32 protein-coding genes and 4 pseudogenes (2 of these 36 cut by a window edge) are annotated in these 57,671 nt (G+C 72.2%); 25 read left to right on the forward strand and 11 right to left on the reverse strand.

Going from position 1 to position 57,671, the window contains the following annotated elements; translation table 11 throughout:
• Positions 1–857, reverse strand: partial view of a low temperature requirement protein A gene (locus tag ACF1BN_RS20350; RefSeq protein WP_392332969.1) — the 5' portion only. 367 nt of this gene lie to the left of the window's left edge; the window shows 857 of its 1,224 coding nt (coding positions 1–857); it begins with the start codon at positions 855–857; its stop codon lies off the left edge, out of view.
• Between the two features lie 435 nt (positions 858–1,292).
• Here ACF1BN_RS20350 and ACF1BN_RS20355 point away from each other — a divergent pair, with 435 nt between their 5' ends.
• Positions 1,293–2,138, forward strand: coding sequence for a hypothetical protein (locus tag ACF1BN_RS20355; protein ID WP_392332970.1), 846 nt, complete (start codon positions 1,293–1,295; stop codon positions 2,136–2,138).
• A gap of 106 nt (positions 2,139–2,244) precedes the next feature.
• Here the strand turns inward: ACF1BN_RS20355 and ACF1BN_RS20360 are convergent, their stop codons facing one another.
• Positions 2,245–2,787: a TetR/AcrR family transcriptional regulator gene (locus ACF1BN_RS20360; RefSeq protein ID WP_392332971.1), complete on the reverse strand. Its 543-nt coding sequence runs from the start codon at positions 2,785–2,787 to the stop codon at positions 2,245–2,247.
• 204 nt (positions 2,788–2,991) lie between these two features.
• On the opposite strand from ACF1BN_RS20360, the gene ACF1BN_RS20365 reads away from it, so the two are divergent.
• On the forward strand, positions 2,992–4,491 hold the full coding sequence (locus ACF1BN_RS20365) for an MFS transporter (protein ID WP_392332972.1): 1,500 nt from the start codon (positions 2,992–2,994) through the stop codon (positions 4,489–4,491).
• A gap of 473 nt (positions 4,492–4,964) precedes the next feature.
• Here ACF1BN_RS20365 and ACF1BN_RS20370 read toward each other — a convergent pair.
• Positions 4,965–5,732, reverse strand: a pseudogene (locus tag ACF1BN_RS20370) (transposase); the annotation flags it as partial.
• A gap of 100 nt (positions 5,733–5,832) precedes the next feature.
• Here ACF1BN_RS20370 and ACF1BN_RS20375 point away from each other — a divergent pair.
• Positions 5,833–6,246: a hypothetical protein gene (locus ACF1BN_RS20375; protein ID WP_392332973.1), complete on the forward strand. Its 414-nt coding sequence runs from the start codon at positions 5,833–5,835 to the stop codon at positions 6,244–6,246.
• Positions 6,247–6,945: 699 nt separating this feature from the next.
• Entirely contained in the window at positions 6,946–7,260 is a 315-nt protein-coding gene (locus tag ACF1BN_RS20380; RefSeq protein WP_392332974.1) for a hypothetical protein, read from the forward strand.
• Between the two features lie 708 nt (positions 7,261–7,968).
• Here ACF1BN_RS20380 and ACF1BN_RS20385 read toward each other — a convergent pair.
• Positions 7,969–8,325, reverse strand: a pseudogene (locus tag ACF1BN_RS20385) (hypothetical protein); the annotation flags it as partial.
• A gap of 483 nt (positions 8,326–8,808) precedes the next feature.
• Between ACF1BN_RS20385 and ACF1BN_RS20390 the strand changes: the two are divergent.
• The gene (locus tag ACF1BN_RS20390) at positions 8,809–10,731 is read left to right on the forward strand and encodes an FG-GAP-like repeat-containing protein (protein WP_392332975.1); all 1,923 of its coding nucleotides are present in this window, start codon (positions 8,809–8,811) and stop codon (positions 10,729–10,731) included.
• Between the two features lie 365 nt (positions 10,732–11,096).
• Here the strand turns inward: ACF1BN_RS20390 and ACF1BN_RS20395 are convergent, their stop codons facing one another.
• The 4 genes from ACF1BN_RS20395 to ACF1BN_RS20410 form a co-directional block, all read right to left on the reverse strand.
• Positions 11,097–13,514: a proprotein convertase P-domain-containing protein gene (locus tag ACF1BN_RS20395; RefSeq protein ID WP_392332976.1), complete on the reverse strand. Its 2,418-nt coding sequence runs from the start codon at positions 13,512–13,514 to the stop codon at positions 11,097–11,099.
• A 129-nt stretch (positions 13,515–13,643) separates the two neighbouring features.
• Entirely contained in the window at positions 13,644–15,242 is a 1,599-nt protein-coding gene (locus ACF1BN_RS20400; protein ID WP_392332977.1) for a phospholipase A2, read from the reverse strand.
• A 1,007-nt stretch (positions 15,243–16,249) separates the two neighbouring features.
• The gene (locus ACF1BN_RS20405) at positions 16,250–17,560 is read right to left on the reverse strand and encodes a hypothetical protein (RefSeq protein ID WP_392332978.1); all 1,311 of its coding nucleotides are present in this window, start codon (positions 17,558–17,560) and stop codon (positions 16,250–16,252) included.
• A 224-nt stretch (positions 17,561–17,784) separates the two neighbouring features.
• Positions 17,785–18,384: a hypothetical protein gene (locus tag ACF1BN_RS20410; RefSeq protein WP_392333100.1), complete on the reverse strand. Its 600-nt coding sequence runs from the start codon at positions 18,382–18,384 to the stop codon at positions 17,785–17,787.
• 30 nt (positions 18,385–18,414) lie between these two features.
• Between ACF1BN_RS20410 and ACF1BN_RS20415 the strand changes: the two are divergent.
• Positions 18,415–18,606 (forward strand): annotated as a pseudogene (locus ACF1BN_RS20415) (MFS transporter); the annotation flags it as partial.
• Positions 18,607–18,620: 14 nt separating this feature from the next.
• Here the strand turns inward: ACF1BN_RS20415 and ACF1BN_RS20420 are convergent.
• Positions 18,621–20,246: an N-6 DNA methylase gene (locus ACF1BN_RS20420; protein WP_392332979.1), complete on the reverse strand. Its 1,626-nt coding sequence runs from the start codon at positions 20,244–20,246 to the stop codon at positions 18,621–18,623.
• 98 nt (positions 20,247–20,344) lie between these two features.
• On the opposite strand from ACF1BN_RS20420, the gene ACF1BN_RS20425 reads away from it, so the two are divergent.
• From ACF1BN_RS20425 to ACF1BN_RS20455, 7 genes and pseudogenes are all read left to right on the forward strand, one after another.
• Positions 20,345–20,656, forward strand: a complete 312-nt coding sequence (locus tag ACF1BN_RS20425) for a trypco2 family protein (protein ID WP_392332980.1) — start codon at positions 20,345–20,347, stop codon at positions 20,654–20,656.
• Between the two features lies 1 nt (position 20,657).
• Positions 20,658–22,814 (forward strand): trypsin-like peptidase domain-containing protein, encoded by a 2,157-nt coding sequence (locus ACF1BN_RS20430; protein WP_392332981.1) that lies wholly within the window; start codon positions 20,658–20,660, stop codon positions 22,812–22,814.
• Entirely contained in the window at positions 22,811–23,812 is a 1,002-nt protein-coding gene (locus ACF1BN_RS20435; protein ID WP_392332982.1) for an AAA family ATPase, read from the forward strand. Before ACF1BN_RS20430 ends, ACF1BN_RS20435 begins: the two co-directional genes overlap by 4 nt.
• Positions 23,813–23,816: 4 nt before the next feature.
• On the forward strand, positions 23,817–27,353 hold the full coding sequence (locus tag ACF1BN_RS20440; protein ID WP_392332983.1) for an SAV_2336 N-terminal domain-related protein: 3,537 nt from the start codon (positions 23,817–23,819) through the stop codon (positions 27,351–27,353).
• 79 nt (positions 27,354–27,432) lie between these two features.
• On the forward strand, positions 27,433–27,573 hold the full coding sequence (locus ACF1BN_RS20445; RefSeq protein WP_392332984.1) for a hypothetical protein: 141 nt from the start codon (positions 27,433–27,435) through the stop codon (positions 27,571–27,573).
• 287 nt (positions 27,574–27,860) lie between these two features.
• Positions 27,861–28,295, forward strand: a pseudogene (locus ACF1BN_RS20450) (carbohydrate binding domain-containing protein); the annotation flags it as partial.
• A 48-nt stretch (positions 28,296–28,343) separates the two neighbouring features.
• Positions 28,344–29,363 (forward strand): right-handed parallel beta-helix repeat-containing protein, encoded by a 1,020-nt coding sequence (locus tag ACF1BN_RS20455; RefSeq protein ID WP_392333097.1) that lies wholly within the window; start codon positions 28,344–28,346, stop codon positions 29,361–29,363.
• 77 nt (positions 29,364–29,440) lie between these two features.
• Here ACF1BN_RS20455 and ACF1BN_RS20460 read toward each other — a convergent pair whose 3' ends face one another.
• The gene (locus tag ACF1BN_RS20460) at positions 29,441–31,813 is read right to left on the reverse strand and encodes a hypothetical protein (RefSeq protein ID WP_392332985.1); all 2,373 of its coding nucleotides are present in this window, start codon (positions 31,811–31,813) and stop codon (positions 29,441–29,443) included.
• Entirely contained in the window at positions 31,810–35,841 is a 4,032-nt protein-coding gene (gene eccCa / locus ACF1BN_RS20465; protein ID WP_392332986.1) for a type VII secretion protein EccCa, read from the reverse strand. The genes ACF1BN_RS20460 and eccCa overlap by 4 nt, the downstream gene beginning before the upstream one ends.
• 298 nt (positions 35,842–36,139) lie before the next feature.
• On the opposite strand from eccCa, the gene ACF1BN_RS20470 reads away from it, so the two are divergent.
• The 12 genes from ACF1BN_RS20470 to ACF1BN_RS20525 all read left to right on the forward strand — a co-directional run.
• Positions 36,140–36,607, forward strand: a complete 468-nt coding sequence (locus ACF1BN_RS20470; protein ID WP_392332987.1) for a hypothetical protein — start codon at positions 36,140–36,142, stop codon at positions 36,605–36,607.
• A gap of 309 nt (positions 36,608–36,916) precedes the next feature.
• The gene (gene eccD / locus ACF1BN_RS20475) at positions 36,917–38,296 is read left to right on the forward strand and encodes a type VII secretion integral membrane protein EccD (protein WP_392332988.1); all 1,380 of its coding nucleotides are present in this window, start codon (positions 36,917–36,919) and stop codon (positions 38,294–38,296) included.
• A 57-nt stretch (positions 38,297–38,353) separates the two neighbouring features.
• Positions 38,354–39,892, forward strand: coding sequence for a type VII secretion protein EccB (gene eccB, locus ACF1BN_RS20480; RefSeq protein ID WP_392332989.1), 1,539 nt, complete (start codon positions 38,354–38,356; stop codon positions 39,890–39,892).
• 54 nt (positions 39,893–39,946) lie between these two features.
• Positions 39,947–40,285, forward strand: coding sequence for a hypothetical protein (locus ACF1BN_RS20485; RefSeq protein ID WP_376598309.1), 339 nt, complete (start codon positions 39,947–39,949; stop codon positions 40,283–40,285).
• Between the two features lie 76 nt (positions 40,286–40,361).
• Positions 40,362–40,658, forward strand: coding sequence for a hypothetical protein (locus ACF1BN_RS20490; protein WP_376598307.1), 297 nt, complete (start codon positions 40,362–40,364; stop codon positions 40,656–40,658).
• A gap of 147 nt (positions 40,659–40,805) precedes the next feature.
• Positions 40,806–41,231, forward strand: a complete 426-nt coding sequence (locus tag ACF1BN_RS20495) for a hypothetical protein (RefSeq protein WP_392332990.1) — start codon at positions 40,806–40,808, stop codon at positions 41,229–41,231.
• 49 nt (positions 41,232–41,280) lie between these two features.
• Positions 41,281–43,692 carry a hypothetical protein gene (locus tag ACF1BN_RS20500; protein WP_392332991.1) on the forward strand — a complete coding sequence of 804 codons (2,412 nt, stop codon included), beginning with the start codon at positions 41,281–41,283 and terminating at the stop codon, positions 43,690–43,692.
• A gap of 62 nt (positions 43,693–43,754) precedes the next feature.
• Positions 43,755–44,318: a YbaB/EbfC family nucleoid-associated protein gene (locus tag ACF1BN_RS20505; RefSeq protein ID WP_392332992.1), complete on the forward strand. Its 564-nt coding sequence runs from the start codon at positions 43,755–43,757 to the stop codon at positions 44,316–44,318.
• A complete protein-coding gene (locus tag ACF1BN_RS20510; RefSeq protein ID WP_376598301.1) occupies positions 44,311–44,619 on the forward strand; it encodes a hypothetical protein in 309 nt (102 codons plus the stop codon). Before ACF1BN_RS20505 ends, ACF1BN_RS20510 begins: the two co-directional genes overlap by 8 nt.
• A 198-nt stretch (positions 44,620–44,817) precedes the next feature.
• Positions 44,818–56,274 carry a hypothetical protein gene (locus ACF1BN_RS20515; protein WP_392332993.1) on the forward strand — a complete coding sequence of 3,819 codons (11,457 nt, stop codon included), beginning with the start codon at positions 44,818–44,820 and terminating at the stop codon, positions 56,272–56,274.
• A gap of 115 nt (positions 56,275–56,389) precedes the next feature.
• Positions 56,390–56,824: a hypothetical protein gene (locus ACF1BN_RS20520; RefSeq protein ID WP_392332994.1), complete on the forward strand. Its 435-nt coding sequence runs from the start codon at positions 56,390–56,392 to the stop codon at positions 56,822–56,824.
• Positions 56,825–56,903: 79 nt separating this feature from the next.
• Positions 56,904–57,671, forward strand: the 5' portion of a protein-coding gene (locus ACF1BN_RS20525) for a hypothetical protein (protein WP_392332995.1). 882 nt of this gene lie beyond the right edge of the window; 768 of the gene's 1,650 nt are visible here — the first part of the coding sequence; its start codon is at positions 56,904–56,906; the stop codon falls past the right edge of the window.

Here is a 57,671-nt window from a genome sequence, read left to right on the forward strand (position 1 = left end):
GCGCCGAAGGCGAGCAGGGGCACGCCGCACGCACGGCGTACCGCGAGTGACCACAGGGCGAGGAGGAGGACGAAGGCTCCCACGGCCAGGGCGCCCAGCGGGGCGTCCCACTCCGTCTGCGACGCGGCCTCGATCGCCACCGCCACGCTTTCGCCGATGACGATCAGGGTGAACAGACCGAGCCTCTCGTCGAGGTGCCGCGCGTCGAGACGGGCGGCTACGGGCGGCGTATGCGAAGGGCGCTCGCGGCCCTCGTACCGCTCGCGGCCCTCGTACCGCTCGCGCCACTCCTCCTGAGCCCGGGTCAGGAGCCGGTTGCGCGACAGGACGAACGTGAGCCCCAGGTCGATACCGAGCCCGAGTGCCCACAGCCAGTACCGTGTCGGGGCCTCGGCCCAGATCGAGACGAGCCATGGGACGACACCCGCCGACAGCTGCGCGGTCGGCCAGTCGACGACGACTTCTCCGCGCCCCTGCCAGATGCGCGAGGCGAGGAAGCGCACCGCCACGAAGGCGATCGCGAAAGCGCGGCCGTGGTCGGACTCGATGCCGGGGACGGCCGCGGCCATGACGGCCAGCCCGAGCATGCCGAGCAGGATCGTACGGGTGCGCGCCTTGTCCGCGGCGACGTTGCCGTAGGTGGTGAAGCACATCCAGGCCGTCCAGAAGGCCAGATACAGCAGGCAGTAGAGGGCGAGATCGCCCCGGGTCGGATCCTCGCGCAGGAGGTGCGCCAGCTGGGCGATGCCGGCGACGGCGACCAGATCGAAGAACAGCTCCAGCCAGGACGCGTGTCGCTCTGACTCGACCGTCGATCCGACGGGCCTCGCGGAAGGGGCGGGGGATTCGGGAGACATACCCGTGACATCGGCCGGTACGGGCCTCTCCTCCAGACCCTGGCCCACCGCCACCAGCACGCCACCGTCACCGGTGTCGGCGCCCTCGCCGGTGCCGGTGCCTGCACCGGCGAGGGTTCGCCCGCTTCCCGGTACGGGAGACCCGTCGGATCGGGCATCGCCCCGTACGAGTGAGGTCAGTATCCGAGACCCCTTCAGCCACCCGAACGAGCAGGAGTGGCGGGCCTCTTGACGCATACGTTCGAAGAGCTACTGATCATCGATACGGAAGGCACTCCAGTGAGGAAAGCCGCAGAGTCCCTGGCGCGCAAGGCGGCGCGTCAGGTCCGGGTTCCCAACGTCCTGCCCCGCAAGCAGCCGGACGGGAGGCCGCCGGTGACCACGGTCTCCGTCCCCCCGCCGCCCCGGGTGCCCACCCTGGGAGCGCGGACCGCTGTGACGGCGGCACGTGGCCTGTCGGTCTACAACAAGGCGACCGGCAAGGCGGCGGAGGCGCTTCTTTCCCACGACCGGGATCTCGAGGGGATCTCGGAGGAGGACATGCCGCAGCGGCCGAAGGGCGGTGCGACGGAAGGACAGCGGCGGAAGGCCGTGCGCGTCCTCAAGGAGATCGCCGCGACCGCGCCCTTCACGTGCGCGGGAGTGGCGCTGGGAGCGGTCGAGCCGCTCTTCGAGGCCGCGGGCGACGTCGTCGCCGGTCAGATCGGTGACCACTACGAGCGGGAGGCCCGGGCTCTTCTGGAGACCTTCCCCACGGAGGTCTCGCTCTGGGATCTCGCCTACGTGGAGACGAAGGAGTTCTGGAACCGGGAACCGGGCATGGCCGGTAAGGCCGGGAGCCGGATGAGTGCCGAGGGCCGCTACGCCGTCCTGATGGACCAGCTTCGGACCATGCTGCTGGATCCGCGGGTCCGTGCCGCGTACGAGCAGGCGCTGGCACAGCACCAGCGTGAGGAGGCCGAGGCATCGGCGGCCGCCGACGGCCGGCTCATGGAGCAGTTGAGCGTGGTCGTGCAGACGATCGCCGCTCAGGCGGACAACCGCGTGCCCGACGGGCCTGCGGGGCACCTCGCCGTCTGGGCCCGCCCTGACGGCGAGGTCAGCGTCTTCCCGCCCATGGGCTACGACATCGGTGAACTCACCACGTTCATGCACCTCGACAACGAGTCGACCCTCTACCTCCTCACACAGCGGACGTCCGACGGTGTGTGCGAGTGGTTCAGCCACGTGCGGGTCTCCGACGTCGGGCTGGTGGAGTGGGACCACGCCACGCCGTGCTGACCCGCTCCCCCGGCGGCGCCCGGCCTGCCGGCCGCGTGTCGCCGGGGGCACGCCGTTCAGGTTCGAGGAGGGGCGTTCCGCACGGTGTCGGTTCGGTGGTGCGGGTCTACGCGTCGTCGCCGGGCCGTTCGGTGAGGTCTTTCAGGCGGGCCACGAGCGCGTCACGGACGGCGGGAGGGAGCCGGGTGTTCGAGGTGGCGCGGAGCATCCAGAGCCCGTCGGCCGCCATGCGGGCGAGCAGGAGGTCGATGTCGTGAGGGTCGGGGGTGGTGGGGGTGGGGACCCACCGGTCCAGGAGGTCGTTCCAGACCGCTTCCACCTCGGGGTCGTGCTCGACCATGAAGGCGAGCTCGGCCCGGCTGGCGTCGAGGTGCGAGCCCACGTGCACGTAGGCGGCGAGCTTCTCCTGGTCCGTGGCCGTCTCTGGGGGCTTGCCCAGCCGCTCGGCCAGGAGGCTCTCCCAGCGGGCGGTGAGGTGCTGCTGGATGGCGACGAGAAGTGCCTGACGGGTGGGGAAGTGGTACATCAGGCCCGGCTTGGTCACTCCCGCCTCTTCGGCGGCGGACTGAAGGGTCAGGGCGGTGATGCCGTCACGTTCGGTGACACGGACGGCGGCTTCCAGGATCCGGGTCCTGGCGCTGGGGCGCATGTCTCTCCTCGGGGAGTTGCCTGGGCCCCCTCTCGCCGGGGTGGCCCATCCCCACTCACTTTACCATCCGGTAAGTAAAGTAACCGCGTCCATGACGTTCACCTCGGATCGACGCACGCGTTTGTAACTTTACCTTCCGGAAGGCTAAGTTAGAGCGATCGGGGCAGACGTACTCCCTGAAGGTTCGCGGAAAGGCACAGGCAGATGGTGCGCAAGACGGGCAGGCGTTGGCTCGTGCTCATGGTGGTGAGCGCGGGACTACTGCTGATCACCCTGGACAACTCGATCCTGTACTCGGCGCTGCCCACTCTCGTGGAGGACCTCGGCGCGAGCGCGTCGGAGAGTCTGTGGATCATCAACGCCTACCCGGTGGTGATGGCCGGACTGCTGCTCGGAAGCGGCACGCTCGGTGACCGGGTGGGCCATCGCAGGATGTTCGTGATCGGCCTGGTGGTCTTCGGGCTCGCCTCGCTGGCCGCCGCATTCTCCTCCTCGCCCGAGGCCCTGATCGCCTCCCGCGCGCTCCTCGCGGTCGGAGCGGCGGCGATGATGCCGGCGACGCTGGCGCTGATCCGCGTCACGTTCGAGGACCAGCGCGAGCGCAACGTCGCCATCGCGATCTGGGGAAGCCTCGCCGTCGTCGGCAGCGCCCTCGGGCCCATCGTCGGCGGCGTCCTGCTGAGCAGCTTCTGGTGGGGGTCGGTCTTCCTCGTCAACGTCCCCGTCGTCGCCGTGGCGCTCGTCGCCACGCTGGTGCTCGCACCGCCCAACCAGGCGGACCCCTCCAAGCGGTGGGACCTGCCCTCCTCGCTCCTCGCGCTCGTCGCCCTGGTCGGCCTCGTGATGGCGATCAAGGAGATCGCGAAGACCGAACCGGAACCCTGGTCCGTCGCGGCCTCGGGTGTCGCCGCGCTCGCCGGGGGGTGGGCGTTCGCCCACCGCCAGCGCCGACTGGCCGAACCGCTTCTGGAGTTCTCGATCTTCCGCAACCGCGCGTTCCTCGCGGGGGTCCTGGCCGCCGGGTTCTCGCTGTTCGCCATCGCCGGCCTCCAGCTCGTCACCACCCAGCGCTTCCAGCTGGTGGAGGGCCTCACGCCGCTGGGCGCCGGACTCCTCGTGGCCGCCGTCGCGGCCGGCGCCCTGCCGACGGCCCTGGCGGGCGGTGCCGTGCTGCACCGGGTCGGCCTGCTCCCCCTCATCGCGGGTGGCCTGGCCCTCGGCACCGCCGGAACCCTGCTCTTCCTGGCGAACTTCGACACCAGCACGGGCCTGCTCGTCACCGGCCTGCTCGTCACCGGCGCGGGTCTCGGCGCGGCCATGTCCGTGGCCTCCAGCGCGATCATGGGCAACGCGCCCGCGAGCCGGGCGGGCATGGCCTCCTCCGTGGAGGAGGTCTCCTACGAGTTCGGCAGCCTCATCGCCGTCGCGATGCTCGGCAGCCTCATGACCGCCCTCTACACCGCGACCGTCGACCTGCCCGCCGGAGCACCGCAGTCGGCTCGGGACAGCATCGACGCGGCCCTCGCGCTCGCCGGCGACGACAACCCGGCACTCGTCACCGCGGCCTCGCACGCGTTCGACAGCGCCTACGCCACCGTCGTGACCGTCGTCGCTGTCGTCATGGCCGCAGGCACGCTCGTCACCGGCCTCCTCCTGCGCCGCCACGGACCCGGCTCGGCCCTGTCGGCCGACACGCATCACTGAGCGACGCGGCGGGACCGTGCCGGGCGCGGTCAGTCGAACGACGCGGGCGGCCGCCGGCCGCGGTCACCTGAACGACCCGGCGGGACCGCCAGGCGCGGCCTACTGAACGACGCGGCGAGACCGCCGGGCGCGGTCAGTCGAACAGCACGTCCAAATTCCTCGTCAGGGCCTGGAGCTCGCCCCGTCGGTCGTCCTCGGTCGCGAGGCCGGCCCGAGCGCGGGACACGTACCGCGCCGGTGTCAGCTCGTACCGGTGACGCCGTACGGCCTCCATCCCGACGGAGACGCAGAAGCCGGGCTCGTCGCGGTACGGAGCCCGCTCCGCCCGGGCCGAAAGCGTGCCGCGCCAGGGCACCACACCCGGCTTCTCCACCAGTGAACTGGCCAACAACACCGTCTAAGGGCTGTCCCGTAAATGATCTTTGAGCCGCCTCGGGCATGACGGGCCGCAGTGCGGACCGACCGCTCGCCCATCCCGCGAGGGCGAGGTTGTGCATCCGGGCGATGCCGAACATGGTGTGGTGAACGCCGTCGCCCTTGAGGCGGCAGTCGCGGAGGATCTTCCAGGTCTTCATGCGGGCGAAGACGTGCTCGACGCGGGCCCGGACCTGCTTATGGGACTTGTTGTGCTCCTCTTTCCAGTCCGGAAGTTCGGTCTGGCCGCGCTGTCGGCGGTGGAGGATCACGAGTCCGGTGCCCGGGTAGCCGCCGTCGGCGATCGTGGTGGTCTTACCGACGGCGGCTTTGGCTCCGGATTCCTCCCACGCCTTGCAGTCGTTGCGGTTCCCGGCGAGCGGCCGGCCGACCACGACGACCAGGCGGGTGTCGGCGTCGATGACGACCTGCTGGTTGGTGGAGTACCGGTAGTTCTTCGACCGCTCGGCGATGGTGTGGTCGCGGGTGGGGACCAGGGTGCCGTCCACAATGAGCACGGCGTCCTTGGCGAACCTCTTGCGGGGCTGGAGCGCGAGCATCGGTCCGAGGTGGTCGATGATGCGGTCCGCCGCCGGCTTCGACACCCCGAACAACGGCGCGAGCTGCCGCATGGCCAAGCTCGTTCGCCAGTACACCGCGACCAGCAGTGCCCGGTCCTCCAGCGGAAGGCTCCACGGCCGGCCCTTGCGGACCGCGTCCGCACCCTCACGACGCAGAACCGTCACCAGCTTTCCGAACTGCCTCGGGCTCAGCCCGGTAAACGGGGTTATCCAGGACGGCTCCGACGCTGTGATCACAGCAGCCACGGCGAGATCGTCTCACCTTGATCACGCTCCAGGGCCCGCCAGCCTCTGGCGGGACACATCTCAGTCGCCCGCACGGATTCGGCATGAGAGCCTCACTCCCGTGGCTACTGAAACCCAGGTAGGGGAGCTGTTGCACGAGCGCGGCTGGCGGACGGCATTTACGGTCGCTGAGAGAGTGAACGCGTGGGCCGCGCTGGTGAGCGCCATCGAGCACGGCTACGGCGACGACATCCACGAGTACACCAACGACCTCTACTGCCGAAACTGGCTGCACGAGGCGTGGCTCCTGCTGGACGAACACATCGTCCAGCTCTGGACCCCGCAGATCAAAGTTCTGGACGACCGGTACAAGGCCGCGACCATCGACGACGACGGCCAAGCTCTCGACCAGTTCCACAGGCTGCCCGGCCCCGACCTGTGGTGGTGGCGGCGACACCCCCGCATCCTCACCGGAGACCTCGGGCGTTCGCTTCACTCGGCCGGTGCCGTCAGCGCCGACCCGGACACCGCATGACCCTCAGCCTCGCGGGATTACGGGACAACTCTTAGCAAACGCACCGGAGGACGGCCGCACACCCGCGACCGTCCTCCGGTGCACCTCAGACCGCGTAGGCGCGAAGGCATGTACGGGCCGTTACGGCCCTTCGCTCCCCCCACAGGTCTCACCTCCCGCGCGCCCTGATGGGCCCACACTCCTCGGACAGGGAACGCGACGCACAGGACCGGTTCCTACGACACCGTCCGGCCACACCGCCTCCGTCACCCACCAGCTGAAGCCGTGGGGGCGACGCGGCGGCGGGGCGACCTCGAGAGGCACCCAACGCAGGAGTGGACATCGCGATCAGCTCGTGTTCCGCTGCGCCCTGCACCGCCCGCAGCAGATGACATCCCACCCACCAGGAGATGAGTACAGCACCCACTCCTCACACATCGACCAAGCAAAAAGCAATTCACTGCTGCGAGCGGTCGCCAAGAAGAAACCGACCAGAACACATTGGAGCCTACGTTGACGCACCACTGGAGAGCACGGAAGAACCGGCAAGGCAGCCGACGAAGGGGGATTGCCGCTGCTGCCTGCTTGCTGTTGCCGTGGTCGGCGATAGCCTGCACAGAAACCGCGCCCCGCCCCGGTGACAGACCTGTAGCTACCGCAACAGCGACGCCATCGCCCACCAACAAGTTCGGCTGGACCCACGACGAAAAATACAGGGGCGTGGAGAAGGGCGTAGAAGCGGCGCTGGAAGCAACGCACGGCCCCCGATGGCGGCAGGACGTCGACGACGTCGCTGTCTACGACGCACTCGTCATGGTGTTCACGACATGGAACCCCGGCCCAGAAGCACGCCGAAACGGAATCGCCCTGTGCGAAACTATCGCCGCTCACATCAAGAAGCCCGCACAAAATGAGCACTTCCCCCAGGCAACCGAAATCAAAATTCAGACCGAGAAGAGCGACTCCACCGACATCATGGCCTACCTCGACGTCACGGAAAACAAATGCAAGGCGACCTCCATATTCATAGGATGAACCTGCCCCACAAGCAGTGCCCATCACGGTAGACCCGTGACTGGAAGCAGGCCGCGGCGACGCCATCGTTCAAGCTGCCCTGCACTGCCCAGGCAGCCATGCATACAGACTTGCCGGATCAGTTGGGTCTGCCAAGGGCATCCCCGCTCTCGGCGCCGGAGCCGTCCACGGGCGGACCGGCCCCCGGCTAGCCTTCGACGGCCTCGACCTCATCGGCAGGACCGTCAGCGAGATCGACGCCGCTCTGGAACGGCGCGCCAAGAACGACGAGTTCGGCCTGCTCATCGGGTGCGGCGGCGATCTCGGACCGGACGGGCTCGGCATGTACGTCCGGGCCGCGCGGGCCGGAGACACGGTGATCAGCGGAGCCCGGTTCTGCGCCGAGGGATGGGAAGACCACGGCTGACAAACGCCCCATCCGGGCTGGGGGGCATCGGCGGCCCCACGCGCCACGTGGGGCCGCGGTAGTCGGTGATCATGCGGTCCTTTAGCAGCGTCAGGAGGCGTGCCGGTAGGCGGCCGCGGGGTTGGCCACGGGGCGGCCCCAGCGAGTGTTGAGCCGGTCGAGGACGGGTTCGATGCGGAGCCTGGCTTCCCGTTCGGGGTCGAGGGACAACTGGGCGCCGGGTCCGGCTTCGGCGGCTGTGAGGGCTTCGGCGGGGAGGACGAGCCGTCGTATCCGGCGCGCTGGAGGGCCATGCCGTCGAGGATCGGGTACGCCGCCGACCGCAGGTCCTCGGTGTGCCCGGAGGCGCCAGGCAGGGCCCGGGTGCGGGTGACGCTCGCGCCGCCGGCGAGCCCGACGGTCAGCGTCACCTTCCGGGCGACCTGGTCGCGGCGCCGGATCCGCTCGCCGACGGTGACGACGAGATCGAGCACGGCGGCGCGCACCTCGGGCTCGTACGAGGGCACCCATGCGGTGAAGGCAACAGGCAGGGGCTCGGCTGTTTCCAGCCGAGCCCCTGCCCGCACGTTGGTCGTCCGCACGCGGCGCAGCATCACGGGTCTCGCAGTCAAGTCACTCACCTGCGCATCCGGTGATCTGCAGCTCGCTCGGTTCCCCATCACCACATGCCGAACACCCACCGGGAACCCGGGGTAGTGCGGGGCATGAGCCTGGCCCGAGCCGACTGCCCGCAGCCCTGCCTACGGAGCCGTACAACCTTGAACGGTTGTTACGAGTCTGGTGTGAGTGATGTGAACGTCCCTCACACCGCAGCACAGGAGGTCCCACCTTTGAAGCACCTCAGCCCGGCCATTGTCCTCGTTGCCGCCTTGAGCGCAGGCGCCTTGAGCACTCCGGCGTTCGCGGCCCCTACGGCCGAGTCGGGACCCGTGATGACGGCGGACGCGGTCACGCCGCTGGCCATACCCGTCGATTCCGCACTCCTCAGTGCCGGGAAGACGGGCATGCTCAGCCGGACCGGGACCGGCGCCAGTGCCATCCATCGGTGGACGCGTCTGTCGGACGGGGTCACCACCGTGCTCCCGGCCGGGTCCTACTGGGGGAGCGCGGGCACCGATGTGGTCGTGTCCCAGAAGGGGGCCGTGTTCACGCTCACGGACATGAGCGGGACGGCCGGGCCGGTGGTGATCGACACCTCGGCGTTCGCCACCACCGCCTCCCGGTACACCCTGGACCGCGTCGTGGGCGAGTCGCTGCTGATGACAGCGACTGTGGGCGGCGCCGAGGAGTTCCACCTCGTCTCCCGGGACGAGAACGGCCACGTCAAGGACCGCAAGCTCGACCTGGCCCAGGGTTCGAGGCCGATGTCCAGCCACTCCTCAGGCCCGGACAGCCTCGCCGTCTCCTACGGGGAACCGATACAGAACGGCTACTACCGGGCCCGTCTCAGCACGGTGGACGTGGACACCGGGGCGATCACCGCGTCCCACGACTTCCTCCCCGAGGCGCACGACACCGCGATCGCCGTGACGCCCAACCACCTGACCTGGGTGCTCGATCCGTACGGGAGGAACCCGCGGCTCCAGGTGCTCTCCCGCGCCACGGACACGCCGGTGGCCACCACGCCGCTGCTGCCCCGGCAGCTGAACGGCCTGACGGTGCACCAGGTGGGCGACTGGGTGGCGCTGGTCAAGCCGGGCGGCGGCACCGCGACCTCCCCTCACCCGTACACCCCGCTCACCGCGAGGTCACTGAACGGCGCGGCGGACGTCCCGCTGCTGGACCACGCGGGCTCGGTGGCGAACAGCCCCGACGGGAGCCTGCTCGTCCTCGGCGGCACCCTCGCACACGGCGAGGGCCTCTACCGGATCGCCCAGAACCCCGCCACCGGCAAGCCCACCGCCACACTCCTGCGCTCCTTCGACCGGCCCACCGCCCTCGCCGTGGTGAAGGAGAACCTGCCGCCGACCGGCACGTTCGACTTCGACCGCGCCGGCGGGAAGCTGAAGGCCACCTGGGCCCTCAGTCGCTCCAACGCCAGGACGACCCTCACCCTGACGCACACGGCGTCCGGCAGGACCGTCAAGATCACCCAGGAACCGCGCGACGGCATCACTGTTCACGCCCTCACCTGGGACGGGCTGTACAAGGACGGCCTTCCTGCGTTCAACGGCGCCTACACCTGGACGATGACGGCCACCCCCGCCAACGGCATCGGCCCGTCCATCGAGCGCAAGGGGTCCTTCACCCTCACCCGCGCCCCGCGCCCGCACGACTTCGACGACAACGGCTCCCCCGACGTCCTCGCCCGACGCCGGGACGGCACCCTCTCGTCGTACGACATCCGGCAGATATGGAGCCTCGGCCCGTACGAGTCGCCCTACGAGCTCCCGATCGGCGGCGGCTGGAACGCCTACGACCGGATCCTCGCCGCCGGCGACCTCGGCGGGACCCGCAACGGCGACACCGTCGCCCGTGACAAGAGCGGCGTCTTGTGGCTGTACCAGGGCAGGAGCGAACACAAGACGCCCTTCGCCCCGCGCACCCGGATCGGCAGCGGCTGGGGCATCTACGACCAGCTGGCGGCCGGCTCCGACGTCACCGGCGACGGACGCCCCGACCTCCTGGCCACCGACAGGACCGGCGTGCTGTGGCTCTACCGCTCCACCGGCAACCCTCAGTCCCCCTTCACGGCCCGAAAGAAGATCGGTGCCGGGTGGGGCGTCTACAACCAGATCACCGCCACCGGCAACCTCGCCGGCGCCGGCGAGGGCGATCTCGTCGCCCGCGACAAGGCCGGCGTCCTGTGGCTCTACCTCGGAAAGGGCGACGGCACCTTCGCCGCCCGGACACGCATCGGCGGCGGCTGGAACACCTACGACGAGATCATCGGCATCGGCGACATCGATGCGGACGGCCGCAACGACCTCCTCGCCTCGACCGGCTCCATCGCGGACGACACGGTCCTGTACGTCTACCGCGGCACCGGCCAGTGGAAGACGCCCCTCACCCCACGGCAGTCCAACTCGGTCGAACAGCGAGCCTGGCTCGGCAACCTCTTCTGACGCCGGTGAGCGTCTGGTGGGTTCCACTGTGTGCCCGCAGCGGAACCCACTGCCGCTCGACGACATCACCGCCCCGGCGGCCGCTGTGCGGCAGTCGTCGAGTGCGGGGGGGTGCAGGCCGCATACGTCGGCCAGGCGGCCGATCGTGGCTTCGTCCAGAGGTGGTGCGGCCGTGGCGGGGGCCATGGCCGCCGCCACGGCAGGGGGTCGCCGGTAGGAGGGCGTTGCTGGGACGGGGCTCTCCGCGGAACGTCCCTGGGCGGCACGGCACCGGGACAGGTGGACTCCCTGACGACGTGCCGTGTGGCCCGCGCTCAGGACCGGGCTCCCGGCCGGGAACCGGGCCACGGGCGGTCCGGGATGGGTCAGAACCTGAGGACGAAGTTGTGGACGGTACCGGTGTTGCCGGGCATGACGTCGTCGACGCGGAGCTTCCACGTGCCGTTGGCGGACTTTCCGCTCGTGTCCACGGTGTACGTCTTCTTGATCACGCCACCCCCCTCGGGTGATCCGGAGCCTTTGAGGAGGAACAGCGAGCCGTCCGGGGCGACGAGGTCGATCTTGAGGTTGGCGAGATTGGCGTGCTCGACGTGGACGTAGACCTGGGTGCGGGCCGAGCCGGTGCCGGTCAGGCCGGTGATCGTGGTCCAGATCTGCTCGTAGTCGTCGTCGGGGATCTGCTTGACGGTCTGGTTCTCGTACGAGGGGAATCCGAGCGACCAGGCGTTGAGCTGCCCTGTCGAGCCGCCCGCCGAGTCGGTGACCTTCAGGGTCCAGGTGCCGGTGGCCTTCGCGGTGGTGGCGTCGACGCCGTACGTGGTCTTCAGGGCCCCACCGGGCTCGGAGCCGTAGGGCTTGAGAGTGAAGGTCTTGTTGTCGGGGCCGGTCAGGGTCAGGCCCAGGTCGCCGATCCTGGTGTGGGTGAGGTCGACGTACACCTGCGAGGGCCCGGAGCCGTAGCCGCCGACGCCTGCTACGGCGAGCGCGGAGGAGGCGGTTCCCGTGTCGGGAATCGTCGTCATGGTCGTGCTCCGGAACGGGGTCGGGAAGTGCAGGGACCAGGTGTTGAGGCTTCCGGTGGAACCGTTGTCGACGTCGGTGGCGCGCACGCGCCACTCACCGTCGGAGGGCTGGCCGGTGGCATCGACGGTGAAGGTGTTCGTGTAGGTGGTGCCACCGGCGTTCAGGTTCGCGCTCTTGAGCAGGAAGGTCCTGCCGGTGGGCGAGAGGAGTTCGAGGCGGACGTCGCCGATCCAGGCGTGGCTGTAGCTCACCTTGACGGCGAGGTCCTTCGGTGCGCCTTCCGGGTGTCCGGTGACTGTGATCGGGGAGTGGGCGGGCGCGCCCGGGACGTTGGTGCCCACGCTGTCGGGGATGATCACCGGCACGTCGTTGGAGTAGCGGAGGGCGAGCGGCTTGCCGCTGCCGTCCCCCGGTTCGGGCGTGAGGTCGCCGGCGGCGGCCTGGACGTCGAGACGGGGGGTGGTGGCGCCGGTGTACGTGACCGGGGTGCCGCTGCTCACGAGGCGTGCGACGAGATCGTCGATGTCCTCGGACGGGTGGGCCTGTCTGAGGACCGCGAGGGCGCCGGCGACGTGCGGGGCTGCCATCGAGGTGCCGTTCTTGCTGCCGTAGGTGCGGCCGGGCAGCGAGGAGACGATGCCGGTGCCGGGGGCCAGCAGGTCGAGCAGTGGGCCGCGGTTGGAGAAGGTGGAGACCTGATCGTCGTCGGTGGTGGAACCGACGGTCACGGCCGTGGACACGCAGCCCGGGTTGCTGACGGCATCGGCGAAGCTGTTGTTCCCGGCGGCGATGACGGTGGCGACGCCTTCGGCGAGCAGGTTGTCGATGAGCGCCTTGCGGGGGTCGCTGTCGCAGGCCATGGTGTGGCGTCCGGCGCCGAGGCTCAGGTTCGCGGCGACGACGGGGGTTCCGGCCTTCTTCAGTGCGAGGACCTTCTCCAGTCCCTTGGCTTGGGAGCTGGCATAGCTGAGGACGCACGGGCTCGCGCCGGCACCGCAGTACTTGTCGTTGTCGAACTTGGTGAACACCTGGATGGCGGCGATGTGCGCCCCGGGTGCGACGCCGTGCGCGGGGGCGCCGCTGATGCCGGTGCCGTCACCGGCGACGATCCCGGCCACGTGGGTGCCATGGGCGCATACGGAGGACGCCATGGCGGCGCAGGGGCCGGCGTCTGTGTCCGCCGTGCCGGAGCCTTCCTCCTCGGCGCCTCCGCCGGGGCAGAGGCTGGTGGCCCCGATGACGGGGTCGTTGACGGAGAAGCATGCCTCGGTCGTGACGCGTCCCGAGAGGAAGGGGTGTCCCGCGGAAACCCCGGTGTCGAGGACGGCGATGGTGGAGCCGGCTCCGGTCATACCGGCGGCGGTGGTCGTGTCGCTGCCGATGACGGTGGTGGACTGGTCGAGCGTGGGGGGTGCGGGGATGTCCTCGGTCACACTGACGACACCCGGTGCGGTGGCGAGTTCGGTCAGTCCCGCGTGGTCGACGCGCAGCGTGAGCAGGGGGAGGACGTCGTAGGAGACGAGGGTCTCGCCCGCCTGGGCGGCGGAGGCGAGGTCCGTCCGCTGGTCGGTGACGACGTTGACGCGGACGGTGGAGCCGTCCTGGGTCGCGTCGAAGAGCGGCGGGTCGACGGGACCGGTGCCGTCGGCGCTGGGGACGGGGACGTCGGACAGCGCGGTGCTGTGCGCGGGGGCGGGTATCGCGGTGAACAGCAGGGCCGCTGACACGGCCGTCACCAGAGCCCATGTGGGTCTCTTCACTGGTACTCCATCGGATCGGAGGATCGGGTGCAGCTCATCGGGGTGCAGGTGGGTCGGCGTGGACACGGAGGGGCCGGGCAGCAGAAGCGCTGCCCGGCCCTTCTCAGCCCCGAGCGGTGTGCCGCTTCGTCAGTTGGTGGCGTTCGCGCCGTTCTTGGGGTTGCCCTCCTTCTTGACCGCCTGGTAGTAGGTCCAGGCGTAGCCGCGGCAGATGGTCTTGAGCCGGTAGTCGCTGCACACGTCGTCCTTGAGGGTGTTGTAGAAGACCGTGTCCACCGCGCTCTTCTTCGACGTGTCGAGGTAGTGGCTGTGGCTCGTGTACGAATTTCCGATCACGCCGTAGCCGTAGTCGTGCATGTCACAGGCGGCACGGAAGTCGAAGTTGTCGGGCTTGTCCGGGCTCTTGGTGCAGTGGTCCTTGTAGATGCCCCGGACCTTCCGGCCGCTGGGCGTCGTCTTCCACGCGGGCCACCGCCAGCCGTAGTGGGCGACCTTCGTCGTGCAGCCGCTCTTCGTGTAGCGCATCCAGTGGTTGGCCGCCGAGCACTTCGGCGGATAGGCGGAGGCACCGATGGGCTCCTCCGCGGGCGAGATGACGCCCTCTCCCGGGCCGGTGTCGACCTCGGTGCCGGGTACGGGGCTGCCGGCGGTCTCCTGGGCCTGCGGGACGGCTTCGTCGCCCGGGAAGGAAAGCTCCCATCGCGTTCCGTCATCGCTGGTCCTGGTGGCGAGGCGGTCGCCGTCGTCGTAGGTGTAACCGGCCAGGTCGCTGCCCGCGGCGGGGTTGGTGACCTGCTTCAGCAGACCCGAACCGTCGTAGTAATAGCGGGCCAGGGTCTGCACGGTGGAGCCGGAGGTGACGGTGATGTCCTTGACCTGCCCGGCGATGTCACCGAGGGCGCCGCCGACGGCGGTGCTGGTGCCGGCGTAGGTGACACGTACGGTCTGGGCCGTTCCCGTGGAGGTCGCGGGCTCCGTCACCGTAGAGACGCGGCCCACGCCGTCGTAGGAGACGGTGGTGTCGCCGTACGCCTTGCTTCCCACGGACGCCACACGCCATCCGTCGCCGCTGACGGGCAGGCGGGTCCACGTGTAGGACGGCCGCAGGTCGGACGCCGGAAGGGGACGGCCCTGCTCGTCGGTGAAGGTGTCGTCATCGGCGGTCGTGGTGGCCGGATCAAGGCCGAGGGTCTCCACGACGGTGGTCGTCATCTCACCGGCCTGGTCGTCCCACGCCACGGTCTCGACGACGGTGGAGCCGTCGGCGGCTGTGTAGTCGCTGACACTGCCGCCGTCGGGACGTGCGAACGTGCCGGTGAGTTCGTACTGGGTGGCCTCCCCCGTGTCCAGGTCCGTGGTCGTGATCTGCCCGGCGCCCTGGGTGAGGGTACGGTTCAGCTGACCGCCCACGAACTCGGCTTCCCAGCCGGGGCCGAACACGGCCAGGTCGGAACGCCCGGCGGTGGCGTCCTGGGCCAGGGCAAGGCCCTGGGGCTGTCCGACAATGGTGTGGGATCGGGCCATGAGGCCGCTGTCCACGTCGTTCTCGTAGATCTGGTAGGTATCGCTCGCGGAGAGGTAGAGACCGGGGCCTACCGGCTGTACCTCGCCCAGGGCGAGTGGCTGTCCGGGAACCTCGGAAGCCGTCGACGCCGACGAGAACTGCTGCGGAAGCAGCAGCGCTGTCGAGACGACGGTCACGAGGGAGAGCGCGGCCTTGCGTCGCACGGTGTCACTCCCGTTCGGGTCGATCCTTGGTGATCAACGGCCGCGGGCTCAAGGGGAATCAGCATGCGTGCGGCGGGACATCAACCGTCCCCGGCTCCCCCCGGCTCCGGGCCGGCGCTCCCCGGTGGGAGCGCCGGTATGAGTCTGCTCAGGTGACGGGGCTGCCGGGAACCTCGAATGTTCCAGGTAGCCGTCCGCTCACCAGCGGGTGAGGGTGGTGTCGATGATCGCGGTGAGGACGGAGGCAGTCGGAGACGGCGGGAACGTGGACCGTAGACACCGCTGAGGTTTGCCCATGCTGTTGACGGTCGCGCAGCCGGTGCGCTGAACGGGGCGGCGGCCGGCGCCTGCGGCCTGAGGTCGGTGCCGCGGAAGTAGGCCTCCCGGTCGGGGGCGGTGCTGATGTACACGGACCGGAACGGTTGACCTCCGCCCCATAGGCACGTGTCCCCGCCCGAGAGCCATTCGGTGTTGTCTCCGCGCCAACTGCCCATCTCGACGATGCCGTTGTGTTCGCTGAAGAAGCGGACGGAGGTCTCGGAACACGGGGGTGGCCGTGGACGACGTCGCCGGCCCGGACTGCCGCGCGGTGCGCGCCTTCGGCCGCCAGTCCCTGCTGGACCGCCGGTCCTCGCCTGACTTCCCTTCGACGGCGCGGACAACACCGCCGCCTACCGTGCCTGGATCACCACCAAGACCGGCATCTGAACAATCGGGTCGCACAAAGCCGCCGGTGAAACTCTCCCCGTACGTCACGAGCAAGTCCGTACGGCACTCCCCCGCGATCCCGACAGGCACCCACCACCAAAATCACCACATCGGCGGCGCAGAATCCTGCTCATTCAGAAACGAACAATGACTGGCACGCCGTTGACCAGCATGGACGTGAGGTTGTAATGGGCCCTCCGGGCCTGGGGGAAGCCGACGCTCAAGCCCCCGCATCGACGATCCGTCGATGCCTCCGAGCCGGGGACATCGCCCCTGGATCATGAGCGGCGAGGGAGAAGTCAGGGCAGGCGGGAGCGGAGGGAGGCGGTCGCGGCTGCCAGTTGCGCGGGAGGGACGGGGAAGACGGCGAGGGCTGCTCTCACGTGCTCGGCTCTGGCGCAGGGGTCGCCGTGTACGGCGAGGAGAGCACCCTCAGGGGGCATCGGCACGAGGGCGCGGTGCCAGGCATGTCGGGCGGCACCGGTGGCGTAGCGGGCCGTCAGGCGCTCCAGTGGGGACAGGTCGAGTCGGTGTGCGAGGCGACCCAGGCCCGAGGCGACCAGGTCGCATATGTCCGTGTGGCGGGCCGTGTTGCTGCGGCGATCGTCACGGACCTCGTAGACCACCGCGTAGACCAGGTCCCTCTCCCGCTGGGTGGTGGGCGTGGGGAGGGTGGTGTTCCGCCAGAAGGCGTGGACGGCCCCCGGGGCGATACCACCACCGGGTACGGGTGCCTTGCCGACCACCATGCGGACGGCGCCCAGGGCGACCGCTGAGGCGGAGAGTTCGCGCCGGAGACCAAGGCAGGGATCGGCTGCTCCGGGCTCCTCGGCCGCTACCAGGCCGACTGCCTCCACGGTCGGTCCATCGGTCCAGACGACGCCGAGGCCGTCTGCCTCCGCGCGGAACTCATGGCCCAGCTGTCTGCCCAGTGCTTCCGCTGCACGCCGTGCATGGCTCCCTTCGGTACCGTCCTCCGCCGGCGTCGGGTATCCGGTGGAGGCCACGGCCGCATTCCACTGCTCGCGCGTGATGTGAGGGTTCAGCGCCGTCACGACCTCGTGGGTCAGAGGTCTGGAGGCGAAGACGTGACGGACCGCGCCGAGGTCGACCCCGGTCGAGTAGTACCGCTCCAGCCAGCGCTGGAACACCTCGGGAGTGCCGTCGGTGAGAAGACGGAAGAGGTGAATCGCCCCGTCGTCGTGGCCGTCGTACTCGATATCGCCGACCTGCCACCGGTCGTCCGCCGACTCCCGCCACAGGCAAGCCGTCACAGGCAGGATCCCCTCCCGCACGGACGAATCCAGAAACGGTCGAAAAGCCTGAGGCACCGCATCGACCACTCCGGGCCACACTGTCCCGTCACCGAGAAACGGGCTCATCGGCGACAGGTGGTCAATGCCCTGGGCACAGACACCGGCGTCGGTGAAGAGAACGGTGTAGGTGTCTCCGCTCCCGTTGTCCATCCAGGCCAGCTCCTGTCCGGACGCGCGCCGCGCGTCGTGCCTGTGGAGGCGGTAGGGGTCGTCCGGCCGCAGGATCTCCTCCACCAGCGCCATCGCGCGGCACAGGTCACGCAGTACTGGAACCTCCGGGAACAGTCGGGCCACGTCATGAACAGTCATAGGGCCATTTCAGCAGGCGTCTCGGACAACAGGCAGCGGTCAGTTCACCGACCTCGTCGAGCCCGATTCGTGACGCCCTCCGAGCAAGCCGTTGACCTGCCGGGTTCCCCCGACCTGCCGGCCTCCGTCGGTGGGGCCTGCTCGGTTCACGGACGTTGCTGAGCCAGAGCCGGAAGTCGTGAACGCGCCGCCAGCCCCTCCATGGCCTCTCAGTACTGTCGCCGCAGTCGTTCGCTCACCTCGGCCACCACGTCGCCGAACCACTCGTCGTCCTCATCGGCCGAAAGCCGTGCGACCGACTCCGCCGTCAGCTCCCGCCCGAAGGCGTACGGGAACAGCGGGTCCTGGAAGCACGAGTTCACCAACGGGTCGTAGCCCTCCTCCTCACAGAAGTCGAGGAAGCCTTCCGAGATCCACCAGGTGCTGCCATCGCACCAGAACACGCTGCTGGCCCAGTGAAGGGTCTCGCCGCTCTCCTTGTCCATGACGGTCGTGCACAGTTCGCCGTCGTTGCGCACGAGAGCGACGAGGTCGTCGGGGACGTCCCGATAGAACATCTCCATCGTGGGGTAATCGTCCGAGGAGGGTGTGGTGTCCGCGAGCCCCTCATAGGTCAACAACAGGACCTGCCGATCCGGGGCGAAATACCACACCGCCCACTGCCCGATGCCCTGGTTGAACTCGTAGCGCCACCCGCCACGCACCTCTCGGACGAAACGGGAGCCGAGCGTCTCGCTGACGGCCGCCACACGTCTGCGTATCTCGCCAGGCGGAGTGCCTCGCAGGGCCTCCCATGTCTCATCTGCCATGACCCAAGAGTAAGAAGTCGTGCACGATGGCTCCAGCTCGTCACCACCCAGCGCTTCCAGCTGGTGGAGGGCTTCACGCCGCTGAGCGCGAGACTCCTCGTGGCCGCCGTCGCGGCCGGCGCCCTGCCGACGGCCCTGGCGGGCGGTGCCGTACTGCACCGGGTCGGCCTGCTCCCCCTCATCGCGGGCGGCCTGGCCCTCGGCACCGCCGGAACCCTGCTGACCGCCGGGCGGGGTCAGTCGAACAGCACGTCCAGGTTCCTCGTCAGGGCCTGGAGATCGCCCCGTCGGTCGTCCTCGGTCGCGAGGCCGGCCCGAGCGCGGGACACGTACCGGGACGGTGTCAGCTCGTACCGGTGACGCCGTACGGCCTCCATGCCGACGGAGACGCAGAAGCCGGGCTCGTCGCGGTACGGAGCCCACTCCGCCCGGGCCGGGAGCGTGCCGCGCCAGGCGTGATAGGTCCCGGCGATCCTCATGATGTCGGTCTCGGTGAGGACCCGATTCGTCCGGCCACCGATGAGCATGCCCGCCTCGCGGGCGTCGACGAACAGGATCTCGCCCCGCCGGTCCACCGGCCCCCGCCGGCCCTTGTTTTTGGTCAGGATCCAGAGGCACGACGGGATCCGGGTCGTACGGAAGAGATGGGGCGGCAGCGCGACCACACAGGCCACGACGTCGTTCTCCAGCATCGCCCGGCGGATCCTCTCCCCGCTCCTCGCGCGCAGTGAGCCTTCGGCGAGGACGATGCCCGCCGTCCCGTACGGTCCCAGCTTGGCCAGGGCGTGTTGCAGCCAGGCGTAGCCGGGGTCGTCACTCGGCGGGACGCCGTAGCGCCATCTCGGGTCGCTCTCGTTCCGCGCCCGGTCCGAGATACCGAGGGGCGGGGCGCTCATCACGAAGTCGGCCTGAAGGCCGGGGTTCCGGTCCTCGGTGAGCGTGTCGCCCCAGCGGACGCCCAGGTCTCCCCCGACCCCGTGCACGGCGAGGTTCATCTTGGCGAGGCGCCAGGTCCGCTCGTCGGTCTCCTCGCCGTGGAGCGCGAGGTCGTCCAGATGCGCCGTGCCCCGCCGGTTCTCGACGAAGCGGGCCGCCTCGACGAGCATGCCCGCCGCGCCGCACGCGGGGTCGTACACCCGTCCCTCGTACGGCTCCAGGAGCTCCACCATCAGCCGGGTCACCGACCGCGGTGTGACGAACTCGCCGCCGTACCGGACCCCAGTGAACGCGAAGCGGTCGAGAAAGTCCTCGTACACCTCGGCGAGCTCCTCCCCCGTCGACCGGCCCCGGGTCTCGGGGAAACGCGCCTCGTCCACCACTCGGACGAGTCCCGCCAGGCCCCTCGCGTCGACACCGCCGTGGAAGACCCGAGGCAGGGCCCCCTCCAAGGACGCGTTCTCCCGCATGAGCGCCGCCATCGCCCCGTCGAGAACCGCGGGGAGGTTCCCGCTGCCGGTGTGGGAGGTGATCCACTCCCAGCGGGCCGCCTCCGGAACCCACAGGACCCGGGCGCTCGTGTACGCGCCGGGGTCGTCGAGGAACCCGCCGAACCGGTCCTCGGAGACGCCGTCCGCCGCGAGTTCGCGGGTCAGCTCCGCACGCCGCCGGTCGAACGCGTCGGAGACGCACCGGAGGAAGAAGACCCCGAGGACGAACTCCTGGTAGTCGGCGGCGTCGACGGACCCCCGCAGCTCGTCGGCTGCCATCCAGAGCACTTCCCGGAGCAGGCCCGCGGCGCCTGGGGTGTCGCGCGGCCCCGTCCCTCCGCCGGGCGTCGAGTCTCGCAGTGTCACAGGAGTTGCCCCCTCCCTCCGACCGTCGTCGGCCCGGTGGCCGCGCCCCCCGCCGGTACGGCGGCCCACCCGCCCGATTCTCCACGACCCGGCTTGGAGGTGTCCTGGGGTCGCTGTAACGTAGCCGCCACCCAGGGTGCGGGACCCGGGGGGCGGGGGGAGACCAGATGTCGGCGATCAGACTGGCCGAGGCCATCGAAGACTTGCGGCAGGAGCTGTACGCGGCGCAGGACCTCGGGAAGGACCAGCAGTTCGCCTTCACCGTCGAGGAAGCGGAGCTGGAGCTCCTGCTCGAACTGCGGGACAGCGGCAAGGCGGACGGCCGGCTCACCTTCGGCGTGGCCACCGTCGGCGCGGGCGGCGAGCGCGCGGCCGTCCGGACCCACCGGCTGACGCTGAAGCTGGCGATCCGGGACCGGGCCGCCGGCGGCACCAGCCCCGAGATCAGCGACGACGAATCCGGTTCCTGGGACGAGTGACGTGGATCCGCGCAGACTGGCGCTGATCCACGGCGGCACCACCGGCGCGCGCCACAGCGTCGGCACCGGCTATCTGATCGCCCCCCGGCTCGTGCTCACCGCGCGCCACGTCCTCGTGAACCGGGCCACCGATGAGCCCTGGCCCGAGATCCGCATCCGTGTGGGACATCCCTGCGGCGGCCAGGCACCCACCCTGAGGGCGGAGTTGCTGTGGCACCACCCGCGGGGGCTGGACGTCGCGCTCCTGTACGTCGAGGATGCGGCGGACGTCGGCCAGCCGGTCCGCTGGGGCCGGCCCGTGGGCAGGGCGCCGCTGCGCTACGAAGGGCTCGGCTTCCCCCGGGCCGCCGCGGGCACCACCCGCGACCCCGAGCACCTGCGCGGCGTCCTGCCGCCCCTCTCCGGTTCCGGGGAGTACTACGTCCTCGACCAGGAGCCCGCCCCGGCCGCCGGAGCCGACGGCGAGAAGCCCTGGGGAGGAGCTTCCGGAGCGGCCGTCTTCTGCGACGACCACCTCGTCGGAGTTGTCGTCCACGACGACCGGGCCTTCGCCAACCGCCGCCTGCGCGCGGTCCCCGCGCACGCCTTCGTCGACGACAGCGGCTTCACGGCCCACCTCGCCGGACGCCCCGAGGGCCCGCCCCGCCTGATCGACATCGGCGCGGCCCCGCCGAAAGCCGGACCCGCCGACGGGTGCCCACCCACCGAACGCGCACTGGCCAATCTCCTCAGGCCCCTGCTCGCCGACCCGGTCGCCCGCTGGGCCCACGCACGGGAACTCGCGCGGGAACTCGGCTACGAGACCATCCGGTACGAACCCAGCGTCGCGGACCTCGCCGCCCTCGTCGCGGCGCACCCCCGCGCGCTCGCCACGCTCTGCGGCGGCCTCGCCGCCGCCGACGAACGGGCTCGGGCCGGCCTCACCGGCCTCCTCGTACGGGCGCGCCTCCTCGACGGCGTGTCCCTGCTGTCCCCGCACGAGTACGACGGCCTGCTCGACCTGCTGCGGACCGTCTGCAAGGAACACCCCACGCTGCTGCCCCGAGCCGCCCGCGAGGCGCTGCGATACGCCGTCCTGCCGGAGATCCTCACCCGCCCCACCGTCTCCGAACAGGACCTCGGCGGTCTGGTCGAGGAACTGGAGGCGCTCTCCGACAGCGAGCGCGTCCCGGAGGGCACCCCACCGGTACCGGCGCTCCTCCGCCTCGTCGAGTACGTGGCGGCCGCCGCCGCCGACGAGGTCGCGGCCGGGCTCCGCTCCTGGTCCGAGGAGACGGCCCGGCGGCTCGGCATCCACCCCGACGCCCTGCGCGAGAGGCGGGTCGACGCCTCCGCCTGGGCGCACCGGCCGACAGCGCCGGTGGCGCGGGTGGTGATGGAGCTGAAGAGGGACGACTCCACGGACCAGGAGCTGTACCGCTGCCGGATCCTGCTGGCCGGCGAGGACGGGTCGCGGACCGTGCTCCACGACGCCAGGACCGTGCCGAAGACCCCCGAGGAGGCGGCCCGCTGCCTGGCGGACACGGTCGCCGCCACCGCCGCGGAACCCGGGCAGGAGGACCACGTGCCGTGGGTGACGGTCGTCGTCGACCGCACGGACCTCCACCTCGCGGTCGACGAATGGGAGCCGGACACGTCCGACGACATCATGGGCGGGCAGCCCCTCGGCGTGGAGTACCGCGTCACCCTGAGCTGCCCCGACATGACCGACTACCGGCCCCAGCGGGCTCAGGACCAGCGACGCCGCTGGCAGCACGGCCCGGCGCAGGCCCTCGTCACCGACCCGGCCTGCCGCGACGGACGCCAGCTGAGGCACCTCCTGGGCGGCGAGCACCGTGACGCCGCCCAGGTGGTCCTCAACGGCCCCGCCGGGGAACGGGCGACCTGGCTGCAGATCTGCCTCGCCATGGGGGTCCCCGTCGTCCTCTGGGACCGCGCCGCCGCCTCGTACGAGGACAGCGAACGGCTCCACACCCTCCGCCCCGCCGGCCGGCCCGACGAACTCCCCGAGCGCGTCCGGGACTTCAGGAGCCGCACCTTCGCCTACCCGGGCGAGCGGGCGGCCCGCCCCTCCCTCGTCTGGGAACAGGACGGCCGGCACCCCGCGCCCGCCCCGCTGCTCTTCAGCGATCCACCGAAAGGAACCCACGCGCCATGACGACCCCGGAGCCCGCGGCCGACCCGGAGGCCCGCACCCGGCCCGAGGACGCCGACTGGCGCCTCTTCAGCGGTGACGGCACTCCGCGGCGCACGCCGTTCCCTCCCGCGCCGCCGTGGCGGCGGTTCGACCGGGAGGACCCGGCCGAGGGACACACCACCGCCGCGTCCCGGCCCTACCTCATCGGCCCCGAGGAGGCCGAGGTCGTGAACGCCGCGCTCCACCTGCGCCGGCCGCTCCTGGTGACGGGACACCCCGGCACCGGCAAGTCCTCGCTGGCCCACGCCATCGCCCATGAACTGACCCTCGGCCCCGTCCTGCAATGGCCCGTCAACAGCCGCTCCTCCCTACAAGAGGCGCTGTACGAGTACGACGCCGTCGGCCGGCTGCGCGAGGCCAACCTGCGGCGCGACGCCGACGGCGGGGAACCCGACATCGGCCACTACGTCCGGCTCGGCCCGCTGGGCAACGCCCTCGTCCCCCGGGAACGCCCCCGGGTGCTGCTCGTGGACGAGCTGGACAAGGGGGACATCGACCTGCCCCACGACCTCCTCACGGTCTTCGAGGAGGGCTGGTTCGTGATCCCCGAACTCGCCCGCCTCCCGGAGGACCACGCGCCGGTGTACGTCCAGACCGACGACCCCGACCGTCCCGCCGCCGTCCCCCGCGGCCGGGTCCGGTGCCGTGAGTTCCCCGTCGTGATCATCACGAGCAACGGCGAACGCGAGTTCCCGGCCGCGTTCCTCCGACGTTGTGTCCGCCTCGAACTGCCCGAACCCGACGAGCAGCGCCTCCGGGACATCGTCTCCGCCCACTTCGGCGCCGGCGCCCTCGACGGCGTCGACGACCTGCTGGAGGAGTTCCTGGACCGCCGCGCCTCCGGTGAACTCGCCACCGACCAGCTCCTCAACGCCGTGTTCCTCCGCAAGGGCGGCATCGGCCTCGACGCCGGCTCCCTCCTCGAAGCGGTCCTGCACCGGCTCGGCGGGGCCGTGTGACGCCGTGATCACACGCGTGACGCAGGTCCTCGCCGAGAGCGGCGCCGAGCTGTCCCGGGAGGAACTCCTCGACGCCCTCTGGCTGGCCGGGAGAATGCCCCGGGGCTCAGGTCCGCTGGCCCGGCTCGCCGCCGCACCGGAGTCCCCGTACGGGCCGGCCGAGGCCCAGGCGGCCGACGCCCCGTCCCCGGCCGGGCCCGGCGCCGAAGGCGCCGGGGAACCCCGCGAGCCGGCGACGGCCGGCCCGCCCGACCCGGGTCCCGCCCGCCCGGTCCTGGCGACGGCCGAACCGGCGCGGAACACCGCCGCGCCACAGGTCGCGGCACTCCCCGTCCGCGCCCCCGACGGCCGTGCCGCCGCCGGCGAACTCCGGCTCGGGAAGTCCCTGCGCCCGCTGCGGCAACGGTTCCCCGACCATCGGCGCCACGAGCTCGACATCGCGCGCACGGTGACGGCCCTGGCCGACACCGGCATGCCGGAGACCGTCACCCGCCCGGTCAGGAGCCGCTGGCTCTCCCTCGCCCTCATCGTCGACGACGGTGTCTCCATGGTCCTCTGGCAGCGCCTCGCCGCCGAGCTCCGGGCGCTGATGGAACGCGCCGGCGCCTTCCGCGACGTACGCGTCCACGGACTCGACACCCGCGGCGCGACACCACTGCTCCGTACCCGCCCGTACACCGGCAGCGGGAGGCTCCGGGCGCCCGAGACCCTGAGCGACCCGACGGGGAGCACGCTCGTGCTCGTCGTCAGCGACGGGGTGGGCGAGGCATGGCGGGACGGCCGCATGCGGCGGGTCATGGAGCTCTGGGCGCGGTGCGGCCCCACCGCCGTCGTCCAGGCACTGCCCACCCGGCTCTGGGACGGCTCCGGCATCGCCGCGCGGCCCTGGCGGGTCACCACCCGGCGCCGCGGCGGGCCCACCCGCGCCTGGCACGTCACCGACCCGGTGCTCCCGCCGGACCTCGTCCACTTCGACTCCGTGCCCGTCCCGGTCCTCGAACCGACCCCCGCCGCCGTCGGCGACTGGGCGCGGCTCATCGCCTCACCCGGCGGCACCGCCGTCCTGCCCCTGTGGATCCCCGGCCGCAACCGGCCGGGCCGGCCCGCCGCCGGGACCGGCCCCGCTGACGGCGCCGACGCCGTCCTGCGGTTCCGGGACGCCGCCTCGCCCGAGGCCTACCGGCTCGCGGCCCACCTCGCCGCCGTCTCACCCGTCACCCCGCCCGTCATGCGCCTGGTGCAGACCGCGCTCGGGCCGCCCACCGACCCCGGCCACCTCTCGGAGGTGTTCCTGGGCGGCCTGATGCACCAGCTCACGACCGACTCCCCGGACCGCCTGCCCCATCACCGGCGATACGACTTCCCCGGCGACGCCCGCCGCCTCCTCCTCACCGCCGTCTCGCCGAAGGAACTGCTCCGCACCACCCGGGCGGTCACCGCGCACATCGAGGCCGCCGTCGGCCGCTCCCCCGTCTTCCCCGCCTGGGTCGGGCACCCGGACGGCTCCGCCGTGATCGGGGACGCCGGACGCTCCTTCGGCTGGCTGAAGGAGGAACTGCTGCGCCGGCTGGGGATCGCGCCGTGGGGAGCCGGCGGCCCGGTGCCCGGTCCCGGGCCGCGCACGGCGGGGACGGCGCCGGAGCCCGCCGTGCCCGGTCCCGGGCCGAGCACAGCGGTGGCGGGGCCGGAACCCGTCGTGCCCGTCGGCGCGGAGTCCGGCGGCCACGGCACCGTGACCGAGCCGCCCCTCCCCCGTCCCGACCAGCTGCCGCCGGGCTGGGAACCGCTCCTGACGGACGATCCGGTGAGGTTCGGCCGGTTCCGGCCGTACGCCCGCAGCGCCCAGGGCTGGTTCCACGTGGTGATGTACCTGGCCCTGGACGAGGACGGGACCGCCGTCACGGTCCGCGCGCCCGCGCCGGAGTACGACCGGGGACCGGAGGCGGCCGGGGAGCTCGTACGGACCGAGTCCGAGTGCCTGCTCCGCATGGCCGGCACGTACGCGCCCCAGCTGCTCGACGTACGGACCTCCCCCGCCCCCGTGCGGCCGTGGGTCGCGGCGGCCCTGGTGCACCGGCGCGCGGACGACCCGTCCTCCGGTCCCGCGCCGAACCTGCGCGCGTTCCTGGAGGAGTACGGGGGTTCGGTCCCGGAAGCGGTCTTCCTGCGGATCGGCCTGGACGTGGCCCGCGCGGTCGGCCGCGCCCATGATCTCGGAATCGTCCACGGCGGGCTCGCGCCGAGGGCCGTCCTGGTGACCGACCGCGATGTCCGGCTGGTCGGCTGGATGGCGGCGAGCGTCGACGGCGCCGACAACGACCACGGTGCCGGTTTCCCGCGCAGCGACGCGTATCTCGGGCCGGACGACGACGGCTCCTCACTCACCTCGCAGGGCGATGTGGCGGCCGCCGGCGCCCTGCTCCTGTCCCTCCTCACGGGAAGGTGGTCCGACGCCAGGACCCCCGACGGCCGGCGCGCGGTGGCGACGTCGGGAATCGCCCCGAAGCTCGCGGACACGCTCTGGAGGTGCCTGGACAAGGACCCGGCTCGCCGGCCCTCCGCCGCCACGCTCGCGGCGGCCTTCGCCCGGGCGTCCGCTCGACCGGCCGTCCCCGGGGCGGGCCGGGGTGCAGTGGGCACGGCGGGGATGGAGGGGCCGGAGGGGCTGGAACCGGAGGGAGCCGCGCGGAAGGGGGCGGATGTTTCCGTCGCCGCCGACAACGTCCGGCGCTACCGCGCGCTCGCGCGGCAGGATCCGGACGGGCATTCCTTCCACCTCGCGCGCAGTCTTCGGGTCCTGTCGAACCGGCTGGCCGACGACGGGCGCCTGGACGAGGCGCTCGCGACCGTCGACGAAGCGGTGGAGCTCTTCCGTCAGCAGTACGCGAGCAGCCCCGAGACCGCCGCCCCCGACCTCGCCCGGACGCTCGGCAACCACTCCGTGCGGCTGGCCGAGACCGGCCGGACCGCGGAAGCACTCGCCACCGGCTCCGAGGCGGTGTCGCTGTACCGGCCACTGGCGCGGCGGGAACCGGAGACGTACGGCCCCGGCCTCGCCGCCCTCCTGAGCAACCTGTCCAACCGCCTGGCCGACGCGGACCGCCCGGGCGAGGCCCTCGACTCGATCGAGGAGGCCGTCCGGATCAACCGCGAACTGGCCGGCCCGGACACCCGGCCCGGCCCAGGGCCCCACGACGAGGCCCTGGCGAGGAGCCTGACCAACCTGAGCAACCGGCTCGGCGGCCTCGGCCGGCGGGAGGAAGGACTGCGAGCCGCCGAGGAAGCCGTCCGGCTCTACGGCCAACTGGCCGCACACCGATCCCCCGAAGTCCGTGTGGACCTCGCCATGAGTCTGAACAACCTCGCCGTCCGGCTGGCCGACACGGGGCGCCGCCAAGAGGCCCTCAACGCCCTCGCGGAGGCCGCGGGGGTCGGGCGGGCCTTCGCCGGCGCGAGGTCGGCAGCCTTCCGCGAGGCCGACCGGCAGGGGGAGAAGATCAGGTCCTGGATCCTTGAGACCCCGGAGCGAGGGCAGCGGTGATCCCCGCCTGTGGTTCGTCCCCGGGATGCCATCGGGGCAGCGGGGACCAACCCGCGACCGGGGCAGCGACCAGGCTTCCGTGTTCCGGAAGGCCGCCAGCGGTCTCCCGGAAGGCAAGCCGTCCCCGCTGCGCGACCACGCCAGGCTCGCGCCCACCCGCGCCGCCGCGGTGAAGGCCTTCCGCCAGGACCTCGCCGACCGCCACCGTACGACCGTGTGAGCCCGGCACTCCCCTCCACTCCGACGGGTGGGAGCTCGACCGCGCCCTCACCGAGGACGGCCCGACCAAGGACACGGTCACCCTCGCACTCGCAGCCGATCCGGCCGACCGTTCCTACGCCGGGGCGGAGCCCGCACCGGAACCCCCTCGCGGCCGCCGACGCCCGAACACCCCACGATCCTCGGCCTCAGCCCGGCTTCCGACCTCTTGACTTCAGCATTGGTCTAGTCCAAGTTGTGGGTGCGCAGGCCCAGATCCGCTCTCCCCCCGCATCGGAGCGCCCCCTCATGACACACCACGGACGCCGCCTCCCCCGTGTTCTCGGCGCCGCCGGAGCCCTCTGCCTCGGCTCCGCCCTGCTCACCCTGCTCCCCGCCCAGGCGAGAGCGGCCGGCGAACTGCTCGGCAATCCAGGGTTCGAGGCCCCCGGCCTCGCCCCCTGGACCTGTACCGGCACGGCCGCCCCCACGGCCACCGCCCCCCGCTCCGGCGGCTCCGCGCTGAGTGCCACCCCCGGCGCGGGCGACCTCGGGGCCTGCACGCAGACCGTGACCGTGCAGCCGAACACCGCCTACACCCTGACCGCCTGGGTCAAGGGCTCGTACGTGACCCTCGGCGCCTCCGGCACCGGCGTCTCCACCTCCACCTGGGCCAACGCCCCGGCCTGGACCCAGCTCACCCGCACCTTCACCACCGGCCCGGACACCACCCAGGTCACCGTCGCACTCAGCGGCTGGTACGGCAGCCCCTACCAGGCCGACGACGTCTCCCTGAGCCCGGGGGGCACCACGCCGTCTCCGTCCCAGCCGACTTCGCACTCGCCGTCCCCGACACCGACGCCGACCCCGACACCTACGGCCAGCGCCACTCCGACGCCCACGCCGACGCCGACCGCGACGCCCGGCAACACGGTCAGGGTCACCAACGCCAAGGATCTGCAGAGCGCGCTGACCGCCGCCGTCCCGGGCAGGACCATCCAGCTGGCCGACGGCACCTACAAGGGCAACTTCAAGATCACCACGGCAGGCAGGGCCACGGCCCGGATCACCCTGATCGGCACGTCCCGCGCCGTCCTCACCACCACGACCGGCGGCGGCTACGGCCTGTCCCTGGCCAACGCCCCCTACTGGACCGTGCAGGGCATCACGGTGACCGGGGCGCAGAAGGGCATCATGGTCGACGCCTCCGACCACGTCGTGCTCGACTCGGTGACGGTGAACCACATGAAGATGGAGGGCGTCCACTTCCGCCAGTCCTCCAGTTACGGGGTGCTGCGCAACTCCACCGTGCACGACACCGGTACCGCGCGGGACGGCAAGGGCGAAGGCGTCTACGTCGGCACCGCCAACACGCTCTCCGACAAGAGCGACCACGTACAGATCCTGAACAACGTGATCGGTCCGAACATCGGCGGCGAGAACATCGACCTGAAGGAAGGCACCACCGGAGGTCTGGTCTCCGGGAACCGCTTCGACGGCAACGGTCTGACCAACGCCAACTACGACGACTCCTGGATCGACGTGAAGGGCAACAACTACGTCATCGAGAACAACATCGGCGTCCGCACGATGAACCACGGGTTCGAGACCCACACCCAGGACCCGGGCTGGGGCTGCGGCACCGTCTTCCGCAACAACCGCTCCGACCTCACGGGGGCGAGCGGCAGCGCCGCCGCGAAGTACGCCATCAACGTCACCAACCGGACGGGCTCCTGCCCGGTCACCATCACCTCCGACAACACCGTCATCGGAGGCACCGCGCTCACCAACCCCGGCATCCCCGTCAGCTGACGACCGAAGCCCGCGCCGGCCCGCGTCTCGCCGGAGGCGGGCCGGCGCGGGCTTCGGTGTCTCCTGAGCCTCACGTCCTATGTCCGCCCGACCCGGGCCCTCGGGCCCGCCCCGGGGGCCACGTGGAAGCGGGAGGCGTCCGGGAGGGGGCGGCGGTCGTGGGGTTGCAGCATGTCTCTGCGCTCGAACCATTCGGTCAGGCGGGTGCGGGCCTGTTCGTCACGCTTGCGGAAGCGGTCGTCCGTGGGGTCGGTCTCCGCAGGGGAGATCTCGCGGAGCAGGACGCGGATCGGCGCCGTGTCGTCCTCCGGCAGGTGAAGGGCCAGGACGGAGAAGGCCGTGCCCGGGGGGAACACCACCTCCGCCTCGTCGTCCGTGCCGAGGAAGACCGACGTGCGCCGGCCGGTGGTGGACCAGATCCCGAACTCCACCGCGCCCTCCAGTTCCGCGTCGCACGCCGGGACGGCCGCCACCGCCGCGGGCTCGACGAGGACCGAGCCCCGCGCGTACCGGTCCAGCGGCACCTCCTCCACCGGAGCCGCGAGCATGACGGCCCCGTAGTGCCCCGGCAGGCGGCGCAGACCCGAGTCCAGGCAGCGCAGCAGCGGAGTGAAGGGGCCGGGCCCGGCCGCCCTCGCCGCCTCGGCCAGCCCCGCTCGGGACACCAGGTCGGGGACATCGGCCTGATGCAGGGCGATGGCCACCAGATCCGCTTTGAGGCCGTCCTGCGCGAGGGAGCGCAGTGACGGCAGCCGGGAGGCCAGGAGCTCCGCCTTGCTGGCGAGAATGTGGTACTTCTCGCCCAGAAGGTCCCGGAGGGCCGCCCGGTCGCCCGGGGCGCTGCGGCCGCCCGGTGCGGCCGGGACGGTGGAGGGCTCCGGTGCCGCGACGGTGGAGGGTCGCAGGGGCGGGGTGACCGGTGCCGGCTGTGCCTCCTGCGTCTGCGCCTGTGTCTGTGCCTCCTGCGCCTGTGCTGGTGCTTGCGCTGGTACGTGCTCCGGCGCTGGTGCCTGCTCCTGCTCCTGCTCCTGCTCCTGCTCCTGCTCCTGCTGAGGTGCGCTCACGGCGGTGGATCCCAGCCAGCGCAGGTTCAGTTCCTCCGCCCATGCGCGTGCCTGGGCCTCGTCCGACGCGGTGCCGTGGGACAGCAGGCCGTACGGTTCCGTGCCCCCCAGGTCGGGAAGCGTGGCCAGGACGGCGGGCAGGGCACGCAGGAGTTCGGGCGGCAACGGGTGGGCGCCGTCGCCCACGATCAGGGCCGGGCGGGCCGGGTCGGGGTGTCTCGTACGCGGCGCCGGGTCGGGCCGCCGGTCGGCCGGGCGCAGCCAGACGCCCGCCGGGACGAGTTCGAGGAGCCAGCCTTCCGGTTCCGCGCACGCGTACAGGGCCGGTGCCTTCGCCTCCGGTCCGGACGGCCGCAGCCATGCGGACGGCACCACGCGGTGGTGCGCGGGGGAAGCGGCGAGTTCGAGCAGGAGGGGCTGCCAGGTGGGTGCGCCCCGTTCGTCGAGGAAGGTGGTGGCGTGGTCGTCGGCCGTCCGTACGGGAAGGCCGATCGCGGCCCGTACCGTACGGTCGAGACCGTCCGCGAGAGCCGCCGCCATGTCGACGAGGTCGGACGGCTCGGCCCACGGCGCGGACAGCAGGAGGTGCCGCGCGTCCGCCGTCGCCGCCGGCGCCCGGGCGAGGAGTTCGGCGGTGGGCAGGGCGGGGCGGGCGGGTGAGCCGACGCCCAGGAGGTACGTGTCCGGGGGGACGCCGATCAGTGGCGCGGCCGCATCGGGCAGTGCTCCGAGCCAGGTTCCGCCCAGAACCGTACGGACGTCCTCCTCCGGTTTCTCCGGCGCCGTGAGGCGGAGTCCGTGCGTGCCCCCCTGAGACTCCGCCACCACGGGGACGGGAGGGGCAGGAGGCGGCAGCGACTCGGTCCCGTCGTGTGCGGTCTCCGGCTCCGGGGTGTCCGCCGCCTCCGGGGGCCAGCCCGGGCCCAGTTCGCGGGGCTCCTCCCCCGGTTCGGCCAGCCACCAGGTGCCCGGTTCCGCGAGGCGCAGCGAACCGTCCGGTTCGACGCTGGCCACACCGTCCGGGGCGATCACGGTGAAGTCCGCCGCCGTGGCGACGGCGCGTACGGGGCGGGCGCCGTCCGGGCCGGGGGCCGCGAGGCCCGAGGCGGCGAGGAGGAGACGGGTCGCACCGCGCTCCCGGGCGAGGAGTACCAGATCGGGCAGGGTGCGGCGGAGGAACGGGGCCGCATCCGGGGCGGCGGCCAGCACCAGGAGCGTGCCGGGCAGCGGGGGCAGGCCGTCCAGGACGGGGGCCAGGGCGGCGGCGGTCTCCGTGGAGGAGATCACCAGGTGCGGGCCGACGGGGTGGGTGCCCGTCCCGGAGACAGGGGCGGGGGCGGAGGCGGGAGCGGGGCCGGAGACGGGGGCGGGGGCGGAGGCGGTCATCCGGGGTGTCCGTTCTGCGGGGTCCGGGCGTCGGGGTCGAGCAGCGGAGTCTGCAGCTGCACCGTGCGGCGGCGGGTGATGTGCTGTGCGCGTCCGGCGGGCAGCACCTTCGGCTTCGTGCCGCCGAAGAGGTGGCCTTCGGTGGTCGGGCAGGAGAGCAGGACGGCCGGGGTGTTGACGTCCTGGAGCCTGCGCAGGAGGGGGTCGGACAGGCCGCGGCCGGCGCCGTTGGCGGAGCGGGCGACGATGATGTGGAGGCCGATCTCCGCCCCTTGGGCGAGGTTGTCGAGGACGGCGGCGAAGGGGTGGGAGGTCATCGAGCCGTTGACGAGGTCGTAGTCGTCGACGAGGACGAAGAGCTCGGGTCCGCTCCACCAGTCGCGCCGCCGCAGCCGGTCCGGGGTGATGTCGGCGGCCGGGATCCGGTTGGCGATGGCCTTGCCCGCGCCGGTGATCATCTGGCGGAGCGGGTCGACGGAGACGGCGTAGCCGAGGCGGTACTCCTCGGGCACGGTCTCGTACATCTCGCGGCGGAAGTCGACCAGCATCAGGCGGCCCTGGTCGGGGGTGTAGGCGCGCATGATCTGGGTGGCGACGTGCTTGAGCAGGTTGGTCTTGCCGGTCTCGCTGTCGCCGACGACGATCAGGTGCGGGTCGCGGGAGAAGTCGTGCCACAGCGGCTGGACCTCGGTGTCCTCCAGGCCGAGCGGAATCCGCAGGGAGCCGTGGGGCGCGGGGAGGTCGGCGGGGTCGAGGACGAGGGGGAGCATCCGGACCTCGGGGGCGCGAGGTCCGGTCCAGTGGTCGGCGACGACGTCGATCAGGTCGGCGACGCCCTCGCCGAGGTCGTGGGCGGTGCCGATGCCGTCCATGCGGGGCAGCGCGCACAGGAAGTGCATCTGGTCGGCGGTGAGGCCGCGGCCGGGGATCTTGGGGACCTTGCCCGCCGCCCGCATGTTGACGACGGAGTCGACGGGGTCGCCCAGGCGCAGTTCGAAGCGGGTCTGGAGCTGGTCGCGGAGGGCGCCGGTGACCTCGCCCCAGCGGGTGGTGCCGACGAGGAGGTGGACGCCGTAGTTGAGGCCCCGCTGAGAGATGAGGGTGAGGGGCTGGACCAGATCCATGAACTCCTGGCGCAGGGTGTTCCAGCCGTCGATGACCAGGAACACGTCGCCGTGCGGGTCGTCGGGCAGTTCACCGGCGGCCTTCTTGCGGCGGAAGGCGGCGACGGAGTCGATGCCCTGCTCGGCGAAGTACTTCTCGCGGCGGGTGACGACGGCGTTGACCTCGGCGATGGTGCGCAGGACCCGGTCGGGGTCGTGCCGGCCGGTGACACCGCCGACGTGCGGCAGACCGCGCAGGCTCGACAGGGCGCCGCCGCCGAAGTCCAGGCAGTAGAACTGCACTTCGGCGGGGGTGTGGGTGAGGGCGAGCGAGGTCATCAGGGTGCGGATGAGGGTGGACTTGCCGGACTGGGGAGCGCCGGCGATGCCGATGTGGCCGTCGGCGCCGCCCAGGTCGGCCACGAGCAGGTCGCGGACCTGCTGGAAGGGCTTGTCGACGACGCCGACGGGCACCTTGAGGCCGCCGCGGACCTCGCCCTCGGCGGTGAAGCCGTGTTCGGGGTCGGGGCCGATCGGGGGCAGGAGTTCGTCCAGGGTGGGCGGCACGTCGAGCGGGGGCAGCCACACCTGGTAGGCGGGGGGACCGGCGTCGACCAGGCGTTCGGCGGCGATGTCGAGGAGGGTGCCGGTCTCCTCGGCGGGCGTCTCCTCCTGGGGGTCGGGGGTGGCGGGCAGCACGTGCGGGGCCACGTACTCGGTGCCGAGGGCGACGACCTGGCTCTCGATGACCGAGCGGCGGGCGGCCGGGCGCCGCTTGGGCCGGTAGGTGCCGGAGACGTAGGCGGCCTTGAAGCGGCTGAGGGTGGAGATGTCGCTGCGCAGGTAGCCGTTTCCGGGCTGGGAGGGCAGCTGGTAGGCGTCGGGGACGCCCAGGACGCCCCGGGACTCCATGGCGGAGAAGGTGCGCAGGCCGATCCGGTACGAAAGGTGGGACTCCAGCTGGTGCACGCGGCCCTCGTCGAGGCGCTGGGAGGCGAGCAGCAGGTGGACGCCGAGGGACCGGCCGAGGCGGCCGATCATGACGAAGAGGTCCATGAAGTCGCGGTGGGCGGCGAGCAGCTCGGAGAACTCGTCGACGACGACGAAGAGGGTGGGCAGCGGGTCGAGCGGGGTGCCGGCGGCGCGGGCGGTCTCGTACTCCAGGAGGGAGGCGTAGTTCCCGGCGGCGCGCAGGAGCTCCTGGCGGCGGATCATCTCGCCGTGCAGGGCGTCGCGCATGCGGTCGACGAGGTCGGCCTCGTCGGCGAGGTTGGTGATGACGGCCGAGGTGTGGGGCAGGCCGTCCAGGCCGAGGAAGGTGGCGCCGCCCTTGAAGTCGACGAGGACGAAGTTGAGGATCTCCGAGGAGTGGGTGAGGGCCAGGGCGAGGACCAGGGTGCGCAGCAGTTCGGACTTGCCCGAGCCGGTGGCGCCGATGAGCATGCCGTGGGGGCCCATCCCGCCCTGGGCGGACTCCTTGATGTCGAGGTCGATGGGGGTGCCGTCGGGGCCGAGGCCGAGCGGGACGCGGAGCTTGTTGGACTGGTTGCGCCGCGCCCACTGTTCCTTGACGTCGAAGCGGTGCAGGTCGGGGATGCCGAGCAGGCCCGCGAGGTCGAAGTCGGTCTCCAGGGGTTCGCCCGCGTCGAAGCTGTCGCCGAGGCGGTACGGGGCCATGGCGGTGGCCAGCCGGACGGCGGCGGCGAGGGGCAGGGCGTCGGGGACGCCGAGGGGGGTGGTCTGGTCCTTTCGGTTGCGGTCCGCGCCGATCATCTCCAGGGTTCCGGGGGTGTCGGGGGCTCCGGTGATCCGCAGCCGGAGGGTGAGGCGACCGTGGTTCCAGTCCAGGGTGGAGCCGATGTCGACGACGGTGGCGTTGCGGTAGCCGCCGAGCGCGGCCCGGTGGGGGCCTGCGAGGACGGCGCCGTCGAGGACGACGACGGTGTAGGGCTCGTCGCGGCTGGGTGTGGCGTCGGGCTCGTACGGGGGCCGGGCGCCGAACTCCTCGCCGAGCAGCTGCTCCAGTTCGCCGATGCTGCCGGCGACGAGCCGCAGCGGTCCGGCGCCGTCCGTCTCGTGGGGGTGCAGAGCGTGCGGGAGCCACTTGGTCCACTCCCAGTGGGTTCGCCGGTCCGGGGCGGTGACGACGGCGACGCGCAGCTCGTCGGGGGCGTGGAAGGTGGCCAGCTGGGTGAGGATGGCGCGGACCAGGGAGCGGGCCCGGTCGTCCTCCGGCGGGGCGTCCGTCCCGGGCTCGGTGCCGGGGTCGGCGGTGCGGATCAGGACGTGGGCGAAGCCGCGCAGGTGGATGGCGACGGGCTGGTCGGCGATGGATCCGTACGCGTGGATGAAGCGGCGCAGCGCGTGGGCGCTGAGCGGTTCGAGGTCCTCGACCGGCTTGGTGGCGAGGGGGGCGAGACGGACGGCGAGCCGCTGGGATCCCAGCGCGATCCGTACGTCGCTGAAGTCGGGGTGGGAGGAGCGGCGTTCCCAGAGGCGTGAGGTCCGCACCAGGAAGGGCAGTTCGGCCGGGTCGGGGTGGCGCCAGGCGAGGGCCTCCTGCTGGCGGTGGATCTCCTTGCGGACCTGCCGCCGCATCTGTGCGAGATAGCGCAGGTAGTCGCGGCGTTCGCCGGTGAGTTCCTGTTTGCGGTCGGCGTTGCCGCGCATGATCTGGGTGACGACCATGCCGATCGCGGACACGGCCATGGTGCCCATGGCGATGTACGTCATGATGCCGCCGTTGGGGCGCAGGAAGATGAAGACCATGGAGAGCGAGGACAGCGCCATCGGCACTATCGTGATGATGGTGCCCACGCCGCTCTGCTTCTCGGGCAGGCCGGGCGGCTCCTGGAGCTGGATCTCGCCGTCGGGCATCTCGGGACCCGGCCGCCGCGGCGGGCGGTTGACTTGCACCACGCTCAACGAACAACGCTCCTCACGCCTGGCGCAACGCCGGGCGGCCGACTTCGTGCGGTTTCCTCGTCAGTCGGGAACGGACGGCGGGTGCGGGGTGGTTCAACCCGGTTGGGGGGCGCCGACGGATGAACCCGGCGGCGAGGAGGATCGTTGACCACTGCAACGGGGAGGGAGCGAAGGATCAGAGGAGAGCGGGCGCGCGTACGGACGCGCGCCGTCCCGCCCGGAACGCCGGTCCGGCCGGTCGCGCGGGTGGTCGAGGCAGTGGGCGTGCGCCCGCCAGGGCGGCGTCGGGAGGAGAGCGGTGGACGGTCACGATGAAGGCGCCGGGGCCCGGGACGGGGCCGGGGACGGCGGCACCGGGACGCGGGACGGGCTCGGGTTCAGCGGGGTGGACGAGGCGGGGGGCCAGGCGGGGGATGAGGCAGGGGCTCTCCCCCGCGCGTGGCTGCCGGACGTCGGGCCGGAGGACGAGGACCCGACCGGCGGGACCGTGACCGGTCTCGACGTGCCGGAGGCCACCGCCGCCGAGGTGACGGCCGCGCTCGTCCGGCTGCTCGGGACCGCGGCCCCGGCCGGGCCGCCGGATCCGGAGGCCCTGCTGATCGCGCGCGTGTTCGTGGTCGACGAGCATCCGTCGGCGGCACGCTGGAGCGAGGGCGAGCGGCGGTCGGTGGCCGGGGCGGCGGCGGTCCTGGTGGCCCGCCGCGGTGAGGAGGGCGTCGAGGCGCTCGTACGGGAGCTGCGGGGCGCGGGGCGCGGGGACGACTGAGTCTCCCCCGCCTCCTCGTACGGGGGACGACTGAGGCTCCCGGCCTGTTCCGTACGGGGGACGGCTCAGCCCCCGCCTCCTCGCGCGGGCAAGCGGCTCAGCTCCCGTCCCCTCGCACGGGCGAACGGCTCAGCCTCCGTCCCCTCGCGCGGGCAAGCGGCTCAGTCCCCGTCCCCTCGCGCGGGCGGGCGGCAGGCCCTGTCGCCGCCCCGGGCGGGAGGGACTGAACCCGGCGGCGCGGTGTTTCCGTTCCTCTGTCCGCCGAGGGATTTCCGGCCTCGGCTGGACAGCGGGAAGGACACGCGGGCAGTGAGCGGTAGCGCGGTGGCGGGGCTGTGCCGGTTGAGGTTCCACGGGCCGCAGAAGGTGGTCGAGCTCTCCGTACCGGCCGACGTCCCCCTGGCGGACCTGTTGCCGACCATCATCGGCTACTCCGGGGACGACCTCGACGAGCAGGCGGTCGAGGCGGGCGGCTGGGTGCTCCAGCGGCTCGGTGAGGAACCGCTGGACGAGGAGCGGACCGCGGAGGCCCTGGGGCTGCGCGACGGTGAGCGGCTCCACCTGCGGCTGCGCCGTGAGGCGCTGCCGGAGGCGCACTTCGACGATGTCGTGGACGGTGTCGCGGCCGGTCTCGAACGGCGCGGCGACGGCTGGACCCCCGCCCTCACCCACCATGTGGCGCTCGGCGTCGCGCTGCTCGCGCTGGCGGGCGGTTTCGTGCTGCTCGCGCTCTCCGGCGACCTCGGCCCGCTGCGGGTGGTCGCGTCGGCGTGCACCGGGGTCCTGCTGCTGATCGGCGCGGGCAGCGCCGCGCGGGCGGTGGGGGACGCGGGGGCCGGCACGGCGCTCGGCGCGACGGCGGTGCCCTACCTGGCCCTGGCCGGGGCGCTGCTGCCGGCGGGCGAGAGCGACCTGGCGGCCGCCCGGCTGCTCGCGGGCGGTTCGGCGGCGGCGGGCGCCTCGGTCCTGGCACTGGCGTCGGTGGCCTGCTCCGCGCCCCTGTTCCTGGGGCTGCTCGTGATCTCGGTCGCCGCGTCCGCGGCGGGGGCGCTCGTGCTGGCGGGGTTGTCGTCGTCGGAGACGGCCGGGGCCCTGGCGGTGCTGGTGGTGGCGTTCGGGACGTTCCTGCCCGGTTTCGCCTTCCGGTTGTCGGGGATGAGGCTGCCCGCGCTGCCGCGCCGGGCGGAGGAGCTCCAGGAGGACATCGAGCCGTATCCGGCGCGGGAGGTCGTGGACCGCAGCGCCGTGGCCGACGGCTATCTGACCGCCTTCCACGTGGTGACCGGCGCCCTGCTCGCGGTGTGCCTCACGCTGATGTCGGGCGCGCCCGGGTGGGCGCCGGTGACGCTGGCGGCGGTCCTGTCCCTGCTGCTGGTCCTGCACGTGCGCGAGGTCGGTTCCCGGTGGCAGCGGCTGGCCCTGATCCTGCCGGGCGTGTACGGGCTGGCGCTGCTCGCGACCGGGTGGGCGCTGTCGCTCGGACCGGCGGGCCGGCTGGGCCTGCTGACGGGCCTGACGGCCACCGCCGCGGCGTTCGCGATCTTCTCGTGGACGGTACCGGGGCGGCGACTGCTGCCGTACTGGGGGCGGGCCGCCGACCTGCTGCACAGCACGCTGGCGCTGAGCCTGATCCCGCTGGCGCTGACCGAGGCCGGGGTCTTCGCGTGGGTGCGCGGGCTCACCGGCTGAGCCGCCCGCCCCGAGACCTTCCGATCCCCGACACCTACTTCCCACCCAGGAGTTCACATGCAGTCCAGGCGCGACCAGGTGCAGGCCCACCTGTTCGTGATGAGCAGGCTCGGGGCCGGGATGCTGCGGGGTGAGCCCGACGCGCTGGACCTCCCGCCCCGGCGGACCACCCGCGGGGTGCGGACCGGACTGTTCATCGCCGTGGTCATCGCCCTGGTGATGGCCCTGTACGGGGCGATCAAGCCGGGCGGTGCGACGGGCTGGGCGAAGCCGGGCACCCTGGTGGTGGTCAAGGAGACCGGCGCCCGGTATCTGTTCGTCGGGGGTGAGCTGCGGCCGGTCCTCAACCAGGCCAGTGCCCGGCTGGTGGCCGGGGAGCGGATGACCGTGACGCAGGTCGGTCTGAGCTCGCTGAGCTCGGTGCCGCGCGGCGGCCCGCTGGGGATCGTGGGTGCGCCGGACGGGCTGCCGGCCGCGTCCGCGCTGGCACGGGGCGACTGGCTGGTGTGCGGGCTGGTGGCGGCCGGCGCGTCGGGGCGGCCCGGCCCGGTGGTGTCGGTGGCCGTCGGCGCGGCGGGCACGGGCCGGGCTCTGGGTCCCGGGCAGGCGGTGCTGGTGGCCGCCTCGGACGGGACCGGGCACGTGTTGTGGCAGGGACGGCGGCTGCGGCTCGGCGCGGGGGCGGGGGCGGCGCTCGGCTACGGCGCTGCGGCCTCGTTCCCGGTGACGGCGGCCTACCTCAACTCCCTGCCGGCGGGGCCGGACCTGACCCTGCCGGAGATCGCGGGGCGGGGCGCGCCCGGCCCCGCCCTGGCCGGGCGGGAGACCCGGGTCGGCCAGCTCTTCACGGGCCCGGGCGGTGAACCGTACGTGCTGACGGCGAAGGGGCTGGCGCCGCTCGACCGGACCTCCTTCGAGCTGCTGCGCGGTGACCCGCGCACGCAGCGGCAGGCGTACGCGGGGGCTCCGGCGGTCGCCGTCGCGGTGGGCGCCGCCGATCTGGCGGCCCATCCGGCGCCGGCCGGGACGCTGCCGGGCGGGGGCCTTCCGGAGACGCCGCCGGAGCTGGTGGAACCGGCACCCGGACAGGGCGTGTGCACGACCGTACGGCCCTCGGTCGAGGGCGGGGCGTCCACCCTGGTGGTGGTGGCCGACGCGGCGGTGGTGGCGGGCCGTCCGGTGACGCCCCAGCCGGGCGTGACACCGGCGTGCGGCGCGGCGGACCTGATCTCCGTACGGCCCGGCGGCGGCGCGCTGGTCCGGGCGCTGTCCGGGGCGGGCGCGGCCGGGGCGACGTATCTGGTCGCGGACAACGGCGTGAAGTACCCGCTGCCGACGGCGGAGTCGGCGAAAGCCCTCGGCTACGCGGGCGCGGCGGGCGTGGGCGTGCCGGCGACGCTGCTGACCCTGCTGCCGTCGGGCCCGGCCCTGGACCCGTCGGCGCTGACGGCGGCGGGTGTCGTCGACACGACGGCGGGCGTGCCGGCACCGGTCTGTTCCGGGGAGCAGGTGAAGGACGGGAAGCCCCTGGAGGCCGTACGGGCGGCGAAGGGGTCGGCCGTCGACGGCGAGCGGGTGGTGAACCCGGTTCCCTGAGGCGCCCGTTCTCCCTGCCGGGAACCTCCCGGCCCGTACGACAAAGGAGTTCAGGTGACCGACGCGCCCAACGCCAACCTCAAGGTCTCGTCAGCGGTACTCACCCAGACCCTCAACGAGCTGGAGGAGCACCTCCAGACGATGGAGCGGTCCTATGCCCAGTCCGAGGACATCGCCCGGCAGGTCGCGGACAGCATGAAGTCCGCCGCGGGGACCAAGTTCATCGCGAAGATCGAGAACTGGCAGCGCGGCTACCGCACGGTGATGGCCGAGTACAAGGACCTCGTGGACGCCGTCGGCATGACCAGCAAGGTCATGGCGGACACCGCCGGTGAGGCCGAGTCGAACATGGACCTGTGGGGCGGCGACGTCTACGACATCCTCAGCAAGTGAGCGGGGCGGAGCGCCCCCGCCGCCTCCGCTCCCCCACCCCCTCCTCTTCCCCTCCCTTCTGTCGTAAGGAACGCGCATGGACCCCATGGACATGGACATCAAGCACGGCGCCCTCCAGGACGCCAACGACCAGATGAAGCAGGTCGCGGCCGCCATGAGCTCGGCCGTGATGACCATCGTGCAGCGCCTCGGTGCCATCGAGTCGGAGTTCACCGGTGAGGCGGCCAAGGAGTTCGACGAGTTCCGGCAGGTCGTGAACAACCTGGACTCCACGCTGTCGCGCCAGTTCGACCAGGGCGCGAACCTGCTGACGGACGCCCACGGCATCATCCGCAACGGCGACCGCAAGAGCGCCTATCTGTTCCAGCGCTGAGCCCCACCCCGCCAGGAACCCGGCCCACCCTTCGCGGGCGCGCCGGGTTCCGCCGTTCCCGGGCCCGGCTGAACCCCGCGGCGGGGGCCCTCCGTTCTCCGTGCCGGACCGCGTACGGCGGGGACGGCACAGGACAGGAGAGGGACCATGGCGACCAGCGAACCCGACGACAACGAGGACGGCGGCGGCTCCACCACGGTGTCCATGGACGTCCTGCTCGCCAAGCAGAAGGCGTTCGAGAGCCTGATGAACGAGTTCATCTCGGACCCGTACCTGAAGAGGCTCGCCGAGTGGAAGAACCAGACCCTCGTCGGCGACTACGGCAAGCTCGTGCCGGGCAACACGACGGCCCTGGCCAGCGCCGATCAGGTGCAGAAGCTGTTCGCCAAGGTGGCCGGAGAGCTGGACACGGCGCTCGGCAAGCTCAACGCCATCGCCAACAGCGGCTACATCAACCTGGGCAGCGTCAAGCAGATCCTCGGCGAGGCGGTCGGGGAATCCCTCGACACGGCCGAGATGTGGGAGCTCCTCGGCTACATCCAGCGGGACGGCCAGAACACCGGCAAGTCCTGAACCACCTCCTCCCCGTGACCCCGCACCCCACCGGAGAAAGGAACCGGATGTGACCGAACAGCCGATCGTCCCGAAGCCGCCGACGCGCAAGCGGACCTGGGAAGAGGCCGTCAAGATCTTCCTGGACAGCACCGGGACACTGACGACCCGGAACGCCGTGGCCGGTCCCGGCTCCAAGGACTGGTCCGACTTCGGAACCTTCCGGATCGAGAAGGACGTGCCCTTCAGCAGGGACTACTCGAAGGTCTTCGACTTCTGGTGGGAGTTCGTCTCCACCTACGGCGACCGGAAGGCCCGGTACGTGGTGGGCTTCAGCGCCAACTGGGCGGGCTACTTCGACGACACCAAATCGCCGTACAACCTGTTCCTGAACGAGCCGGACAAGGGACTCCTCCCCCTGGTGAGCGGGACGTCGACGGCAAAGACGGACGTCGTCAACCCCTACACGTTCGAGAACGCGAAGAACCAGGTGGACGGGGTCGTCAAGTGGATGGAGAAGTGGAACCCCATCATCAAGGGCTGGGGCGACGACTTGGAGTCCGAGGGGAGTGAGTGGCGGGGCAGCGCCGCCGGTTCGTTCAAGAAGTTCGTCAACGTCATCTACGGCGAGATGTACAAGGTCTGGCTGGACCTCACCACGCCCAAGAACCTGGTGACCCTCCTGGGCGACGCCAGGACCGCACTCGTCGACTCCTCCTGGGGCATGCACAAGGGCTTCGAGGACTGGAAGAAGCACCAGAGCCACCTGGTCAGGACGGACGGTTCGACCCTCCACTACCGGATCCACAACGGTGTGGAGCTGCTGCGCGCCAACTTCTACGCCCTCATGCAGGGCGCGACGCTCCACACCACCTGGTCGACCACCTCGACCGTCACCACGGCGGGCGGTGGCGGCACAGCCAACACCACCAGTTCCACCTTCGTCGCCCTCTACGACAGGGACGGGAAGGACGTCAGTTCCCCCGACTGGGTCAGGATGGTCGAGCGGCACGCGAAGACCGAGTGGATGGAGGCGCTCAGCTTCCTCGACGGCACCGCGACGACCCACATCAACCCCCTGGACGACGCCTATCTCCAGCTGGCGGCCGCGCTCGCCCCGGTGCTCCACCAGCCGAACTTCGCCCTTCCCGGCGGCACGGGCGGGGCGGGCGGGCCCGGCGGGGCCGGTGGCGGCGGGGCCGGCGGCGGATCCGGGCTGCCGGACGGGATGGGCGGGAACGGCGACGGCGCGGGCGGCTCCGGCTCCGGGGGCTCCGGGGGAGGCATCGGCGGAGGCGGTATCGGCGGCGGGGGCGGGGGCGGGGGCGGCATCAAGGTGCCCGACACGACCACCGGCAAGGAGGGCGGCGGGAACGGAAAGGGCGGGAGCGGGGACGGCAAGAACCCCGGCGGGCTCCCGGACATCCCCAAGGTCCCCCCGATCACCATCCCCGACGTCACGACGGGCGGGCCGGGCGCGGGGGGCTCCGGGGGCTCGGGGGCGAACGGGGGCAGGACCGTCCCGCTGCTCGACAAGAACGGCAAGCCGGTCATCGGCGCCGACGGCAAGCCCGTCATGCTGCCGCCCGGGTCCCGCGTCGGCAAGGACGGCAAGGTCTACGACGCGAAGGGCAACCCGGTCCTCGGGTCCAACGGCAAGCAGATCGTCGCGCCCCCCGGCGGCAGGACGGGTACGCCGCAGCCGCAGCAGCCGCCCCGCGAGGAGAACCAGACGGGCGGCACGCCGGGTGCCGGCTACGACCGGATCCGGCTCCCGGAGGGTGCGAAGGTCCTGCCGGACGGCAGTGTGGTGGACGCCAAGGGCAAGCCGCTGCTCGACTCCAACGGCAACCCCTACGTGCTGCCGAAGGGCGCCACCCTCAAGGACGGCGTCGTCGTCGACTCCGGCGGCAACCCGATCAGCCGCAGCCACCAGCTGCTCACCAACGCCGAGTACGCCCTCTCCTCCCGCCCGGAGCAGAAGAACCCCACCACCGGTGGGAGGGACGTCTTCGAGCGGATCGACACCGGTGGCGGCGGCAGCGGCCGCAGGTTCGATCCGAACGACCTCCGTTCGGGCGGTTCCGGCGGTACGGGCGGCACCGGCATCGGCGGCAGCGGGACGAAGGCCGTCTCGTCGGTCGTCGGCGGCGGCGTCGGCGGCACCGGCGAGCGGGTCGCCCGGATGCTCGGCGAACCGAGCGGCACGCACGCCACCGCCTCCGCCGGCGGCACGGGCGGCGGAACCGGTTCCGGCCACGGAACCGGCAGCGGTACGGGGACGGGCACCGGGGGCGGCACCGGCGCGGGCGGTCCCCAGACCACGCAGTCCCCGATGATGCCGCCGATGAGCCCCGGCGCGGCCGGCGCCGGCGGCCAGCCCAACCAGGGCAAGGACCGGCAACGCACCACCTGGCTCACCGAGGACGAGGACACCTGGGGCACCGACACCGGCTCCGTCAGCGGGGTCATCGGCCGCTGACGGAGCCCGCCCGCGACGAACGACCCCTCCTCCCCCTGTCTTCCCCCATGAAAGGCGGCCCCATGACCATGGACTTCGACAGCATCCTCAAGGACGCGATGTCCGCCCTGCACGAGCAGCGGGACAAGATGCTGGAGGCCAAGCGCGAACTGGACGCGGCGACCGCGTCCGTCACCTCCAAGGACCGCATGGTGTCCGTGACGGTCGGCCCCCAGGGGCAGGTGGTCTCGATGACCTTCCACACCAGGGCGTACCAGTCGATGGCGCCCGCCGAACTGGCCGCCGCACTCGTCACCGTCCTCAACGAGGCACGGGCCCGGATGGGCAGCGAGGTCATCGAGCGCATCAAGGGTTTCCAGGACTTCGGCGGCCACCTGCGCAGCGTGACGGGGCTCGCCGGGACGCCGGTCGAGATGGACGAACTCCTCAAGCCGCTCCGGGCGATGGCCCCGGCCTTCGGCCAGGAGGAGGCCCTGGAGGAGCTGAGGGCCGCGCGGCAGGAGGAGTTCGCCGCGGAGGAGGAGGCCGCTCGTCTGGCCTCCGAACAGAAGGCGAAGCAGGAGGAGTTCGAGGCCGAGGCCGAGAGCCGCATCCCCACCGGGAAGCAGGAGGAGTTCAGTGGCTGAGGAGCTGAAGGTCCTCAGTGACCTCAAGGGCAAGTTCGCCCACTACGAGGAGTATCAGCGCTGTCTCTCCGACCTGAGCAGGACGATCCTGGAGATCAACCGGATCAACAAGGAGTCGGCGGGCCAGGACGAGATCGGGAAGGTGTATCACAAGCAGGTGGACAAGCCCACCGAGAACCTGACCGAGACCCTCGCGTACGTCACCAAGCGACTGGGCGCGGTGACGGACGCGGGCAAGGAGACCACCGACACGATGGCGAAGTCGGACGAGGAGGCCGGCGACCGGGCGGCCGGCTTCTGAAACGCGGGGACGGCCGCTTCCGAACTGGGGGACGGCCACTGCCGAACCGCGGGGGCGGCCGTTCCTGCGCCTCGGGGACGGCCGTCCTTGAACCGTCGGGACGATCCTGAACCGCGGGGACGAGCGTTCCTGAACCGCGGGGACGGCCGTCGCCGTTCTCCCGGGTGCAGCCGTCCGCCGATCAGAGGACCTCCGCCCATGGCCATCAACCCGCCCGAGGGGATCGCCGACTTCCTCGCCTTCGTGTCGGGCATGGACTGGCCCGAGGCCGACGAGGACCTCATGCGGCGGGTGGCCGAGCACTACCACTCCATCGCGGACGACCTGGAGACGCTCTCCGGATACGTCATCGAGCTCATCCCGATCGTCAAGAACGACTTCGAGGGCGAGGCCGCCGAGTCGTTCCTGCTCTCGATGCGGGACCTGACGGGCCAGACCGCGGGCGCGAACCAGCTGGAGCAGACGGCGGAGCTGTCCCGTCAGCTGTCCGAGGTGGCGCTGAAGGTCGCCAACCAGGTCGAGTACACGAAGATCATGGCGATCCTCCAGCTCGTGCAGCTGCTGGCCGAGATCCTGTTCGCCACCCTCTTCTCCGCCTTCACCTTCGGCGCGGTGTGGGGCCCGGTGTCGGCGCTGTTCGCGGCGACCCGTGAAGGCCTCCACCAGCTCTTCCGCTGGCTGCTCCAGACGATCCTCAGCCAGACCTTCATCGGCATCATGGGCGGCGTCTTCCAGGACACGGTGATCCAGCTCTACCAGCTCACCTCGGGCCACACGTCGAGGTGGAACACGGAGTCGCTGCTCGACTCCGTCAAGCAGGGCGCGCTGAGCGGCGTGATCGCCGGCCCGCTGGAGATCCTGTCCCACTACGGCGGCAAGCTGCTCGGCCGGATCCTCGGCGGCAAGCCGCCGGCCTCGATCATCAGCAAGCGCGTCGACGACGTCCTCAACAAGATCGACGACAAGCTGGACGACGTCGCACCGAACCCCAAGCCCGACGTACCGCCGGGCGGGGCGGGCAAGCCGGGTGGTCCGGAGGGCGTGAAGACGAAGGAGGACCTGCCTCCGTCGCCGCCCAACACGCCGCCGACGGAGGTGACCCCGCCGCCGGTCCCGCCGAAGAGGACCGAGGGGACCCCGCCGCCCGTCCCGCCCAAGGACGACGTGGCCCCTCCGGTGCCGCCCAAGAACGACGTGGCCCCGCCGCCGGTCCCCCCGAAGTCCGACGTGGCCCCGCCGGTGCCGGCCAGGACCGAGGGCGGCGGCCTCGTATCCCCTCCCCCCGCCGGTCGGCCGAAGGCGGAGACGCCGGTCGGCGCCGGGGCCAGGGACAAGCCGACCGCTCCCGCGACGGGGAGCGCGGGCGCTCCGGCCGCCGGCAAGGGCAGCGCCCCGACGACCGGCCGGGGCGACGTCCCGGCCGCCCCGCCCAAGGCGGACGTGCCGACGACCGGCAAGGGCGAGGTCCCCGGCACGGGGAGGCCGGACACCCCGCACGTCGGAAAGGGCGACGTCCCGACCGCAGGCAAGGGCGAGGTGCCGACCACAGGCAAGAGCGACGGTCCGACCGCAGGCAAGGGCGAGGTGCCGGGCGCGGACAAGCCCGAGGTACCGACCGCGCAGAGGACGGAGGGCGGCGGCGACACGGCCGGCGCCGGCGCCGGCAGGACGGGCTCCGGGGACGTGCCGACGACGGGCACGGGTTCCGACGTGCCCGGCACGCCGGGGTCCCCGGGCCGCGTCGCGGGCGACGCGGAGAACCCGCTGGACGGGCTCCTGTCCACCCCTGAGGCCCGTTCGGCCTTCGCCAAGGACATCGGCGAGCTCTTCGGCGGGGTCACCCGCAACCTGGAGACCGGATTCCTGCGGCACGGCGAGGGCAGCATCGCCCACTCGTTCGCCGAGAAGATGGGGGAGGTGTTCAAGAAGCACCTCGCACACGACGGCGCCCAGGAGGCGGGCGAGGAGTTCGGCCGGATGCTGACCCAGAAGTGGGGGCGGGCCGGGGCCGACCACGCCGACCTGCCCGACGTCCTCACCAGGGCCATGGGCGATCTGGGCAACCTGGCGCCGCTCAAGAACCTCGCCGACTCGATGCCGACGCTGTTCGCCCGCTCCGAGCACAGCAACGCCCTGGCTCGTGTCTTCAAGCAGGAGAACCCGCTCCAGGGCAGTCCGATGTACCAGCTCGGCGGCGCGGTCTCGTCCCTCCTCAACGAGGGCACCAACGAGATGCTGAGCGAGGGCTTCTACAACATGATCTTCGGCGACGGCACGTTCGAGGTCAGCGGGGGCCCGTTCGCCTCGGGCGTGGCCATGGGCGCGCTGAGCGCCGGTCTGCACCGGGCGTTCGAGCCGGTCATGGTGAAGTACCAGAACTGGGTCCTCACCCACCAGCACGCCGACAACCCCACCGACAGCAAGTACTTCGGGCTGCTGCACCCCCTCAACATCGCCTCGTTCGTGTCGAACATGACGGGCAACCCGGCTCCGTGGCCGGTCCCCCGCCCCACCTCCGAGCAGCAGGAGACCAGCTTCAGGCAGGACATGAAGGACATGGTGAAGTGGGTCTTCTCCCACCCCATCACTGGCACTCCCTTCTTCACGGACCTGCCCGTGCGGCCGGACGCCCCGTCCGACGGCGACGCCTTCACGCCGCTCGACCTGGACCTCGGGCCGTCGTTCGGCGACGAGATCGCCAAGGACCCGCTGTTCCGCACCGAGTCGGACGGCGACCTGACACCGGACGGAGGGGCCGACGACGGCCCGACCGACGGAAGGACCGACGACGGCCCGACCGGCGGGAGGACCGAACACGGCCCGACCACGGAGGGGGACACCGGCGACAGACCGGCCACCGCGCCGCCCCGGGCCACCGTCTCCTCGGGCCTCTCCTCCCTGCTGGGCGAGGCCACGGAGGTCCCCGGCCCCGGACCGACGGAACGCCCGGTCACCCTGAGCGGCGACGACCGGTTCAGCACCCCACCGCACGGGGACACCGACGCCCCGGCCCCGGCTCCCGCGCGGGCTCCGGTGACGCCCGAGGCGCCCTCCCCGTACGACTGGGAGCACCTCGAGACGCCGAGCGACGACCGGCTCATGTACCTCCCCGTCGACGACGCCCCGCGCCCGGACGGCGCCGACACCCGCGCCGAGGACGACAGCGTCCGTACCCCGTCGGACGACAGCGTCCGTACCCCGTCCGGCGACCGGTCCGACCACGGGAACGGGAACGCCGTCGAGGGCGGGAGCACCGTCGTGGACGGCGGCGGCGACGGGGACGGCGGGCGCGACGGTGACACCCCGTCCGGCCCGCCCGTCCGGGACATCCCCTCCGGCATCGCCCTGGGCGTCCTCAGCCCCGCCCAGAGCACTGCCCTCCAGGCGGTGCCGAAGCTCCCGGGCGTCTTCGTCGTCGGCATGCACACCGACCCGGACGCCCCGAACGACCCGGCCACCGTCCTCAAGGCGCTCACCGACGCCCACGACGAGGGCCGGCTCGACGACGTCACCGAGATCCGCTTCACCGCCTGCCACCTCGCCGCGCCCGTGCACGAGGGAACGGTCAGGACCGTCATGAGCGGCCTGTGGAAGCACCGCGCCGCGACCGGCACCGCCTCCCCCGACCCGCTCACCGCCCGCGCCGCCGACGCCCCCGTCTGGTACGTGCCCACGACCGGCGGCGAAGCGGCGGGCGGCCACCTCCTCACCGCCCGGCACATCGGCCTCACCCCCGACGGGAAGATCGCCGTCGTCGACCGGGGCGCCTGGCACGTGTACGGCGACAGCGGCGATGCGGAGCACACCCCCGTCCGGACGACCCCCGACCCGGACACCCTCCCCGACGACGCGGTCGCCTTCCTCTTCCGCACGCCCAAGGTCGACGCGGTGCACCCGGACGCGGTCAAGTTCGGTGACGGCGACGACCGCTCGCCGGTCGACAAGGGCAAGGGCCGGGCCGAGGACGACGACGATCCCCCGCCGACCGGCAACGGCGAGGGGCCCAGCACCCGCCGGCCCCGGCGGACCCGCGACGACCAGGAGGACCCGCCCTCCTGGGCCCCGGACGCCTCGCTCGACGACATGGACCGCATCTACTACACGGAAGCCTCGGTCCAGTACGAGAAGAACCTCGCCGCCTATCTGGCCCGGCGGCGGGACGTCCAGGAACTCGCCGGGCAGTTGTCCGGCGTCCTGTGGGACAAGCTCCAGCACATGGAGGGCATCCACAAGCGGCTGGGGACGCAGAGCAACGAGTCGCCCGGCGCCGTGGGCACCAGGCCGACGGTCCTGGAGGAGGTCGCGAGGAAGGGAAACCTGCGGGAACGCATGGCGATGTTCTTCAACGCCATCTCCACGAAGGCCCTCGGCGAGAGGATCGGCTCCTTCCCGCCCCCGCCGTCCTCCCTCGTGGAGGAGCGCAAGTTCCGTGTCGACAACCACGAGTTCGTCGAGTACCGCGACCTCACCCGGCTGGTGCCCGGCCTGCGGACGAAGCTCTCCGCCATGCCGGAGAGGACCGACGAGGAGAGGCGGAGCAAGCAGGAGGCACGGGAGGACTTCGAGAAGCGCGACCACCGATGGAAGCAGCTGTCCGCCGAGCTCAGGAGCTTCGAGCAAGCGGACATCGTGCCCCACCTGAGCGCGCGGGAGAGGCCGCTCGCCCTGAACACGGAGGAGAAGGTGCGGTGGATCCCCGGCGGGGCCCGCTACCTCCTGAAGACGGAACTGCTGTACCTGAAGCAGACCCATGGGCATCTGGCCACGGCCGGCACGTCGGGTTCGGGCTTCATGTTCCACCGGTACGCCGAACTGATGGCCGAACGCGGGTGGTTCCGCAGGATCAACCACAGGACGCTGCGGCTCGCGATCATCGCCGCCTTCCTCAACCAGGGGCACCACTCCCTGCCCGAGGTCATGGCGGGCTCCGCCGCCTTCGCCGCGCACTACCGTGAGGAGCACCCGGACCGGCCGCTGCCGGACGACATCGCGGCCTTGCGGGCCCCCCTCTCGGAGCCGGGCCGGGACTACTACCGCACCCTGGACCTCGTGCCCGAGGCCGATCTGCGCAGACACGTCGCGCACCAGGGGAAGTTCCCCGACGAGATCGCCGCCGAGCGGATGGAGGAACTGCGGCGGACGTACGCGGCGCGGGAGGACGAGAGCTCTCCCGTCGAAGGCACCTCGACGGGCATGGACGTCGACGAGCCCGGTCCCCCTCCGTCCTCCTCCCGGAGGAAGAGAGGGAACCCCGACGACAGGGACGCGGACGGCGACATCCTGATGCAGGACCCCAAGCGCCCCCGTCAGGGCGACGACGACGGCGACACGGCCGCGCACGTCCCCGAGAGCTCCCCTCACACCCTGCCGGGACGGATGCGGCCCGAGGAGGTCTCCCCGGTCGCGCGGCCGGTCACGGCCGACCGGTGGGCGTCGTGGCGGTGGGCGCCGGGCCGGCAGGACGTGCCGCCGCCCGCGCGGGTCCGCACCGAGCGCTTCGACCCGGCGGCCGACCCGGACGCCACCGGTCCCTTCCCGGGGACGGCGGACCGGCGGAACGAGGACGGGACGCTCGCGGGCCGGCGGACTCTGATCCGCGCGGACGTCGAGCGGTTCGTCGTGCCCGAGGACGGGGACGGCGCGCCGGGCGGGCCCGTGCGGCTGGTGCGGGTGACGCTGCCGGTGGCCGTCGGCGACTCCTTCTCGGCGGCGGACGCGGCCGCGCTGCGTACCCGGATGCAGGGACTGCTGGACAGCCACGTCAACCTGGGCTTCCGGCTGCCGCGCACCGGCGACCAGCTCCACACGGAGGTGGACGTGGTCCCGGCCCCCGAGGGGGGCGCGGGCCTGGTGCGGGTGACCCGGGACGGCGGACCCGGCACCCGGTCCGACCAGTTGAACCTGCGTCTGCACGCCGACGACTCGGATCCGGACGTGCGCGGCCGCGACGACGCCATGCTCCTGCACGAGCTGCTGCACTACGCGGGGCTGCCGGACCGGTACCACGACGCGGAGGCGCTGTTCCGGCGCACGCCCGACCGGGCCGACGCGTCCGGGGTCATGGCGACGTCCGTCCTTCCCGGCGGGACGCTGCCCCACCGCTATCTGGAGGCCGTCGAGGACGCCACGGAGTCCGGCTCCGTGCTGCACGACAACGAGGGTCCGGGTTCCTGGACCGCAGCGTCGCCCGCTCCCGTACGGGACATCCCGGCCGGGATCGCCGTCGGCGCCCTCTCCCCCGCCCAGGCCGCCGCCCTGCGGGCGCTCCCCGCGCGCGCCGGCGTGTTCGTCGTCGGCACCCACACCGACCCGAACGCCCCGCTCGACCCGGCCGTCCTCCTCAAGGCGCTCACCGACGCCCACGACGAGGGCCGGCTCGACGGCGTCACCGAGATCCGCTTCACCGGCTGCGACCTGGCCTCCCGCGTCCACGGCGCGACCGTGAGGACGGTGATGAGCGGTCTGTGGAAGCACCGCGCCGAGACCGGCGCGGACGGCCCGCTCACGGCGCTCGCCGCCGACGCGCCGGTCTGGTACGTGCCCGGCGGGGATCAGGTGTTCACCGCCCGCCACGTCGGCGTGACCGCCGACGGCCGGATGACCGTCCTCGGCCGCGCGGACTGGCACCGCTTCACCGACACCGGCGCCCCCGACCACACTCCCGAGACGACCCCCGCCGGTGACGACGGGGCTCCCGTCGACGCGGTGCGTCTCACGGACGGCGACGAGGCCGGCCCGGAACACGCGGAAGCGGTGCGTTTCGGCGACGGCACCGACGACGAGGACGTGGTCGGGGCAGGCGAGGGGAACGAGGACACGAGCGGCGACGGCGAGGACGGGGCCGTCGCGGTCAGCATGCTGGTGGACGGCCTGCCCGCCCTCAAGAAGCGGACCGTCGCCTTCGGCAAGGGGGAGAAGACCCTCGGCCCCCAGGACGAGACGGAGCTCCGGGAACTCGCGACGGAGCTGCTGCCCGAGCTGATCCGCCGCGCCGCCGACCCCTCCCGGGGCGCGCTGCGCGTCGAGGTCGTCGCGGCGGGCAACAGCCTGTGGCCCGGCGCCGCGCAGCGGACCGGCTGGAAGCGCGCCCAGGCCGTCTCCTCGCTGCTGAAGGAGGAGATCCGCCTGCTGGCGCACGGCCTGGAGCGGGAGGGCGAGATCGACCAGGCCCGGGCGACGGAGCTGCCCAGCCTGGCGAGCTTCGAGCTCCAGTCCCGGGGCCTCACCGGTGTCAAGGGGCTCGACCTGTCGGGCGACGGGCCCCGGACGGACCAGCGCCGCCGGGCCACCGCCTCCGCGGAGGTCACGTACGAGAGCGCGTACCGTCCCCGGCTGTCGCTGTCCGTGGAGACGACCGCCCAGGCGGTGGACCTGTTCCGGCGGATGGCCGACCGTCCCGTGGCCGAGCGCACGGCGGTCTCCCTCGACGAGCTGACCGGTCCGCGGATCTTCTGGAAGTCGTCGTCCGACCTGCCGGACACCCACAATCTGGTCATCCAGGTGCAGACGGCGCAGGGCGGCGGCCAGCGCCACCTGACGGGGAACATGTCGATCTTCACCCCCGGCACGCGCGTCCACGTGGCCTCGTTCGAGCGGACGGACTCCGGCCGCTCCCTGGTGACCCTGCTGGAGGCCGGCCCGGACACCGTGTGGCCGCCCGGGGGCCCGGAGCGGGGCGAGCCGGTCCTCGGCCTGCCCGGTGTCGGCTACCCGGGTCCGAACCGGCCCTTCGACTCGACCCTGAAGTACGTCAAGGAGGAAACGAAGCCGAAGGACGGCGAGGGCAGGGGAAGGAAGAAGGCCGAGGAGAGGAACCCGCGGACGACGGCCGGGGAGAACCCTCCGCCCGGGACGGAACCCGAGTCGAGCGCGAGGGCGGGAGCGCGACCGGATCCGGCCGCGCTCCCGAACGCCGCGCAGCAGACCTCGGGCCACTACGAGTTCCAGCAGGCGTACTACATCCACCGCGGTGAGGTGGACGTGGAGATGGAGGACGGGGAACCGTACGTCCGCTTCTACACCGCGGTGGTCAGCCGGGACACGGTCACGGCCCACGAGACGCCCCACGAGTACACCGCCGAGCACAAGGACGTCCAGCAGCACAAGGACACCGGCGAGGTCGTCGTGGCCACGGGGGACAAGCCGGGCGGAACCCTGTGGGTCGGCATGGGCACCCCCGCGCGGGCGATCGGCTGGGCCATGAAGTACCAGGCGCAGTTCCCGGACAAGAAGCCGCTCATCCGTTCCTTCCTCGTCCCCCTGCACGTCTACCAGCGGATCACGGCGGCCTCGGTACCGGAGCACGACGCCGGTTCGCTCGGGCACCCCTACCGGGGCAGCGCGTCCCTCACGCCCGGCGGGCTGCGCGACCCCGAGGAGAATCCCGAGAGCGAGATCGAGAGCATCTACCGGGACCGGTGGAAGAGCCAGGCGCCCGGCTCGGCTCGGGCGCCGATCCCCGAACCCAAGGAGACCGACAGGTCCCAGAACCCCGACGAGGACGCCGAGACCACCCCCGACCGCCCCCTCGCGGGACGGCCCGTCAACACCGACCAGTCGGGCGAGCGCAACCAGTTCGGCGTGCGGGGCGAGAGCCTCGTGCTCCTGCGCAGGAGCATCCGGCCGAACTCCCTGATCACCTACTACGGCGACAAGGACAGGGGCGGCCTCGCCCCCGACGAGGACACGGGCGACTACCGGGACGGCGCGACGGTCCACGTCGACGTGCTGCGCGACCGCCTCGGCATCCCGCCCGTCGACGCTCCGCAGCTGAAGGACCGGTACAACCCCTGGGTCCAGAACGCGGGGCACGTCAACTCCCCTGACGTCCTCCGGGGGATCTCCAGCCAGCTGCGGCAGTTCCACGAGACGTGGAAGCAGTCCCGGCAGCGGCCCGCCGACCGCAGGGTGGGACACCTGCTGGAGCCCGACATGCCTCCGGAGCCCTACGGAAACCGGCCCAACCTGTCCTTCGACAGGCGGCTCGACGACCTCGGGAAGTTCCTGAAGGACCACGAGAAGCAGCTGCGGGTCCAGCCGGACAACCCGGTCCCGCTGGACTTCCTCGGCAAGCCCGACGCGGACCTGGAGTCCGCCGACCTCGACGCCCGTGCCGCCGTGGAGACGTTCATGAGGAACACGGTCCTGCCCTGGGCCTCCCACGCCGAGATCGGACTCGTCCTCTCCCTGCAGAGCCAGGAGGTCAAGGCCGACCTGAACGTCACCGACTCGCCCTTCGTCCACGACTTCGACGACATGCGACGACGGCAGCCGGAGGAGGTCCACCTCCAGCGCCAGGTCGGCAGGGAGCTCACCCAGCTGTGGCGGGAGGGCACGGCCCTGCACCGGGTGATCGACCGCCTGATCCGCGACTACCCCGAACTCGGCCTCCTCTACAAGGAGATCTGCGCGCCGAGCGAGGGATACACCTTCTTCCAGCACGCGCAGATGGTGCTGGGCCAGTACCTCAAACTCGCCCACCGCGACCGGGACAGCGCGGACCGGCTGGTGCCGGTGGACGCGGTCGTGAAGGCGATCCTCTTCCACGACATCGAGAAGGCCAACTCGAAGCTGATGTACGGGGGCGACGGAAAGTCCAAGGTCAGGAGGGCGGAGCTGCACGACCACGAGGCCGAGCACCGGGGAGCCGTCGAGGTCATGAACCGGTACCGCCACCTGTGGGGCGACGTCGACAAGGACCCGATCGCCGGGTTCGCCTACCGGGCGGCCGTCCTGATGGTCGACTCCGACCCCTTCGGCTTCTACTACCGGGACAAGCACCGCTTCCTCCGGCCGAAGGGCTCCGACGCCGAGGCGAGGACCGCGAGCGCCGGGCTCAACCGCGACGTGACCTTCCACTGGATCGTGGAGTCGTACATGAGGCTGCGGGGGCGGGATCCGGTGACGACCGACGGCGACGTGCGCCGCCTGGCCGAGCTGAGCACGGAGGACACCGAGGAAATCCGCCGGCTGTTCCACGAGTTCCACCAGTACTACCAGGCGGACTTCTCCTCCTACACGACGTACAGCACGTACGTCGACTACAAAGAGCCCCGGGCCACCCCGGAGGAACGGGCGATGGCCGCGGAGAACGCCCGGAGCACCCGGCAGCGGGCCGAGGCGAACGAGGAGCGCGAGAAGAAGGGGCTCGGCCCCCTGCCGAAGCAGCCCGCCGCGCCCTCCTTCGGCGTCTCGTCCCGCGAGCTCGACGCGGTGAAGCACGGCGAGAAGACCTTCACCAGGCTCTTCGCCCCCGTGCCGGAGGAGAAGGACCTCGTGCTGAACTCGGACAACCCCTACGGGACAGGCCCGAAGACGACCGAGACGTCCCCGGTGCGGGGGAAGTCCTCGCTGCGGTTCGTCTTCGCGGACATGGAGCGGCAGGACGGCGCCTCCACGCACCGGGACTACGAGGGCATGTACGGCGAGCTCGCGAGGATGTTCGAGAGCGAGAAGAGTTTCAGGGAGCACTACCTGCGCGTCGGCGGGGAGCGGATGCGCCAGGAGGCCAAGTACCTCGGCGACGAGAAGAACGCGAAGGACCACTCCGCACCGCCCGCCCCGAAGAAGGCGAAGCAGGTCACCGACCTGCTGGACCAGGAGGACACGGGAGACCTCTTCATCGAGTTCGGGAATGAGCGGTCCTCCCCCCTCACCCCCGCACCCACCTCTGTCGACGCCCCCGCCACGGTCCGGACCTCCGCCGAGCGGATCGGCGAACTCGTCAGGGCCCTCACCCTCTCCCACCAGGACAACGGCACCCGCCACCTCGTCGACCCCGACGCCGGCGAGGCCGAGGCGGACCGGATCCGCGGTGTCGTCGGACGTTTTCCCCGGGACGACCGGTTCCTCACGCTCGCCAGTCACATCACGGGGGACGACGGGGCACCCGTCTGGCGAGGGCAGCGGGTCACGCCCGGCGAACTGGCCGTCGTGCTCTCCCGGCTGGCCGACGAGGGGGCGTGGGACACCGCCACGCCCCTGCGGTTCGCCGCCTGCGGCCTGGGCGGGGACCTGGAGCGCTCGTACGCCGCGGACACGCTGCGGGAACTGCGGAGCCTGCGGCCCGACCTGCCGCTCACCGCGTACGCCCCCCGGTCCACGTTGTGGTTCGTCCCCTCAGTGACCGACCCGGACCCGGCGGGCACCGGGCACACGGTGGTGGCCCGGCAGGTCAGCTGGGGGCCGGACGGAAGACCCCGGCTCACCCCCGACCACTGGGTGAAGCTGTCCCTGCCGGCGGACGGGGACGGCACGGTCGAGACCACCCTTCTCGGTGCCCACATGCCACCGGACGGCCTGCTGTCCCCCGACGACGTGCCGGTGACGACTCCGGCGCCCGAGGGCTATCGCGTCGACGACGCCTTCTTCGACGAGAGGCCGCTCGGGGACGACGACCAGCGGCGAAGCCCCGGCCCGAAGCCGACCCCGGAGGCGGAGGGGACGGACGAGAGGGATGGGCCGGACGAGGCGGAAGGGACGGACGAAACGGGAGCGACGAAGGGGACGGACGAGAAGGCAGGGGCAGACAAGGCGGAGGGGACGAATGAAACGGGAGCGACGGAGAGGGTGGGCGAGGTGGAAGGCGTGACGGAGTCCCCGGAGACGGCCCCGTCCCCGACCCCCGGTTCCTTCGTCCTGTCCTCGTGGACGTGACCGCTCCGACAGAACGGAGATCTGAACCGGTCCCGGTGCTCCGTACGTTCCCCCGGGAGCGCACGGAACACCGGGCCGCCCCGGCCCGCCCAGTACCGGAGGACAGGAACCCGCCATGACCGACCCCGAGCCCCGGCCTGAGTTCCGGCTCGCCTCCGTCTTCGACCACGCCGACCCGGTGACGGGTCCCGGCTTCGCCACGGACCACCCGGTGGTCGAGGACCCCGAGCTGCACGCGCTGCTCCTGGAGCGGCTGGCGGCCGGGACGCCCGTGCTGGCGACGCCCGTCCTGATGGACGACGTGCTGGACGCCTCCCGGGTCGCGGTGGTGCCCCTCACCTTCCGTACGGACGGGCGGTGGGTGTGGACGGACACCGTCACGTACTACCTGGAGCATTACGCGCTCGCCCCCGACCCGGAGCTGCTGGCGTACCTGGGCGACCCCGGCTACACGGCGCCCGGCCCCCTCGGGCGGGACGTCGTCGAGCGGGCCGCCGCCTTCGTCCTGACCCCGGCGCCGGAGGGGACCGAGGTCCATCCGCTGGGCTGACCGGGGGTGGTGAACCACGGGGCGGCGCCCGCCCGTTCGTACGTGCGCGGAGGGTTCGCGACGACCGAGGGGAATGACGGTGGACGACAACGAGGTGCGGGCCGCGAGAGCCGCCGGGCAGGACGCGGCATCCATCAGCCTGCCCGCGGTCGCCTGGCAGCAGGCGGGCGAGGATCCGGGGGGCGAGCCCGGGCGGAAGCCGGAAGCGGGAACCGGCGGCGAGCGGGACGGCGAGGGCGGCGGCGGGGCGGTCACGGGGGCCGTGGCCCCGGCGGGCGAGCCCGGGCGGAGGCCTGAGGCGGAATCCGGTGGGAAGCCGGACGGCGAGAGCGGCGGCGGGGCGGTCGCGGGAACCGTGACCCCGGAACCGGTCGCGGGAGCCGTGGCCCCGGAACCGGTCGCGGAGGCCGGCGACGAGCCGGAGTCCCCGGCCACGCCCCCGGCCGCCTCCTCCGGCGCCGCCTCCTCAGGCGCAGCCCCGGACGTCCCCGCCACCGGCGTGGCCGGCGACGACGCCGAGGCCGGCACCGGGACGACCGGCAGCGGCACGATCGGAGCTGAGGACGCTCCGGAAGGCGCCTCCGCAGCCGCCGCGCAGGCCGCGGGAGCGGCCGGGGAGGGGGCGCGGGACCGGTCCCGGCCGACCCGGCGCCTGTCGAAGCCGATGATCGCGGCGGCGGCCACCTCGGGCGTGGTCCTGCTGGGCGTGCCGCTGTTGCTCTCGCAGGTCGGCGGCGGCAGCGGTTCGGGGCCGGGTTCCCTGCCTCCGCGCCCCACCGGGTACAGCCAGGCCGACGGCGGCCCCGGCGGCTTCGTGCCGCGGGCCGACGCTCCGGAGAAGGGCTCC

The sequence above is a fragment of the Streptomyces sp. NPDC014861 genome (assembly GCF_043081625.1).
In the GTDB taxonomy this organism is placed as follows: Bacteria; Actinomycetota; Actinomycetes; order Streptomycetales; family Streptomycetaceae; genus Streptomyces.

Coding starts and splice junctions, on each gene's coding strand:
- ACF1BN_RS20435 (WP_392332982.1), top strand. CDS start 22,811: ATGACGACCCCGGAGCCCGCGGCCGACCCGGAGGCCCGCACCCGGCCC.
- ACF1BN_RS20365 (WP_392332972.1), top strand. CDS start 2,992: ATGGTGCGCAAGACGGGCAGGCGTTGGCTCGTGCTCATGGTGGTGAGC.
- ACF1BN_RS20520 (WP_392332994.1), top strand. CDS start 56,390: ATGACCGACCCCGAGCCCCGGCCTGAGTTCCGGCTCGCCTCCGTCTTC.
- ACF1BN_RS20495 (WP_392332990.1), top strand. CDS start 40,806: ATGGCGACCAGCGAACCCGACGACAACGAGGACGGCGGCGGCTCCACC.
- ACF1BN_RS20410 (WP_392333100.1), bottom strand. CDS start 18,384: ATGGCAGATGAGACATGGGAGGCCCTGCGAGGCACTCCGCCTGGCGAG.
- ACF1BN_RS20460 (WP_392332985.1), bottom strand. CDS start 31,813: ATGACCGCCTCCGCCCCCGCCCCCGTCTCCGGCCCCGCTCCCGCCTCC.
- ACF1BN_RS20360 (WP_392332971.1), bottom strand. CDS start 2,787: ATGCGCCCCAGCGCCAGGACCCGGATCCTGGAAGCCGCCGTCCGTGTC.
- ACF1BN_RS20490 (WP_376598307.1), top strand. CDS start 40,362: ATGGACCCCATGGACATGGACATCAAGCACGGCGCCCTCCAGGACGCC.
- eccB (WP_392332989.1), top strand. CDS start 38,354: ATGCAGTCCAGGCGCGACCAGGTGCAGGCCCACCTGTTCGTGATGAGC.
- ACF1BN_RS20425 (WP_392332980.1), top strand. CDS start 20,345: ATGTCGGCGATCAGACTGGCCGAGGCCATCGAAGACTTGCGGCAGGAG.
- ACF1BN_RS20515 (WP_392332993.1), top strand. CDS start 44,818: ATGGCCATCAACCCGCCCGAGGGGATCGCCGACTTCCTCGCCTTCGTG.
- ACF1BN_RS20505 (WP_392332992.1), top strand. CDS start 43,755: ATGACCATGGACTTCGACAGCATCCTCAAGGACGCGATGTCCGCCCTG.